General features: G+C 72.5%; 43 protein-coding genes, 1 tRNA gene, 2 pseudogenes and 1 riboswitch (2 of these 47 only partly in view). Of the genes and pseudogenes, 21 read left to right on the forward strand and 25 right to left on the reverse strand.

Annotated features, from left to right (window positions below; genetic code table 11):
* From ACIRG9_RS26600 to ACIRG9_RS26625, 6 genes are all read right to left on the reverse strand, one after another.
* A protein-coding gene (locus ACIRG9_RS26600; RefSeq protein WP_402861387.1) for a GNAT family N-acetyltransferase crosses the window boundary here: on the reverse strand, window positions 1-379 show its 5' end (the start). Its footprint begins 518 nt before the window's first position; 379 of the gene's 897 nt are visible here — the first part of the coding sequence; the start codon lies at window positions 377-379; its stop codon lies off the left edge, out of view.
* 196 nt (window positions 380-575) lie between these two features.
* The gene (locus ACIRG9_RS26605) at window positions 576-845 is read right to left on the reverse strand and encodes a helix-turn-helix domain-containing protein (protein ID WP_402861390.1); all 270 of its coding nucleotides are present in this window, start codon (window positions 843-845) and stop codon (window positions 576-578) included.
* On the reverse strand, window positions 842-1,402 hold the full coding sequence (locus tag ACIRG9_RS26610) for a DUF6879 family protein (RefSeq protein ID WP_402861393.1): 561 nt from the start codon (window positions 1,400-1,402) through the stop codon (window positions 842-844). Before ACIRG9_RS26610 ends, ACIRG9_RS26605 begins: the two co-directional genes overlap by 4 nt.
* 441 nt (window positions 1,403-1,843) lie before the next feature.
* The gene (locus tag ACIRG9_RS26615; RefSeq protein WP_402861396.1) at window positions 1,844-2,122 is read right to left on the reverse strand and encodes a hypothetical protein; all 279 of its coding nucleotides are present in this window, start codon (window positions 2,120-2,122) and stop codon (window positions 1,844-1,846) included.
* A gap of 130 nt (window positions 2,123-2,252) precedes the next feature.
* Complete coding sequence (locus ACIRG9_RS26620) at window positions 2,253-2,885, reverse strand: 2'-5' RNA ligase family protein (protein ID WP_402861398.1); 633 nt, start codon at window positions 2,883-2,885, stop codon at window positions 2,253-2,255.
* A 15-nt stretch (window positions 2,886-2,900) separates the two neighbouring features.
* A complete protein-coding gene (locus ACIRG9_RS26625) occupies window positions 2,901-4,376 on the reverse strand; it encodes a helix-turn-helix domain-containing protein (RefSeq protein ID WP_402861401.1) in 1,476 nt (491 codons plus the stop codon).
* Window positions 4,377-4,747: 371 nt separating this feature from the next.
* Between ACIRG9_RS26625 and ACIRG9_RS26630 the strand changes: the two genes are divergently transcribed.
* The 5 genes from ACIRG9_RS26630 to ACIRG9_RS26650 are packed head-to-tail and all read left to right on the forward strand — an operon-like array spanning window position 4,748 to window position 9,749.
* On the forward strand, window positions 4,748-6,154 hold the full coding sequence (locus tag ACIRG9_RS26630) for an APC family permease (protein ID WP_402861404.1): 1,407 nt from the start codon (window positions 4,748-4,750) through the stop codon (window positions 6,152-6,154).
* Between the two features lie 5 nt (window positions 6,155-6,159).
* Complete coding sequence (locus ACIRG9_RS26635; RefSeq protein ID WP_402861569.1) at window positions 6,160-7,164, forward strand: acetamidase/formamidase family protein; 1,005 nt, start codon at window positions 6,160-6,162, stop codon at window positions 7,162-7,164.
* A 16-nt stretch (window positions 7,165-7,180) separates the two neighbouring features.
* Window positions 7,181-7,858: a GPP34 family phosphoprotein gene (locus tag ACIRG9_RS26640; protein WP_402861407.1), complete on the forward strand. Its 678-nt coding sequence runs from the start codon at window positions 7,181-7,183 to the stop codon at window positions 7,856-7,858.
* A 27-nt stretch (window positions 7,859-7,885) separates the two neighbouring features.
* On the forward strand, window positions 7,886-8,542 hold the full coding sequence (locus ACIRG9_RS26645) for an N-acetyltransferase (protein ID WP_402861410.1): 657 nt from the start codon (window positions 7,886-7,888) through the stop codon (window positions 8,540-8,542).
* On the forward strand, window positions 8,535-9,749 hold the full coding sequence (locus ACIRG9_RS26650; RefSeq protein ID WP_402861413.1) for a hypothetical protein: 1,215 nt from the start codon (window positions 8,535-8,537) through the stop codon (window positions 9,747-9,749). The genes ACIRG9_RS26645 and ACIRG9_RS26650 overlap by 8 nt, the downstream gene beginning before the upstream one ends.
* 415 nt (window positions 9,750-10,164) lie before the next feature.
* Here the strand turns inward: ACIRG9_RS26650 and ACIRG9_RS26655 are convergent, their stop codons facing one another.
* The 3 genes from ACIRG9_RS26655 to ACIRG9_RS26665 form a co-directional block, all read right to left on the reverse strand.
* Window positions 10,165-10,503 carry an Imm51 family immunity protein gene (locus tag ACIRG9_RS26655; protein ID WP_402861416.1) on the reverse strand — a complete coding sequence of 113 codons (339 nt, stop codon included), beginning with the start codon at window positions 10,501-10,503 and terminating at the stop codon, window positions 10,165-10,167.
* A gap of 123 nt (window positions 10,504-10,626) precedes the next feature.
* On the reverse strand, window positions 10,627-11,724 hold the full coding sequence (locus ACIRG9_RS26660; RefSeq protein WP_402861419.1) for a winged helix DNA-binding domain-containing protein: 1,098 nt from the start codon (window positions 11,722-11,724) through the stop codon (window positions 10,627-10,629).
* Window positions 11,725-11,831: 107 nt separating this feature from the next.
* Window positions 11,832-12,545, reverse strand: coding sequence for a YsnF/AvaK domain-containing protein (locus ACIRG9_RS26665; RefSeq protein WP_402861422.1), 714 nt, complete (start codon window positions 12,543-12,545; stop codon window positions 11,832-11,834).
* Window positions 12,546-12,774: 229 nt separating this feature from the next.
* On the opposite strand from ACIRG9_RS26665, the gene wrbA reads away from it, so the two are divergent.
* A complete protein-coding gene (gene wrbA / locus ACIRG9_RS26670) occupies window positions 12,775-13,395 on the forward strand; it encodes an NAD(P)H:quinone oxidoreductase (protein ID WP_402861425.1) in 621 nt (206 codons plus the stop codon).
* A gap of 59 nt (window positions 13,396-13,454) precedes the next feature.
* Here wrbA and ACIRG9_RS26675 read toward each other — a convergent pair whose 3' ends face one another.
* A complete protein-coding gene (locus tag ACIRG9_RS26675) occupies window positions 13,455-15,377 on the reverse strand; it encodes a chorismate-binding protein (protein WP_402861428.1) in 1,923 nt (640 codons plus the stop codon).
* Window positions 15,378-15,647: 270 nt separating this feature from the next.
* Here ACIRG9_RS26675 and ACIRG9_RS26680 point away from each other — a divergent pair, with 270 nt between their 5' ends.
* The 3 genes from ACIRG9_RS26680 to ACIRG9_RS26690 all read left to right on the forward strand — a co-directional run bounded on the left by ACIRG9_RS26680 (window position 15,648) and on the right by ACIRG9_RS26690 (window position 20,202).
* Entirely contained in the window at window positions 15,648-17,051 is a 1,404-nt protein-coding gene (locus tag ACIRG9_RS26680) for an FGGY family carbohydrate kinase (RefSeq protein ID WP_402861431.1), read from the forward strand.
* Between the two features lie 218 nt (window positions 17,052-17,269).
* Window positions 17,270-19,780, forward strand: coding sequence for a nitrate- and nitrite sensing domain-containing protein (locus ACIRG9_RS26685; protein WP_402861434.1), 2,511 nt, complete (start codon window positions 17,270-17,272; stop codon window positions 19,778-19,780).
* A gap of 8 nt (window positions 19,781-19,788) precedes the next feature.
* Entirely contained in the window at window positions 19,789-20,202 is a 414-nt protein-coding gene (locus ACIRG9_RS26690; protein ID WP_402861572.1) for a roadblock/LC7 domain-containing protein, read from the forward strand.
* A 53-nt stretch (window positions 20,203-20,255) separates the two neighbouring features.
* Here the strand turns inward: ACIRG9_RS26690 and ACIRG9_RS26695 are convergent, their stop codons facing one another.
* Complete coding sequence (locus ACIRG9_RS26695) at window positions 20,256-21,740, reverse strand: GH1 family beta-glucosidase (protein WP_402861437.1); 1,485 nt, start codon at window positions 21,738-21,740, stop codon at window positions 20,256-20,258.
* Between the two features lie 863 nt (window positions 21,741-22,603).
* On the opposite strand from ACIRG9_RS26695, the gene ACIRG9_RS26700 reads away from it, so the two are divergent.
* Window positions 22,604-25,501 (forward strand): glycoside hydrolase family 48 protein, encoded by a 2,898-nt coding sequence (locus tag ACIRG9_RS26700; protein ID WP_402861574.1) that lies wholly within the window; start codon window positions 22,604-22,606, stop codon window positions 25,499-25,501.
* A gap of 396 nt (window positions 25,502-25,897) precedes the next feature.
* A complete protein-coding gene (locus ACIRG9_RS26705) occupies window positions 25,898-26,785 on the forward strand; it encodes a phosphatase PAP2 family protein (RefSeq protein ID WP_402861440.1) in 888 nt (295 codons plus the stop codon).
* Here ACIRG9_RS26705 and ACIRG9_RS26710 read toward each other — a convergent pair whose 3' ends face one another.
* A complete protein-coding gene (locus tag ACIRG9_RS26710) occupies window positions 26,786-27,226 on the reverse strand; it encodes a YbhB/YbcL family Raf kinase inhibitor-like protein (RefSeq protein ID WP_402861443.1) in 441 nt (146 codons plus the stop codon).
* A gap of 119 nt (window positions 27,227-27,345) precedes the next feature.
* On the opposite strand from ACIRG9_RS26710, the gene ACIRG9_RS26715 reads away from it, so the two are divergent.
* On the forward strand, window positions 27,346-28,038 hold the full coding sequence (locus ACIRG9_RS26715; RefSeq protein WP_402861446.1) for a maleylpyruvate isomerase N-terminal domain-containing protein: 693 nt from the start codon (window positions 27,346-27,348) through the stop codon (window positions 28,036-28,038).
* Window positions 28,039-28,056: 18 nt separating this feature from the next.
* Here ACIRG9_RS26715 and ACIRG9_RS26720 read toward each other — a convergent pair whose 3' ends face one another.
* Both ACIRG9_RS26720 and ACIRG9_RS26725 read right to left on the reverse strand, forming a co-directional pair.
* Window positions 28,057-28,911 carry a DUF1028 domain-containing protein gene (locus ACIRG9_RS26720; protein WP_402861449.1) on the reverse strand — a complete coding sequence of 285 codons (855 nt, stop codon included), beginning with the start codon at window positions 28,909-28,911 and terminating at the stop codon, window positions 28,057-28,059.
* A 71-nt stretch (window positions 28,912-28,982) separates the two neighbouring features.
* Window positions 28,983-30,209, reverse strand: coding sequence for a low temperature requirement protein A (locus ACIRG9_RS26725; RefSeq protein WP_402861452.1), 1,227 nt, complete (start codon window positions 30,207-30,209; stop codon window positions 28,983-28,985).
* 163 nt (window positions 30,210-30,372) lie between these two features.
* Here ACIRG9_RS26725 and ACIRG9_RS26730 point away from each other — a divergent pair, with 163 nt between their 5' ends.
* From ACIRG9_RS26730 to ACIRG9_RS26740, 3 genes are all read left to right on the forward strand, one after another.
* Window positions 30,373-31,350 carry an LLM class F420-dependent oxidoreductase gene (locus tag ACIRG9_RS26730; RefSeq protein ID WP_402861577.1) on the forward strand — a complete coding sequence of 326 codons (978 nt, stop codon included), beginning with the start codon at window positions 30,373-30,375 and terminating at the stop codon, window positions 31,348-31,350.
* Window positions 31,337-32,137 carry an SDR family oxidoreductase gene (locus ACIRG9_RS26735; protein WP_402861455.1) on the forward strand — a complete coding sequence of 267 codons (801 nt, stop codon included), beginning with the start codon at window positions 31,337-31,339 and terminating at the stop codon, window positions 32,135-32,137. Before ACIRG9_RS26730 ends, ACIRG9_RS26735 begins: the two co-directional genes overlap by 14 nt.
* Window positions 32,138-32,398: 261 nt before the next feature.
* A complete protein-coding gene (locus tag ACIRG9_RS26740; RefSeq protein WP_402861458.1) occupies window positions 32,399-33,304 on the forward strand; it encodes an META domain-containing protein in 906 nt (301 codons plus the stop codon).
* A gap of 85 nt (window positions 33,305-33,389) precedes the next feature.
* On the opposite strand, the gene ACIRG9_RS26745 is transcribed toward ACIRG9_RS26740, so the two are convergent.
* The 5 genes from ACIRG9_RS26745 to ACIRG9_RS26765 all read right to left on the reverse strand — a co-directional run bounded on the left by ACIRG9_RS26745 (window position 33,390) and on the right by ACIRG9_RS26765 (window position 41,707).
* Window positions 33,390-35,699 (reverse strand): transglutaminaseTgpA domain-containing protein, encoded by a 2,310-nt coding sequence (locus tag ACIRG9_RS26745; RefSeq protein WP_402861461.1) that lies wholly within the window; start codon window positions 35,697-35,699, stop codon window positions 33,390-33,392.
* Entirely contained in the window at window positions 35,693-36,847 is a 1,155-nt protein-coding gene (locus tag ACIRG9_RS26750; protein ID WP_402861464.1) for a DUF58 domain-containing protein, read from the reverse strand. Before ACIRG9_RS26750 ends, ACIRG9_RS26745 begins: the two co-directional genes overlap by 7 nt.
* A gap of 16 nt (window positions 36,848-36,863) precedes the next feature.
* Window positions 36,864-37,859: an AAA family ATPase gene (locus ACIRG9_RS26755; protein WP_402861467.1), complete on the reverse strand. Its 996-nt coding sequence runs from the start codon at window positions 37,857-37,859 to the stop codon at window positions 36,864-36,866.
* A gap of 28 nt (window positions 37,860-37,887) precedes the next feature.
* The gene (locus ACIRG9_RS26760; protein ID WP_402861470.1) at window positions 37,888-40,518 is read right to left on the reverse strand and encodes a fibronectin type III domain-containing protein; all 2,631 of its coding nucleotides are present in this window, start codon (window positions 40,516-40,518) and stop codon (window positions 37,888-37,890) included.
* 151 nt (window positions 40,519-40,669) lie between these two features.
* Window positions 40,670-41,707: a fibronectin type III domain-containing protein gene (locus tag ACIRG9_RS26765; protein WP_402861580.1), complete on the reverse strand. Its 1,038-nt coding sequence runs from the start codon at window positions 41,705-41,707 to the stop codon at window positions 40,670-40,672.
* Between the two features lie 124 nt (window positions 41,708-41,831).
* Here ACIRG9_RS26765 and ACIRG9_RS26770 point away from each other — a divergent pair, with 124 nt between their 5' ends.
* Complete coding sequence (locus ACIRG9_RS26770) at window positions 41,832-42,581, forward strand: hypothetical protein (RefSeq protein WP_402861592.1); 750 nt, start codon at window positions 41,832-41,834, stop codon at window positions 42,579-42,581.
* A 779-nt stretch (window positions 42,582-43,360) separates the two neighbouring features.
* Here ACIRG9_RS26770 and ACIRG9_RS26775 read toward each other — a convergent pair.
* Window positions 43,361-43,534 (reverse strand): annotated as a pseudogene (locus ACIRG9_RS26775) (hypothetical protein); the annotation flags it as partial.
* Window positions 43,535-43,754: 220 nt separating this feature from the next.
* On the opposite strand from ACIRG9_RS26775, the gene ACIRG9_RS26780 reads away from it, so the two are divergent.
* Window positions 43,755-43,838 (forward strand) — tRNA-Leu (locus tag ACIRG9_RS26780).
* A gap of 2 nt (window positions 43,839-43,840) precedes the next feature.
* Here ACIRG9_RS26780 and ACIRG9_RS26785 read toward each other — a convergent pair.
* The 4 genes from ACIRG9_RS26785 to cbiE form a co-directional block, all read right to left on the reverse strand.
* Window positions 43,841-45,367: a recombinase family protein gene (locus ACIRG9_RS26785; RefSeq protein ID WP_402861473.1), complete on the reverse strand. Its 1,527-nt coding sequence runs from the start codon at window positions 45,365-45,367 to the stop codon at window positions 43,841-43,843.
* 638 nt (window positions 45,368-46,005) lie between these two features.
* Entirely contained in the window at window positions 46,006-46,776 is a 771-nt protein-coding gene (cobF, locus tag ACIRG9_RS26790; protein WP_402861476.1) for a precorrin-6A synthase (deacetylating), read from the reverse strand.
* Window positions 46,777-46,781: 5 nt separating this feature from the next.
* Entirely contained in the window at window positions 46,782-47,552 is a 771-nt protein-coding gene (cobM, locus tag ACIRG9_RS26795; RefSeq protein ID WP_402861479.1) for a precorrin-4 C(11)-methyltransferase, read from the reverse strand.
* Window positions 47,549-48,766: a precorrin-6y C5,15-methyltransferase (decarboxylating) subunit CbiE gene (gene cbiE, locus ACIRG9_RS26800; RefSeq protein WP_402861583.1), complete on the reverse strand. Its 1,218-nt coding sequence runs from the start codon at window positions 48,764-48,766 to the stop codon at window positions 47,549-47,551. Before cbiE ends, cobM begins: the two co-directional genes overlap by 4 nt.
* A gap of 88 nt (window positions 48,767-48,854) precedes the next feature.
* Window positions 48,855-48,957: riboswitch (cobalamin riboswitch) on the forward strand.
* A 117-nt stretch (window positions 48,958-49,074) separates the two neighbouring features.
* Between cbiE and ACIRG9_RS26805 the strand changes: the two genes are divergently transcribed.
* From ACIRG9_RS26805 to cobA, 4 genes and pseudogenes are all read left to right on the forward strand, one after another.
* Window positions 49,075-51,135: a magnesium chelatase subunit D family protein gene (locus ACIRG9_RS26805; RefSeq protein ID WP_402861586.1), complete on the forward strand. Its 2,061-nt coding sequence runs from the start codon at window positions 49,075-49,077 to the stop codon at window positions 51,133-51,135.
* Window positions 51,135-51,749, forward strand: coding sequence for a cob(I)yrinic acid a,c-diamide adenosyltransferase (gene cobO, locus ACIRG9_RS26810; protein ID WP_402861483.1), 615 nt, complete (start codon window positions 51,135-51,137; stop codon window positions 51,747-51,749). The genes ACIRG9_RS26805 and cobO overlap by 1 nt, the downstream gene beginning before the upstream one ends.
* A pseudogene (locus ACIRG9_RS26815) lies at window positions 51,743-53,134 on the forward strand (cobyrinate a,c-diamide synthase); the annotation flags it as partial. The gene cobO and the pseudogene ACIRG9_RS26815, both read left to right, overlap by 7 nt.
* A gap of 111 nt (window positions 53,135-53,245) precedes the next feature.
* Window positions 53,246-54,040: a uroporphyrinogen-III C-methyltransferase gene (gene cobA, locus ACIRG9_RS26820; protein WP_402861589.1), complete on the forward strand. Its 795-nt coding sequence runs from the start codon at window positions 53,246-53,248 to the stop codon at window positions 54,038-54,040.
* 47 nt (window positions 54,041-54,087) lie between these two features.
* On the opposite strand, the gene cobN is transcribed toward cobA, so the two are convergent.
* Window positions 54,088-57,671 carry the 3' portion of a cobaltochelatase subunit CobN gene (cobN, locus tag ACIRG9_RS26825; protein ID WP_402861486.1) on the reverse strand. The gene runs 55 nt beyond the window's last position, so only the last 3,584 of its 3,639 coding nucleotides appear in the window; its start codon lies off the right edge, out of view; the stop codon is at window positions 54,088-54,090.

Raw genomic sequence — 57,671 nt, forward strand, 5'->3', positions numbered from 1 at the left:
GGCGTCGCTCGGTGAGTGGTTCGAGGATCGACCAGGCGAGTTCGTCGGAGCGTTGGTCGAGTTCGACCCACTCGGCCTGCCCGGCCTCGGTGAGCGCCGCGGCCCGTACCCGTGCGTCGCCGCCGGCCTGATCGGCCGGGCCGACGGTGACGAGCCCGTCGCCTTCCAGGGTGCGCAGCAGGCGGCTCAGGTACCCCGAGTCCAGCCCGAGCCGGGCCCGCAGCGCCGCGACCTCGGCGCCGCCGGGGCCGATCTCCCACAGCAGGCGTGCCTGTGCGAGAGGGCGTCCGCGAGCCATGTACTCGTCGTCGAGCGCCCCCACCCGCTGGGTGACCGTCCGGTTGAACCGCCGCACCGCGGCGGTGAGCTCCGAGTCCATATACCTGACTTTAGTCAGGCATTGCAGCTGGGCGCCAGCCGGCTGGTCGGAGAACCGGCCGGGCACCCGCCGCCGGCCGGACCACCATCGCGACCGTGGTCAGTCCGCTCAGCGGACTAGGCCTTGGGCCCGGCTACGCCCGCCGGGCTGCCGCGGCCAGGGCTCCGCCGCGCCTAGCGGACGGCCAGGAAGCGGCCTACTTCGACTTCTTCCGCACCCAGCCGGCGATGGCCCACATAACGACGTCTGCCAGTTCGGTGGTTACATCGTTTGGCGCGTTGGTGGCGGCTGTCCATGCCTGGACATCGGAGACGGACGGCTTCGTGTGCCGGTTTTCGATCTTGGAGACCTTGGACTGCGACCAGCCCAAGGTTGCGGCAAGGCGCGTGGTCGACAGGCCGGCCTCCTCCCGGAGGTCGCGTAGTTGGGCGGCGAGCGTCGCCCGGTCATCGATCGCTGTGCTCACCAGGATCTGCGCAACTCGTGCCGAACCGACGGCAGGTAGCCCTGCAGCGCGACCGAATACGTCATTGCAAGATCGCGCTGTTGAATGAAGGTCGCCACGTCGCTGGTTGGCACCATGGCCACCCGTCGACCTTCCCCGTCGTACACCATCTTCACCGCGAGTACGTCATCGAGAAGCCAAAAGTCGCACGTAAGCCCGCCTAGCTCATCAGCGGCTATCGCTCGGTCGGCGATCCGCACGTCTTCGCCCGCTGCGACGTTTCCGTGATAGCCCAGCAACTCGAAGCGGAGATAATCCGACAGTGGGCGGCTCAGTACGTGGACGCGGCTCCAGCGCCTACCGGCCTGCACGCTGTCCGCCACCATCTGTAGCCAAGGGTCGTTCTCTGGACCACGCGGGGGCAGGGGAAGGCCCTCGCGGAAGTCGCGCAGCAGGTCCGCCTCACCAGGTGCGGTGTAGGAACTCAGCGTTTCGAGACGGAACACCGACCGCTCGACCTGGCGCAACATGCGCTGCAACTCATCCATCTGCATCGGATCGTCCCGTTCGGTCGCCACCCGCCGATCAAGTTTAGTCGGCCCTGAGGGCTAGTCCTCCTGGCCCATTGGCTTCTTATCGATAGAACTAATGGAAAAGTGACATATTCGTTCTTTGCGCGTCGGTAAGCCTGACGCGGGCGTTGATCGGCTGGATCCGTCGCCACTCTGCCGGATCCAGCCTTTCGCGCTGCCGCCTGCCGTAATGGCCGTCTGGGCAGCCGCGCGTACCGTGAGTTGATCGAGTGTAGGGAAGCCACCTGATGGCGGTGGATCGAGGTAGCTGCCCGTCGCGTTACGCCGACTGGCCGTGTCAAACCGTGCGCCTACGTACCGGTGGAACCGTTACTGGAACGTGGTTCGGATTCTGCCAAGAATAGTCCACCATGAATAAGCGGCTGAGGCGCCCTCGGAAGAAGGTGCCTCTCTTGCTGATTGCGTCGACGGGCATGGATGTTTGTTCTAGAATTCGTGGTCGGTCTTGCGGGACCGTCTGTGCTTCCAGGCGTAGGAGAAGGCTGCCAGGCCGATGAGGGCAAGTGCACCGGCGATGGCTGTGTGCACGGTGAGTCTGTGCTCGGCTGCAGCGACGTCGGCGGCTTGTTTCTCCAGCATCTCGGGGGTCGGGTCCTGGTAGGGCATCGAGACCCCGGACAGATCCAGGAACGGCAGGCACGGCAGCATGCAGGAGGCGACGAGCAGGAGAACCCCGGCGGTTAGCGCCAGGCGGGCGCGCGACATCGCGACAGGCTCTCACAAGGGTCGTGCCCTGCGCTGTCCGCCTCTTGCCGTGGTCACCTTGCGAGGCCCCACCGCAGCACACCGCAGCAGTGCAGGAAGATGCTGGAAGCCAGAAACTGGAGTCGTTAGGTCAGGACCCGAGCATCACGGTGGCGTAGGGCTCCCACACGTACATGCCTTGGTCGCGGTTGAGGACGATGAGTTGGCAGGAGTCGATCTCGGCGTTTGCGCTCAGGTCTGATGCGGATGACAGGACTTCGACCAGTGGAGCGGCGGGTCCGTCGGTGTTGGTGTAGGCGAGGCTGAGGTGGGGGTTGTACGGCTCCGCAGGTTCGGGCACTCGGTCGTGTCCCCAGACGTCCGCGATGGCGGCGCGGATTGCGTTACGGAGTTGGCGTACCGGTTCGATTGGGTCGACGGCGATTTGAATGGATTCGGGGTCGACGTGGGGGGCGCCGATGGTGAGATTGAAGGGCGTGAGCTGGGCGCAGCGGGCCCGGGCGGCGGCCACGATGGCGTCTGCGTCGTCGGTGGCAACGTCTTGAACGAAGCCGATGCCTTGCATGGTGAGGTGGAGCCACTGGTTCGGAATGACGTCGAGGCTTGGCTGCTGGGAGAGCAGTGACCGGTATCGGTCGGCGAGGTGCTCGACCTCTGGTTGTCCGTCGAAGGTGATGTGCCAGGTGTAGAAGCGGGAGCCGATGCCCCAGCCGGGCCGCCAGTACCAGTGGTTGCGGATGGTGGTGGCGTGTGGGACTGCCATGGTCGCTCCAGGTTGTTAGGGAAGTTGGCGGGCGGCGCCAGTGGCGCAGAACTCGGTGATCGCTGCTTGGAGACTGCGCGCTTCGGCGCTCGTGCGTAGCGTCGGGTTGCTGGCGATGGCTCGTCCCACGTCGCGTAAGCGATGAACTACTGGATCGAGTCGCTGTTCGGGTGGCAGGGCGAGGACGGGTGAGAGGATCGAGACCGCGCCATCGAGGCTGTTGGTGTTGAGGTGTGCCGAGGCGGCCCAGATGCGGATCTGGGCGAGCGTGCCGTAGGCGACTGAGGGATCCGCTGCGGCTTCCGCGAGAGCGTTGTTCGCGTGTTCGATAGCACTCGCGGCCTCACCAATGCGTAGCAGCACCGCCCCGGCGTAGTTGTGCTGCCGTACAACGCCGCAGGCGAGGAGGCCGCCCACCGTATCGCCGCCAGCGCCCTGGCGAGCTTCCTCGGCCCGGCGCAAAGCTTCCCTGGCGGGCTCTGCGGCACCGATCTCCGCCCATGCGTCCGCTTCCTGGCAGGCCAGCATGACCGCTGCGGTTCCTTCGGCGGCGTGGCCGAAGCCGCGTACGGCAGCGTCCGCGGCTTCCTCGTAGCGTCGCTCCCACAGGTGGATCTTGCTGACTGTGGACAGGACCCAGGCCCGAAGAGCGTTGTCCTGGACCATCTCGGCGCACATCCACGCCGTGCGTGCCTGAGATTCCGCTGCGGCGGGGTGTCCGAGGTCGCCGGCCATCCACGCGAGCAGCGCGCAGAGATATCCAGCCCAGGTGTAGAGCTCCCGTGCTTGGTCGGGGTTCTGCCGGCCGGTTTGGAGTAGCCGAAATACGCGGTCGGCGAGTAACCCTGCACGGGCGTAGACCACCACCGGCGCCTCTGTCAGATAGTCGAGGGCGATCCTACGAGTGGAGGCAGCGATATCGTCGAGGGCGAAGGTCCCGACGTTAGAGGCCTGTGCCCACGCGCCAAAACTGGCCGTACGTTCCGCGACCATTATCACCAACTCCGTCTCGTCCACCAGCGCTCCGGGGTCCCACCGCAGAGGCTCTGGCATGGTGTTACTGGGCAGGGCTGGCTGGGCTGCTGCTGCTCTACCAGACAGCGGACCCGTATCCGCGCTGCCAAGAATCCTGCGATCCGCATCGGGCATCGCGGCGAGGTCGTCCAAGTCGACCAGGCAGCAGGGCTCGGTCCCGAAGACCTGGGCCAGCGCGTTGAAAACAGCCAGAGTGGGACGCCGGCCGCCGAACGGCCATCGCTCGTAGTCGCTGATCCGTGCCCCGGTGAACGTCGCTGAACCGTTCCCGTCGACGTTCAGTCGCTCCGCTACCGCCTCCTGCGTCCACCCATGAGCCTGTCGGAAAGCATCCCGAGGTCGCAGTCCGAACCGTCGCTGCAATTCAGCCGCGATAGCTGCCGGAGTTGCTCCGAAGCTGGCCAGCGTCTGACGCACGTGCTCACGCTGCGCCTTGTTGCCGGTTGTCCTTGCCATCGCGGCAACCCCCTTACACGCGGTCCCCGTCGAACGGTAACGCCAGCATCGCCGGAAGCGGTACGGATGTTGGGGGGCCTCAGGTGCCCGCGTGGGTAGTTTCCTGCCTAACGATCAACATATATGCAGGCCACGGCCGGTGTGCGGGTGGGGGAAAATCTCGCCAACGCTGGGAATCCATTGATGCATTTGCCCTTGGCATGCTTTCTGCGCCGGATTACTCCCGGTCCGGAGTCAGTCACCCGATGGATGCATCGGTGGCTACGGAGGCACCGCCATTACCTGCTGCCGTCAACTTATTCCTGTTCGACCGTGCGGCAGGCGCGCCACCGCGTTCGCTCTGACAACCCCTCACCCCGCGAGGAGTTCTGATGACGACCTCAGATGACTTGATCCGCTACGGCTACCGCCAGGAACTCGCCCGGCAGTTGCGGTTCCGGGACTTGATCTCCTACGGCTTGGTGTACATGGTCCCAATTGCGCCGATGGCGATCTTCGGCAGTGTGTACGCCGGTTCCGGCGGGATGGTGGCCCTGGCGTATGCGATCGGCGTCGTGGCGTTGGTGTTCACGGCGTTTTCGTATGCGCAGATGGTGAAGGCGTTTCCGATGTCGGGCAGCGTTTACAACTATGCGGGGAGGGGCATCAGCCCGCCGGTCGGGTTCCTGGCCGGTTGGGTGATCCTTCTCGACTACATCCTGGTGCCGGGGTTGTTGTATCTGGTGGCGTCGGTGGCGATGCACGCGACCGTGCCCGCGGTTCCGGTCTGGTTGTGGCTGCTGGGCTTCGTCGCGGTCAACACGGTCGTGAACTCGGTCGGGATCCGCATGACGGCCGTGGTCACCCGGGTCATGTTGGTCGGCGAGCTGATCGTCTTGGCGGTCTTCATCGCTATCGCCGCCTGGGCTGTTGCCTCGGGGAAGGGCCGGTTCGGTTGGGAGGCGTTCTACAACTCCGACACGTTCACCTGGTCTGTCGTCGCGGGTGCGGTGTCGATCGCCGTGCTCAGCTTCCTGGGATTTGACGGCATCAGCATGCTGGCCGAGGAGGCCAAGGGTGGTTCCCGGCAGATCGGCCGGGCGATGGCGGCGGTGCTGGTCCTTGCGGGGGTGTTGTTCATCGCGCAGACCTGGCTGGCCGCGATGCTCGTCCCCAACCCCGGTGCGCTGCTGGCCGAAGGGGATCCGAACGGCACCGCCTTCTACGACGCCGCCAAGGTGGCCGGCGGGGGCTGGCTGGCGACGCTGTGTGCGGTGGCGACGGCGATCGCGTGGGGGTTGCCGAACTCGATGGTGGCCCAGGTCGCCACCTCCCGGCTGCTCTATGCGATGGCCCGCGACCGGCAGCTGCCCGCGTTCTTGGCGAGGGTGTCGATCCGCCGCAACGTGCCGATCAACGCCACCCTGCTTACCGGCGTCGTCTCCCTCGCCCTCGGCCTGTACATGGCGACCCGCTCCGACGGAATCACCCTGCTGTCCTCGCTGATCAACTTCGGGGCGATGGTCGCCTTCCTCGTGCTGCACGTCTCCGTGGTGGTACATCACCTCGTCCGAAGCCGTAGTGGGAACTGGTGGGCGCACCTGCTCATGCCGGCAGTCGGGTTCGCGATCTTGGCCTACGTGGTGGTGAATGCCAACATCGCCGCGCAGCGTCTTGGCCTGGCCTGGCTGGGCCTCGGCGTCATGGTCCTCGCCGGCCTGTACCTGACCGGCCGCCGACCCACCCTCTCCGGCCTCGCCCCGGTGCAGGCGCAGCAGCGTGACGTGGAGCGGGTGTGAGGGCCATGGACAAGATCACCTACCGTCCCGTGCGGGACGAACTCGCCTACACCTTCGGCGGGCGGCTACCAGTCGCGCACCTGCACTCCGGCGACGTCCTGGAGGTGGCCACCGAAGACTGCTTCGGCGGCCTCGTACGCGGGCCAGCGGATCTGCCGTCGCAGATGTGCCGCATGCCCTACCTCAACCCGGTGTCGGGGCCGTTCTTCGTCGAAGACGCCGAACCCGGCGACACCCTCGCCATCCACCTCGCCACCATCACCCCCGCCCGCGACTGGGGCGTGTCGGCAACGTTCCCGCACTTCGGCGCCCTCACCTCCACCACGCACACGGCGACATTGCAGCCACCCTTGGAGGAGCGGGTGTGGGTGTACGGCATCGACCGGCACACCGGCACAGTCCGGTTCCAGGCCACCGAAACGAATCACGCCATCAACCTGCCGCTGGATCCGATGATCGGCACCATCGGCGTCGCCCCCGCCGGCTTCGAAGCCCGCTCCACCATCGTCCCCGACACCCACGGCGGGAACCTCGACACCCCACGCCTGCGCGCCGGCACCACCCTCTATTTGGGTGTGAACGTGCACGGGGCGCTGTTCGCATTGGGTGACGGTCACGCCTGCCAAGGCGAGGGGGAGGCCTGCGGCGTCGGGGTGGAGATCGCGACCACCACAACCCTCACCGTTGAGGTGATCAAGGGTGTGTCGACGGTGTGGCCTCGGCTGGAGACCGACACGTCGATCATGTCGGTCGGCTGCGCCCGACCCTTGGAGGACGCCTACCGGATCGCCCACCACGACATGGTCGGCTGGGTCGGGTCCCTGACGGGGATGGGGGTCCTGGACGCGTACCAGCTCATCTCGCAGGTGGGGCGGGCGCCGATCGGCAACGTGTGCGACCCCAACTACACGATCCTTGCCGCCGTCGACAAGGCACTGCTTCCCGCACCGGACCCGGCCTACCAGGGTGTGCATGCGCGGTTGCGGCAGCACACCGCCGGGCTGCGGTAGAGGGAGGAGAACCGTCATGGCCACGCCGCTTCCCCCGCTGCCGCTGCGCGACGAGTTGTTCCTGCTCGGCCACAACGACGACACCGGCCAACCGCACATCCACCGGCAGGCCCTGGCCCTCGGCCTGGCGGGTGCGGTGCTGATCGACCTGTACCTGGCCGGACGCATCGACCTCGGCGACGACACCCGCCCAGCCGACGAACGGTGGGTGCGCCCGCACATCGACCGGCCCGTCGGTGACCTGATCGCCGACACCGCGCTCACCTCGATCCGCTACGCCCGCACCCTGCCGTCACTGAAAGGCTTCGTACGCGGCTTCTCCACCGACCTGTACGAACGCACCCGCGCCGGCCTCGTCGCCGCCGGGATCCTGCGACAGGCCAGCCGCCGCCGCCTGGCCGGGCTTGTACGCGCCGACAGCTATCTGCCCGTGGACAGCAAATGGTCAGTGGTGGCCCGCGCCCGGGTGCGATCCCTCGCCACCCGATACCAACAGCCGGACAACCACACCGCCGCCCTCGCCGGACTCGTCGCCGTCCTCGGCCTCACCGACCATCTCTACCTCGCCGACGACACCACCACCCTCACCGCACATCTGAAAACAATCGCCGGCCAGCACCTGCACCCGGTACGCGACATCACCGCCGCCGTCGACGCGACCGTCGGCGACCTCGCCACCGCCGCCTACCGATAGACGGCCTGACAGGAACACCAACCAATCATGGAATCGAACATTCGTATCCGGGCTGCCCGCTGGACGGACAAGGACACGGTCGCCGGGCTGATCGCCGACGCCACGGCTCCCAGCCCACTCGCCGCCTGGCTGGTACCCGACTCGCAGCAACGCCGACAGATCCTCGCCGACGTCGCGCTGATCTGGGTGGAACACGCCATGTTCTTCGGCGACGTCCACCTCACCGACGACCTCACCGCCACCACCGTCGGCTTCCACCGCTACCGACCCATCCCACCACCAGCAAACCACCGCACCCGCCTCACCGACGTCGCCGGCAGCCACGCGGACAGGTTCCACCTGCTCCACAGGCTCGTGGCTCAGAGACAGCCCACCGAACCCCATTACGATCTGGCGTTCTTCGCCGTACACCCGAACGCCCAAAAGGCCGGTCACGGCGCCGCGCTGCTGACCCACCACCGCGACCGCATCGACCGCGTCGACCTGCCGTCCTGGACCACCACCCTCGCAGACGGGCAGAAGTTGCTTGCCCGCTACGGCTACACACCTCGACCGGCGATCACCCTGCCCGACGGGCCGACCCTGCACCCCATGCGCCGCAACCCTCCCCACGCCAGCAGCGGCGACATACCGATCAACCCCACCCACACGGTCGACAACCGCTGGCAGGACTTCCATGCCTAGCCCCAGCGCCCTCGCCACCCAGACCGAGCCGACCGGTGACTCCCACCCGGCCACCGACCACCCACATCCCCGACCGACAACGCGGACCATGGCCTTCCCCAGCAGATACCCACCAGAGCTCATCGACGCCGTCGTCCAACGCGTCGCCGACGCCCGCACCGTCAAGGCCTACGGCGCCGTCACGAGCGTTGCCCGTCAGCTGAACCTCGAACCACGCCTGGTCCAGAAATGGGTCACCAGAGCCACCGCCCCAGCCGTCCACCAGCCGACCAGGCGAGCAACCGGCGCCGCCACCTCGTGGGACGTGCACCTGCCGCCGGCACTGCTGCACTGCCGGTCCTGCCACCAACCCATGCCCTACACCCACCTACACGAGGGCTACCAGTGCCAGCAGGACTGCCGGCCCCGACCCCTCGCCGCAGCCGCCCTCGCCGACGTCATCGGACGGACGATCCTGCGACACGCACCCCGGATCCTTCCCACCACCGGCGCACCAGCATCCCCACACCTGGCCGCCATCCACGCCCACCGAATCCTCGCCCGCATCACCATCGGCACCACCCCCGACGACATCACCCTCACCTGGCGCCCCACACCCACCCCCGCCCCCGCCCGCGACCAACTCACCATCGAACGCGCACAACGTGTCACCACCGCCCGCAGCCTCGCCCCCACCGACCCGATACGCGCCCGGCAACTCCTCCACGCCAGCCTCACCGGCGTCGACCCCACCACCGCACCCGCCCACCCCGTACACGCCGAAGCCGCCACGCTCCTGGCCGAACTGCAACTCCGCCTCGGCCACCCCACCGACGCCATCGGCTGGGCCACCTACGCCCACCACAGCACCACCCACCTGCACGGGCCCACCCACCCACGCAGCCTCCACGCCCTACACCTCCTCGCCAACGCACACCGACGCGCCGGGCACCACCAGCGTGCGTATGGCCTCTACCGGCAGCTCGGTGAACACCTCGCCGCCACCGCCGGCCCACACGCCCAACCGACTCTCGCGGCCCACGCCACCACCGCACTCGTCCTGCATGCCCTCGGCCACTGCCAGCCCGCCCGCACCCTCCTCGCCGACACCATCGCCACCCACCGACGTGAACACCCCGACCATTCCGCCACCGTCCGCATGACGCAGCACCTGACCCGCATCTGGGACGACTGCGCGAGCAAGGGCCACCAGCACCACGACAGCTGACCCGTCCGCCTCGCCCTGACAGGAGATCCGCTGTGGACGCGCAGCCCGGCAAAGCCGTTCCACTCGCCGCCGCCGCCGTCGTCGTCGCCGGCCACGCCGTCAGACCCTCCAGCCCGACGCCGCCGCTCCGGCAACTCCCGCACCCCACCATCACCTCGGCCCGGCCAACGGGCGCCAAAGCGAGGTCGACGCATGCAGGCCATCGGCCGCATCCCCAACACAGCAACCCTCATCCGGTGGTCGCCGCGCGGCGACTACCAGACCGGCCGTCCGACGCGGCAACGGACGGCGGCCGGTCCCGGGCCGGCGGCAGCGGGGGAATCTTCTGCCGCCGGCCACCCCGGCCGTACCGACTGAATCGCCCCTGCGGCCGACTCGACACCCGTCGGGGCTTGGCGGTGCTGCCGTCGTTGGCTCAATCGTCGAATTCGAACCCGTTGGCGGTGGCGGTCGCGACCAACTGGCGGATGCGATCGGGGTCGTTGGCGACGGTTGCCATCTGCGCGGCCAGCTCTTCCAACGCCGATCGGTCCGTGCCGTAGGCGCAGAACATCCCGCCCTCGGGGTCGTAGTCGAAGCGGGATTCCAGGGTGGGTGCCTCGGTGCTGACGAGCAGTTGCGCGACGCCCTCCCAGAAGTACCCGTTGGGTTCGTGCCCCAGTTTTTCGATCACCTCGTCCACCGCAGTGGACCCCGCATCCAGCAGCAGGGAGTAGTTGCCAGGGGTCGTCTCGACGAGTCTCAGTGGACGCATCGTGGGATGCTGGCACAGCCGTACGACGAATTTGTCACCGGTCGGTCCGCGGGTCTGCCGCGGGGCCACTGGCAGCGACCACCTGCCGGTGGCCGCCAAAATCCGCGCGTGAACATCGCGCAGTCACAGACGCAGCGGCAGGCCGAGAAAACGGGCGTAGTCGGCGAGGGCCGAGTCGACGCGGGAACGCAGCGCGGCGTCGAACGGGGTCAATGGGTGCACGGTCACCTTGACGCCGGTCTTGCCGATGGTCCGCTTCCAAGTGCCCACCACCCGGCCACCATGGACCACCGTCGCCTGGAAGACGCCGTTGCCGCCGGGCACGACGGCCGCGGCGTGCGCCGGGTCGAGCATCGGTGTGCGGTCCTTGAAGCCGAGCAGATACTCGTCGAAGCCGGGCAGAGTGTGCACGTCGTCGACGGGTTCGGGGGTTGCGTCGAGCAGGGCGGCGTCGACCACCGCCGCGGTGCCGTCGACCTCCACGGAGGCGAGGGCGTCGCCGGCCGCCGCGATGCCGCGGGTGGCGTCGGTGACGGTCAGGCCGGTCCAGCGGGCAAGGTCGTGCCGGGTGACCGGACCGTGGCCGCGTACGTAGCGCAGGGCGAGCAGGCCGAGCGCCTCGTCCCGGTCGGGGCGGTGCGAGTCGGGCGCCCACTCGTCGAGCAGGGCGAACGTCTGCTCGGTGCCGACGTGGGGGGCGATGCAGATGACGCCCCGGAGGGCGGCGTACGAGAGCAGGTGGTAGCCGCGCTGTCCGGCGGTGTCGATGGCGGCGGCGTTGAGCGCGGCCAGGCACTGGGCGCGGGTGAGGCGGCGGCCGCCGGTCAGCGCGGCGCCGAGCACGTCGACGGCTCGTTCCGAGTCGGCTTCGGTGAGTCCGAGTTGGGTGCGGGTGGTGGCGGCTGCGGCCAGGACGCGTACGCCGGTCACCGAGAGCATCCAGTGGGCGTCGCGGGACGGCACCAGATGGATGGTGCCGCGCATCGGCCAGGTCCGCAGAGCTTCTCGCCGTTCCAGCGCCGCCCGCACGTCGGCCTGGGTGCGTCCGGGCAGGCGTACGCCGAGCGACCACAGGCCGCTGGCCGCGTCCTGGGCCTGCATGGCGCCGAACCATTCGACGACGGCGGCCACGCTGTCGGGGTTGACGTGCGGGTGTGGGCGCAACAGCAGGCTGGTCATTCGTAGTGCCAGCGCCTCGGCGTTGGTGAGCCGTACGGGCACGGCCGGCCTCCCGTCGGTGGTGGACGGCCAGCATAGGTGGGCCCGCCGACGTTTCCGCGGGACGCGACCGGGTGGGCGGTGCGCCCGCCCACCCGGGATGCCGTCGGTCAGCCGGTGTGGCGTGCCCGTTCCGGCACGTCCGTGTCGATCTCCTCCCGCTGGACCTGCGCGTTGACCGGCCGTTGCTCGACCACCTCGTGGCTGGTCAGCCGGACCCGTTCGACCGGGACCCGCTCCTTGACCGCCACCGGGCGTTCGGCGTGCAGCACCAGTTCGCGATCGTCCTCGCCGATGCCGGACGGGACGTCGTTGCGGTCGGTGATCGGCTCACGGACGACGGTCACCTCGTCGTGCTCGACGGGCACGGTGGTGTGTACGTTCTCGGTCACCACCCGCTTGCGTAGCCGTGCGGTGCCGGCTGGTTCGCTCTCGGTGCCGACCCGCAGATGTTCCTCGGAGCGGATCAGTTCCGGCGGGGCCGTTGTCCGCGGCGGCTGTTCCGGTTCGGACAGCTGGTAGTGGCGGTAGAGCTGGGCCAGTTGGTCCGTACCCAGCGGCTGGTCGGTGCCGCCGTCCACGCCCGGGGCGGTGCGGATGGTGGATTTGTCGTACGGCATCCGGACCCGGCCCTCTTGCAACCGCGCGGTGTTCAGCGGGGCCATCGCCTCGTGCCGGCCGGGGACGTCGGTCTGCACGCTGACCCAGGTGGGCTCGCCGGCGGCGTCGGCCCAGACCTGAGCCACGCTGCCGATGGTGGCACCCGAGCGGTCCTGGACGGCCTGCCCGTACAGCGAGTGGATCTGCTGTTCGGTCAGTCGCATGGTTTCGTCCTTCCTCTCGTGGGTCGTGGAGAGGATTCCCGCCGGGATGGTCGGCATGCCGGGAAAGTCGGACGAATAGGAGGAGCAGGAGTGAAAAGGACCTGATCGCGCTCGCCAGCGGCGCTGCGGGCGGAGCGCGATCCCCCGTTTGCCGCAGGTCTGCGGCGTTTGTCCTGGCCGGCTGGGGGTAGTCGTCGGAGCTGATCCGAAACCGAGGAGGACGTGTCTGATGGCTGGCCAGGTCAAGGTCGCGGTGATCTATTACAGCGCGACCGGCATCACGTACCAGATGGCGCAGGCGGCGTGTGAGGCGGCTGGGGAGGCCGGGGCCGAGGTGCGCCTGCGCAAGGTGCGTGAGCTGGCCCCGGACGAGGCGATCCGGTCGAACTCGGGTTGGGAGGCGCACCGCCTGGAGACCCAGAGCGTGCCGGAGGCCCAGCCGGACGATCTGGTCTGGGCCGATGTGGTGATCTTCGGTTCCCCCACCCGGTACGGCATGATCGCCGCGCAGCTCAAGCAGTTCATCGACACCACCGGACCGTTGTGGGCCCAGGGCGCGCTGGCCGACAAGGTCTACAGCGCTTTCACCTCGACGGCGACCTCGCACGGCGGTCAGGAGGCGACGTTGTTGTCGCTGTTCACCGTCGTCTACCACTGGGGTGGCATCGTCGTGACCCCCGGTTACACCGAACCCAGCCAGTTCGTCGCCGGCAACCCGTACGGTGCGTCGCACACCAGCAACAACGGGGAGATCGCCCCGGACCATCTGGCTCTGGAGGCCACCGCGCTGACCGCGAAACGGGCGGTGCGGATCGGTGCCGCGCTGCGGCAGGGCCTGGCCGGCAGCTGAGCCGGGCCGGTGGCGACCGGTGGTCGGGCGGAACTCCCGACCACCGGTGGCCGGTGGGCCTACTCCTGCTCGGCCGGTCCCTGTCCGGTCAGCGCCGGATGGGCGAGCAGGTGACCGAGCAGGTCGGCGAGCACGGCCAGTCCGTCGGGGCTGAGCACCGACTCGGGGTGGAACTGCACGCCGGCGAAGCCCGGTCCGCGCAGCGCGTGCACCGCGCCGTCGGCCGGGTCCCGGGACAGCTGCGCCGGGCCGTACGGGGTGGCCATCCGGTCGGCCTCGGCGTGAGCGGTGAAGCTTGAGTAGAAGCCGACCCGACGGGTCACGCCGAACACCGCCACGTCGCGTTGCAGGCCCTGGTACGGCGCGTCGCGGCGGCGCAGCGGCAGGCCGAGCAGGCCGGCGAGCAACTGGTGGCCGAGGCAGACCGCGAGGGTGGGCCGGCCGCCGGTCAGCAGCTCGACCAGCAGCGCCCGCATCCTCGCCATCTTCGGCTCGGCCAGGTTGTTCGGGTCGCCCGGTCCGGGGCCGACCACCACCAGGTCGTACTCGTCGACCGGGTCGGGGTGTCGCCAGTCGCGGCGGGTCACGGCCAGGCCGAGGGCGCCGAGCTGGTGGGCGAGCATCCCGGTGAAGGTGTCCTCGCCGTCGACGATCAGCGCGCGGCGGCCGGTCAGGCCGGAAAGCATGGTGGTGCCGGCGGTGCGTTGGTCCAGCCAGAACCGGGCCAGCGGCGCGTTGCGGGCGGTGAGCGCGGCGCGTACCTGGGGGTCGTCGGCAAGTCGGGTGGCGGGGGTGGGGCCCGGTTCGGGCGCGTCCGGGCCGAGGCCGAGCGCCGCGAGGACCCCGGCGGCCTTGGCGTGGGTCTCGGCCACCTCTCCGGCGGTGGTGGAGTGCCGGACCAGGGTCGCCCCGACCGGGACCCGCAGCTCGCCGGCGGGGGACAGTTCCGCGGTACGGATCAGGATCGGCGCGTCGAGGGTCTGCCGGCCCTCGCCGTCGCGGCCGAGCAGGGCGAGGACCCCGGCGTAGTAGCGGCGACCGGTGCGCTCGTGTCGGGCGATCACCCGGCAGGCGTTCTCCATCGGGCTGCCGGTGACGGTGGGGGCGAACATGGTTTCGCGCAGCACCTCCCGTACGTCGCGGGAGCCGCGTCCGGCGAGCAGGTACTCGGTGTGTGCCAGGTGCGCCATCTCCTTGAGGTAGGGGCCGACGACCTGGCCGCCGTGCTCGGCGACGGTGGCCATCATCTTCAGCTCCTCGTCGAGGACCATGTACAGCTCCTCGACCTCCTTCGGGTCCTGCAGGAAGCGCAGCAGGGCGTCGCGGTCGGGGGTGGCGCCGGTGTGCCGGAAGGTGCCGCTGATCGGGTTCATCATGACCAGCCCGTCGTCGACGCTGACGTGCCGTTCCGGGCTGGCCCCGACCAGGATCCGGTTGCCGGTGTGCACGACGAAGGTCCAGTACGCGCCCCGCTCGCGCAGCAGCAGCCGGCGCAGGGCGGCCAGGGCCGCCGTCAGGGGATCGCCGTGCACGGTGGCCCGCAGGGTGCGGTGGATGACGAAGTTCGCGCCCTCGCCACGGCCGATCTCCTCGGCGAGGACCCGGTCGACGGTCGCCGCGTACTCGGTGTCGGAGATGTCGAAGGCCGCGTCCCGGGTGCGTACGGGCGCGTCGGGCAGGGCGGCCACCACCTCGGCGAGGGGGACACGCCGGTGCTCCTCGACGAGCAGGCACTCCAGCGGTGTGCCGTCGTCGACGCAGGCGAATCCGCGTTCGGCTATCTGCCGGAACGGCACCAGGGCCAGGGTGCGCGGTCCGGGGCGGCCGTCCTCGGGCAGCGGGATGTCGGCGAGCCGTGCGGCGGTGCGTACGGTGCCGGTGAGCAGGTCGAGGTGGCCGGCGCCCTCGCGGCGGATGAGCGCGAACGGGCCGGGGTCGCCGCCGGCGGCGACGGCGGCGAGCGGGTCGTGCGGGCTGTTCATCGGGTCTCCTCGGTGGGCCGGTGGCCGCCGGCGGGGCGACCCGGGGTGCCGGGGGAGAGACCGGCGGCCGCCTCGTCGGGCGGCCGCGTGGGGAAGCTACGCGCGGGGGTGGGCCGCCGGGTCGGCGGGCCACCAGCAGGACAGGTGCGCGGGCATGGCGATCACTGTACGCGATGGGGTGGCGGCGGGGAACCTGATCGCCGGTACCGGGTGGGCCGGCGGGCGCGGATCTTGGCTTCGGCGCCGCCCCTGGCGGGTAGGTTGACGGCGATGGCCATTCTCGCGCTCGACCTGGGCACCTCCTCGGTACGGGGACTTGTGCTGGACGCGGACGCCGGTCCGCGGGCCGGCGCGCTGGCCCGTCGGCGGGTGCATTCGGCCACCGGCGACGACGGCACCGGCACCCTGGACGCCGCCGGCTATCTCGCCTGCCTGATGGAGTGCCTGGACGAGCTGGCCGGCGGCGGCCACCTGCGCGACATCGAGCTGGTCGCGACATCGGCGCAGTGGCACTCGGTGCTGCCGCTGGGCGGCGACGGTGAGCCGCTGGGTCCGGTGCTGACCTGGCTGGACACCCGGCCGCAGCCGCCGGTCGGGGCTTCGGGTCCAGCCGATCCGGACGAGTTCCACCAGCGCACCGGGGCGTGGTGGCACCGCTGTTTCTGGACGGTCCGGCTGCCGTGGTTGCGGGAGCGGGCCGGTGGGCGGCCGGTTCGTTTCGTCGGGCTCGCCGAGTACGTCTTCGGTGCGCTGCTCGACGAGGCGCCGATGTCGGTGTCGATGGCCTCGGGCGCCGGGCTGCTCGACCTGAGCCGGGTGGACTGGGACGCCGAAGCGTGTGAGCTGGCCGGGGTGCGCCCTGCGGACCTGCCGGCGTTGGCGCCACCACGCTGGCGCGGCCGGCTGCGCCGTGAGCACGCCCGGCGCTGGCCGCAGCTCGCCGACGCCGGCTGGGCCGCCCCGGTGGGTGACGGCGCCGCCTCCAACGTCGGTTCCGGCTGCGTCGACCCGTCCCGGGCCGCGGTGACCGTCGGCACCTCCGCCGCGGTGCGCCTGCTGCGGGCGGCTGCCGCCGGGGCGGCGCTGCCGCCGTTACCCGATCGACTGTGGCGCTACCGGGTCGACCACGAGCACGTGGTGACCGGGGCCGCGTACTCCAGCGGCGGGAACCTGTTCGCCTGGGCCAACCGGGAGCTGCGCCTGCCCGCGGGCGCCGAGTTGGAGGCGGCCCTGGCCCGGGCGGCCGAGGGCCTGCGGGTGCGGGCCAACGTCCGGTTCGGCGGTGACCGCCCGCCCGGCCTGGCGCCCGCCGGCTGCGGCGAACTGCACGGGCTGAGCTTCGGCACCACCGCCGTCGACCTGCTCGCCGGGCTGATGACCAGCCTGTGCCGGCAGGTGGCGGATGACCTCGCGGTGCTGGAGTCCGGCCTGGACCACCCGACGGAGGTGGTGCTCGGGGGCGGCGCGATCGCCGCGTCCGCCTGGTGGCGTACGGCGTTCGCCGACATCCTGGCTCCGCGCTTGGTGCGCCACCAGCACAATCCGGAGGTCGGCGCGACGGGTGCGGCGTTGGTGGCGCTGGGCCGGGTCAGCGACGCGGCGCAGGTCGGAGGCATCGGCCGGACGGACGAGGCGGACGCGCCAAAAACGGTAGGCGGTGCCCGGCCGCGCTGACCTTCCTGGTCGCGGGACCGGTCGGCCCGTTGACACCGTCCACCGGCCTGGTTGGATGGACTGCGCCACCGACCGTGGTGGAGTCGAGGGACCGAGGAGGCGTTCGCGTGGGTGCAGGTCCCGACCCGGCTCGCGTAGCGGGCTCGCGCCCGCGCCGTTCCGGCGATCGGGTGGTGCCGCACCGGCGGCGCTCGATCCTGCGGCCGCAGGACTGGCGGATGAGCACCAAGCTCGCCACCGTGCTGGTCATCCCGTCGGTGGCGTTCCTGGTGCTGGCCGGGGTGCAGGCCCGGGGGCTGGTGGGGCAGACCACGGCGTTGAGCGAGTTCGCCGGGCAGGTCGGCATCGGACGGCAGATCACCGCGGTGGTGGACCGGTTGCAGCAGGAGCGGGACCGTTCCGCCGGGGAGTTGGCCGCGTTGCGCCGTGCGGGCGGCGGCGCCGACCGCGACGCGGCGCTCACCGCGCTGAAGCCGTTGCAGGCCGCCGTCGACGAGGCGGTGGCCGAGCTGCGTACGGCGGCCGAGCCGCTCGCCGACGCGAACGCCGGCTGGCGGGTCGGGTACGGGCAGGCTCTGGAGGCGTACGACCAGGTCGTCCACATTCGTTCGGCGATTACGCCGGCGGTGCTCAGCGGCGACACCATCCTGAGCAACTACCACCGGGCCATCGCCGCGCTGCTCGACCTGCTGGCCGAGCCGTCGCCCGGCGACGGTCAGCGGGCGCTCACCGACGCGGTGCTGCGGTACGTGCAGGTGTCGCGGGTCAAGGAGTTGTCGTCCCGGATCCGGGCCGAGTTGTACGCGGCGGCCCGCGCCGGCCGGTACGAGCCCGACGACCAGGCCACCCTCTCCGACCTGCGGGCCCAGCAGCTCACCGCGCTGGGTGCGTTCCGGGTCGCGGCGACCGCCGGTCAGGTTGCCCGCTACGACCAGATCTCGCGGGTGCCGGCGTTCGCGTCGGCGGCGGCGCTGGAGGAGCGGACGCTGCCCAGCGTCACCGGCGAGCCGCAGCTGTTGCCCGCCTCGCAGTGGTGGGAGGCCAGTGCGCAGCGGCATCAGCTGCTGCGCCAGCTGGAGGTCGAGGTGCTCGACGACGCCGTGCGCCGGGCCGACGAGGCCAGTGCCCGGCAGCTGCGGGACACCCTGCTGGTGGTCGGCGGCATCGTGGCGGTGCTGCTGGTCGCGGTGCTGATCTCGCTGCTCGTCGGTCGTTCCGTTGCCCGTTCGATCCGGCTGCTGCGTGGCCAGGCGTTGCGGATCGCGCAGGTCGACCTGCCGCACACCCTGGACCGGCTGCGGGTGCTGGACCGTCCGGTGGGGACGATCGAGGTGCCGCCGGCGGTGGTCCGGGCGCGCGACGAGCTCGGCGAGCTGGCGGAGGCGTTCGTGGCGGTGCACCGCAGCGCCGTGGACGTCGCGGTCGAGCAGGCGCTGATGCGGCGCAACGTCAACGCCATGTTCGTCAACCTGGCCAGGCGCAGCCAGGTGCTGGTCGAGCGGCAGTTGGAGCTGCTCGACGAGCTGGAACGTGAGGAGAGCGACCCGGAACAGCTGGAGAACCTGTTCCGCCTCGACCACCTCGCGGCCCGGATGCGGCGTAACGACGAGAGCCTGCTGGTGCTGGCCGGCACGGAGTCCAGCCGGCGGTGGCACCGGCCGGTCGGCCTGGGTGCGGTGCTGCTCGCGGCCAGCGCCGAGATCGAGCAGTACCAGCGGGTCCGTCACGAGTCCGGCGGTGAGGTGCATGTCGTCGGGCATGCGGTCGCCGACCTGGTGCACCTGTTCGCGGAGCTGCTGGAGAACGCCACCGCCTTCTCCCGGCCGGACACCGTCGTACGGGTCATGGCGGGCGCCGACGGGACGGGCGCCCTGGTGGAGATCGTCGACCAGGGGCTCGGGATGAGCCCGGCCGCGTTGGCGGAGGCGAACGCGGTGCTGGCCCAGCCGCCGGCGGCCGACGTGGCGGCGTCCGAGCGGATGGGCCTGTTCGTGGTCAGCCACCTGGGCGCCCGGCACGGGGTCGAGGTGCGGCTGCGGGGTGGCCGGGAGGGCCTGGCGGTCCGGGTCCGGCTGCCCGCCGCGCTGCTGGCTGCGGCGCCGGCGGTCGAGCTGGATCCGCCGGTCTCGCCGCGGCTGCTGACCCCGCCGGTCACCGCGGCGTCCCGGCCGGCGGTCGGCGGTCGGCTCACCGCGGCGGCGGCCGGTCGGCTGGCCGCGTCGCCCGCGGCGGGGCCGCCGGTGGCGGGGCGCTCGCCAGCGTCGGCGGGGATCGAGCTGCCGGTGGCGGGTCGTCGGCCGGAGGCCGCGGCGGCGGGCTCGGCGGTCGGACCCGCGGCGGCCGTGCCGCAGCCGGCCCGCCCGGTGCCGGTCCGGGCCGAGGACGTGCTGTCGTCGTCGGCCGGGGCACCCGCCGCCGGGGGCTGGTTCAGCCGCCAGGGCCCGTCGTCGGCGGGGCGTGGGGTGACCCCGACGCCGGCCGCGACGCCGGTCACGGCGGGAACCAACGAGCGGGGGCTTCCGGTACGGGTGCCGATGGCCCAGCTCACGGCGGTCACCCAGCCGGCCCGCCCGCACGTGCCGGCCCCTCGCCACGACCCGGACCCGGACGCGGTGGGCGGCATGCTCTCCCGCTTCTATCGGGGGGTGCGGCAGGCCGAGGCCGAGGAGACCACCGAGACGATCATGCCGTCTGCCGGCGTACCCAGGAAAGGGGGAGATCAACAGTGACGACGACGTTGAGCCAGGAGGCGCGTGACCTGAGCTGGCTGGTGAACGCGTTCGCGGAGCGGGTCCCGGGAGTGGCGCACGCGGTGGTGGTGTCCTCCGACGGGCTGCTGGTGGCGATCTCCGCGCACCTGCCCCGTGACCACGCGGACAAGCTCGCCGCGATCACCTCGGGTCTGATGAGCATCACCGCCGGCGCGGCGCAGATGTTCGACGGCGACGTGGTGAAGCAGACAGTGGTGGAGATGGGCCGCGGCTACTTCCTGGTGATGCAGATCCGGGACGGGTCGATCCTGGCGACGCTGGCCGGCACGGACGCGGACATCGGTGTGGTCGGCTACGAGATGGCGCGGCTGGCCAAGCAGGCGGGGGAGATGCTCACCCCGGCGCTGCGGGCGGAGCTTCAGCAGGCGCTGCCCCGCTGAGCGGGGACGGCCCGGCCGGCGGCGTGCGGTGCCCCGGCCGGGCCGCGGACGACCTAGAGTCCGTTGTCGCGGATGACGGTGCGGTACCAGTGGGCGCTGCGCTTGAGCACCCGGCGCTGCGTGGGGTAGTCCACATAGACCAGGCCCCAGCGCTGGTCGTACCCTTCGGCCCACTCGAAGTTGTCCAGCAGCGACCAGACGTGGTAGCTCTCCAGCGGCACGCCGTCGCTGACCGCCCGGTGGGCGGCGGCGAAGTGGTCGCGGAGGAAGTCGATCCGGCCGGCGTCGTCGACGGTGCCGTCCGCGGTGAGGGTGTCCGGGCAGGGCAGTCCGTTCTCGGTGATGGTGAGCGGCACCGGCCCGTAGTCGCGGGTGACCCGGGTGAGGATGTCGTACATCCCCTCGGGGTAGATCTGCTGCCAGCTCGCCTCGGAGGTGGGCCACTTGCTGACCGTGTCGCCCTCTGCCGTGACGTAGATGGGCGTGTAGTACTGCACGGCGACCAGGTCGACCGGGCTCGAGATGATCTTCAGGTCGCCGTCGCGGATGCCGCGGACCATGCGGCTGTCCGGGCCCAGGTCGGCCAGCACGTCCTCGGGGTAGGCGCCCTTGAGGATCGAGTCCAGGTAGAGGCGGTTCTCGTAGCCGTCGTAGAGGCGGGTCGCCGTGGTGGCCTCGGCGGTGTCTTCGGCGGGGTAGCAGGGGTGCAGGTTGAGCGCGGGTCCGATCCGGGTCTTGGCGCCGGTGGCGCGCAGCGCCTGTACGGCGAGGCCGTGGGCGAGCTGGAGGTGGTGGGCGACCAGGTACGCGGCCTCGGGGTCCCGCTGGCCCGGGGCGTGGTGGCCCCAGATGTAGCCGTTCTGCACGACGGTCTTGGGCTCGTTGATGGTCAGCCAGACGGGCACCTGGTCGCCGAGGCCGCGGAAGACGATGTCGGCGTACTCGGCGAAGCGTTCGGCGGTGTCCCGGTTCTCCCAGCCGCCGGCGTCCTGCAGGGCCTGGGGGAGGTCCCAGTGGAACAGGGTGGCCATCGGGGCGATGTCGCGCTCGTGCAGGCCGTCGACGAGGCGGCGGTAGAAGTCGAGGCCGCGCTGGTTGGGCCGGCCGGACCCGTCGGCCTGGATGCGGGACCAGGAGATGGAGAACCGGTAGCTGCCCAGCCCCAGGTCGCGCATGAGGTCGAGGTCCTCGGCGTACCGGTGGTAGTGGTCGGCGGCCACGTCGCCGGTGTCGCCGTTGCGCGTGCGTCCCGGGGTGTGGCTGAAGGTGTCCCAGACGGACGCCCCGCGACCGTCCTCCTTGGCCGCGCCTTCGATCTGGTACGCGGAGGTGGCCGCACCCCAGCGGAAGCCGGGCGGGAAGCGCAGCGATCCGTGCGGCGCCTCGTCGGGGTCCGCGTCACAGCCGGCGACGAGGGCGGTGGTGGACGCGGCGGTCCCGGCCACGGCGGCGCCGGCGAGCCCGGCACGGGCCGCGCCGGCAGCGGTCGCGGAGAGGGCGGCGTCGCGGAGCAGGCGCCGTCGGGTCAGTAGCGACATGGAGGTTCTCCTCGGAGTGACTGGCCACCCTGGGGGCCGGGAGCGCTCCCAGCATAGGCCAGGCGTGGCCGGCCGCCTTCCGTGGGCGGATCGCGGCACAGGCTGCGAGCCGGGTCGGAGCGGGCGGCTGTGGTAGGTGGGTGGGTGTCGCTCGGGGGCGCGAAGCTGAGCGGCGGGCGGGCAGAATAGCGAAAGGAGGCCGACCGGGCGGCGTGTCGCGCCTGTCCCGTCGGCCTCTTTTCCCGCCAACAACGGGGGTTTAGTGTGTGGGGACGGGGGAGGGCAACCCCCGTCCCCACGAGTGGTGCACACACGCACGAGTCGGAATTGGCGTCCTGTCGTGCGTGTCGCGCGGGAGCCGGGCCACGCGAGTGGCTCTGGTTCCACCTCCCTCCATGCCGGTGGGTGATGGCTGACGACGGTGTCCGGGCTGGCCCGTCGTCAGCCTCCTGGGCTGGTGCGCCGGGGACGCGAGGTTCCCGACGATCTCGGACTTGCATCTCGGTCGATGGAAGCGCTCCCATCGGCGATGCAGCGACTGTAACGCCCGTCACCGAATTGTGAAAGCCCCTAAACGAGATCGAAACATGGACGTGGGTAAGTGGCCTGCCCGTTGTGGTGGGAGCGCTCCCGTGGCAAAATTTCCCAACCACGCACGACACGGAGCCAGCACGCGCGAGCATTGGGCCGCCGAGGGCAACCGGGACTCCCGGTGCGGCGCCCGCGACCCCGGCACGACCGGGTCGACCACCTTCCCGGGCGCCTCCGTCCCCCCGTGTCAGCCCTGTCGACGCGTGGAGGCGCCCCGCCGGGGCCGTACCGGTCCCGGCCCGGTCCGAGGAGACATCGCGCACATGAGACTCATGGTCAGACGTCGCCGCATGGCGATGTTCGCCGCCACCGCCGTCGCCATCGGCGGCGTGGCCCTGCCGGCCGGTGCCGCGCAGGCTGCCCCGGCGTGCGACGTGACGTACGTGACGAACGACTGGAGCGACGGCTTCACCGCCAACATCGACGTCAAGAACCTGGGCGACCCGGTCAGCAGCTGGACGCTCAAGTTCACCTTCCCCAACAGCAGCCAGCGCGTCACCCAGGGCTGGTCGGCAAAGTGGAGCCAGTCCGGCAACCAGGTGACCGCGACCAACGAGTCGTGGAACGGCAGCCTCGGCACCGGCGCCACGACCAACATCGGCTTCAACGGCGCCTACTCCGGCAGCAACCCGAAGCCCAGCTCGTTCACCCTCAACGGGGTCGCCTGCAACGGCACCTCCACCAACCAGCCGCCGACGGTCGCCCTCGACGTGCCGGCCGGGCCCTTCGTGGCGCCGGCGAGCGTGCCGCTGACCGCGACCGCCAACGACCCGGACGGGACGATCAGCAAGGTCGAGTTCTACCGCAACGGCCTGCTGGTCAACACCGACTCCACCGCCCCGTACGCGTACACCCTGGACAGCCTGCCGGCCGGCAGCTACACGGTGCAGGCCAAGGCGTACGACAACCTCGGCGCCAGCGCCGTGGCGGAGAAGTCCTTCACGGTCAATCCCGCCACCGGGCCGGCCCTGGTCGCCACCCCGTCCGCGCTGAGCGTGAACGAGGGCAGCACCGCCACCTTCAACCTGAAGCTGAGCGCGGCACCGACCGCCAACGTGCCGGTGACCCTCACCCGCACCGGTGACTCCGACATCACCGTCTCGCCCACCACGGTGACCCTGACGCCGTCCAACTGGAACACCGGCGTCAACGTCACCGTAGCGGCGGCGGAGGACGCCGACACCGTCAGCGGCACCGCGACCATCACCGCCTCCGCCACCGGCTACAGCCCGGTGACGGTCACCGTCACCGAGATCGACAACGACGTGCCGGGCGGGGACAACACCTACATCCAGAAGTTCCTCGACCAGTACAACAAGATCAAGAACTCGGGCTACTTCAGCCCCGAGGGCGTGCCCTACCACTCGATCGAGACGCTCATCGTCGAGGCGCCCGACTACGGCCACGAGACCACCTCGGAGGCGTTCAGCTTCTGGATCTGGCTCGAGGCGCAGTACGGCCGCGTCACCCAGAACTGGGCGCCGTTCAACAACTCCTGGACGGTGACGGAGAAGTACATCATCCCGTCGCACGCCGACCAGCCCACCGCCGGCGCCCCGGGCACCGCCCAGTACGCCGCCGAATTCCCCCAGCCCAACCAGTACCCGTCCCAGCTGCAACCCGACGTGCCCGTCGGCCAGGACCCGCTGCGCTCCGAGCTGCAGTCCACCTACGGCACCGGCGACATCTACGGCATGCACTGGCTGTTGGACGTCGACAACAAGTACGGCTACGGCCGCTGCGGCGACGGCACCACCCGCCCGGCCTACATCAACACCTTCCAGCGGGGCCCGCAGGAGTCGGTGTGGGAGACCGTGCCGCAGCCGACCTGCGACACCTTCAAGCACGGCGGCCAGTACGGCTACCTCGACCTGTTCGTCAAGGAGTCCAACGCCCCGGCCAAGCAGTGGAAGTACACCAACGCCCCGGACGCCGACGCCCGCGCCGTGCAGGCCGCGTACTGGGCGCTGACCTGGGCCAAGGCGCAGGGCAAGCAGGCCGACGTCGCGGCGACCGTGGCCAAGGCCGCCAAGATGGGCGACTACCTGCGGTACTCGCTGTTCGACAAGTACTTCAAGAAGATCGGCAACTGCGTCGGCGCGTCCAGCTGCCCGGCCGGCTCCGGTCGCGACTCGGCGCACTACCTGCTCTCCTGGTACTACGCCTGGGGCGGCGCGAACGACACCAGCCAGAACTGGTCGTGGCGCATCGGCTCCAGCCACAACCACTTCGGCTACCAGAACCCGTTCGCGGCCTGGGCCATGACCAACACCCCCGAGCTCAAGCCCCAGTCGCCGACCGCGGTCTCCGACTGGCAGAAGAGCTTCGACCGGCAGCTGGAGTTCTACACCTGGCTCCAGTCCGCCGAGGGCGGTATCGCCGGCGGCGCCACCAACAGCTGGGAGGGCAGCTACTCCCAGCCGCCGTCCGGCACCGCCACCTTCTACGGCATGTTCTACGACGTCGCCCCGGTCTACCGGGACCCGCCGTCCAACCAGTGGTTCGGCATGCAGGCCTGGTCGATGCAGCGCATCGCCGAGCTGTACCTGCAGACCGGCAACGCCAAGGCCAAGGCGCTGCTGGACAAGTGGGTGCCGTGGGCCATCGCCAACACCACGGTCGGCACCAACTGGTCGATTCCGTCTGATCTGCAGTGGACCGGCCAGCCGGCCAACTGGAACCCGACCAGCCCGCAGCCGAACACCAACCTGCACGTCACGGTGACCAAGGGCGGCCAGGACGTCGGCGTCGCCGCGGCCTACGCCCGGACCCTGATCGCGTACGCGGCCAAGTCCGGCAACACCGCGGCCAAGACCACCGCCAAGGGGCTGCTCGACGCGCTCTCCGCCGCCGCCGACACCAAGGGCGTCTCGCGGCCGGAGACGCGGGAGGACTACAACCGCTTCGACGACGTCTACAACGCCAGCAACGGCCAGGGCCTCTACATCCCGTCGGGGTGGACCGGCAAGATGCCCAACGGCGACGCCATCGCCGCGGGCAAGAGCTTCCTGGACATCCGGTCGTTCTACAAGAACGACCCGGACTGGCCGAAGGTCGACGCGTACCTCAAGGGTGGGGCCGCGCCGACGTTCAACTACCACCGGTTCTGGGCCCAGGCGGACGTCGCCATGGCCTATGCCGACTACGGCACCTACTTCCCCGCGGGGTGAGGTGACAACTCCGCCACGGGTGGCCAGGCCCACCCGTGGCGGAGGCCGGCCGGGCTGAAGGGGGAACGCAGCCAGCCCGGCCGGCAAAGGGCCTGATTCCCATCAGGCCGGGTGGGCCGGCCGTCCGGCCGACGCAGCGGACGCGCCGGCCCACCCCTTGCGTCCGTAGTCGAACTTGCCGCGAAAACGCCCCCGAAAAATCCACCCGCCACGGGACCACATCACGGCGGTGGAGGGAGTAACGTACATCACCGGAGAGGCCGCTCCCCCCGTGGCGGCCTCTCTTTTAATTGTCTCGCCTGCCGTCCCCATCGGACCCTGACGGGTGCCGCAGCCCCGGCTACCCCGCCGGCAGCGACGCGTCACGAGCGGACGGGACAACCCGGCCGTAAAGTTGTGCGCGTGCGCGCGACAGCGAGGGGCGGGACGGCAGTCTGGTTGGTCGTGTTGGCCCTGGCCCAGGCGGCGGCACTCGTCCTGCTCTGGCGCTTCGCCGTGCACACCACACTCGGCCAGTGGGTCGACACGGTCGCGCTCACCGGCAGCCGGATCGGCCAGGACCACATCGACGGCCCGGTGAGCCGCATCCTCAACGCCATGTCCGTGGTGTCCCTGCTGGCGGCGACCGCGATGATCGGCTTCATCGCACTGATCCGCGGCCGCACCGCCCTCGCCGTCACCACCACCCTGCTGATCGCCGGCGCCAACCTCAGCACCCAACTGCTCAAGCACCACCTGATCCGCCCCGACCTCGGCATCGACCCCGAACGCGCGGCGGCGGGCAACAGCCTGCCCAGCGGGCACACCACGGTCGCCGCGTCCGTAGCGGTCGCGCTGATCCTGGTCCTGCCCCGAAAGGTGCGGGCCGTCGGCGCGTTCCTCGGCGCCGGCTACGCCGCCGCCGCCGGAGTGGCCACCCTCTCCGCCGGCTGGCACCGACCCAGCGACGCCATCGCCGCGTACCTGGTGGTCGGGGCCTGGACCGCCGTCGCCGGCCTCATGCTGCTGTTCTTCCAGCGGGACCGGGCCGCGAGTTCGCCGGCCGACGCGCACCGGGCCGCCGCCACCGTGCTCGGCCTCGGCGGTGCGCTCGCCGTCGTCACGTCCGGGCTCGCCCTGTTCTGGCTGCTCCGGCTCACCGACATCCCCGCCGACGAACTCGCCCGCCGTCCACTCTTCATCGGGTACGCGGGCGCCGCCGCCGGCATCGTCGGCACCATGGCCGTGGTGGCCGCGCTGGTCCTGGCGGTGGTGCACCGCCTGGTACCCCGCCACCAGGGCTGATCAGCGGTAGAACGTCCCCACCATCGTGCCGCTGGCGATCTCCCGATCGGTGAGCGACTGGCGCACGTCGGTCACCTGCGGCACGTCCGGCAACTCCAGCGGACGCTCCAGAGCGTAGAGGCGGAAGAAATACCGGTGCGGATCCTCGTGCTGCGGCGGATGCGGACCACCCCATCCGGTGGCGCCGAAACTGTTGGGCCACTCCCGGCCGCCGAGCGGCACGCCGCCCTCCGGGACCCCGTTCGAGTGGGGCGAGATCCCGGTCACCAGCCAGTGCAGGAACGGCGTCTTCCCGGCGTCCGGGTCCTCGACGAACAGGATCAGCTCCTCGGCCGAGTCGGGAACCTGGGACCACTCCAGCGGCGGCGAGACGTTCCCGCCCTCGCGGGAGAAACGTCCCGGAAGCATGTCGTGGTCGTTGAAGGCGGTACTGCGGAGCATGATGCCGGCCATCGTGCGGCGCCTCCTCTCCTCGTCCCGCGGCGCGTACCCGGCCCGGCGGCGGCGAAACGGCCGGTGGCAGGCTGGCCAGGGCAGGGACCGGACGGGGAGAGAACCAGATGGACACGGTACGCGCGGCTTTCCGAGACGAGTGCGAGCGGCTGGAGGAGGTGCTGCGCGGAGTCGACGAAGCAGACCTCGCCCGGCCCACCCCCTGCCCACCGTGGGCGGTGCGCGACCTGCTCGCCCACGTGCGCAGCGGCGCGGGACGGCTGGTCGACATGCTCGCCGCACCCGCCCCGCACCGCGCCGAGGTCGATGCCGCCGGCTACTTCGGCACCGCCAAGTTCACCCCCGAGGTGGACCGCGCCCGCATCGACGGCGCCCAACGGGAGGCGCGCCAACTGCCCGGCGTACGCGAGGTGGCCGACGGCTTCGCCCGGGCCTGGCGGTCCGCCGACACGGCGGTGGCCGCCCAACCACCGGGACGACTGGTACGCACCCGCCACGGGGACTCGATGACGCTCACCGAGTTCCTGCGTACCCGGGTGGCGGAGGTCGGGGTGCACGGCCTGGACCTCGCCGACGCCCTGCACCGGCAGCCGTGGCTGACCCCGACCGCGGCCCAGGTGATCGCGGACCTGCTGATTTGCTCCCGGTCGGGGCCCGGCGAACCGGCGTCGCTGCCCGACGCGCTCGGCTGGGACCCGCTGACCCTGGTGCGCAAGGCCACCGGGCGGGCCCCGCTCACCGAACGGGAGCAGACCCTGGTCGACCAGGCCGGCCTGCGCTGGCTGACCTTCGGCGGCTGACCCGGAACCGGCGGCGGCTCAGCCGCCGACCCGCCCCGCCGGCCCGGTACGACGAAGGTGCTCCAGGACGATCGGGTCGAGCCGGTTGGCGACGAGGCGTTCCTCCAGGTTCTCCACGCCGGCCCAGGAAGCGAGCGCGCCGTCCAGGCCGGCCGCGCCGACCGGGTGCCCGGCGGCGGCCAGCAGCGCGGCCACCTCGTCAGCGAGGGGACCGCTGAGGTCGTACAGGGTGGCCGGGTCGGGCTTGCCGAACAGCATGGTGTGCGTGTCGAGCAGGCGACCCAGCTCGGTGACCGGGTCAGGGTGGTCGTCCACCCGCAGGTCGACCAGCTCGTCGCCGGTGCCCGCGTACCCGCCGCGCCGCTGCACCACCAGCAGGCCGGCGCTCTGCCGGCCCCGCCGGTCGCCGCCGGCCCGGTCGCCGGCCTGCAGCGCGGCCACCAGCCGCTGCGGGAAGGGCAGCTCCGCGCCGCCCAGCCAGGCGTCCCGGATCGCGTCGATCACCTGCGGGCCGGCCAGGATGTTGCCCTGCGCGGCCCAGCCGTCCCCGGCCTGGCCGCCGGCCCACGGGTGGCAGAACGGCCCGGTCCAGGTGGCCCCGTCGCCGCGGGAACCCACCACGCCGAGCTGCCGCTCGTCGCGGCCCGGGTCGGCGGCGACCAGGCCGGCGACCACGTCCGCCGGAGCCACTCCGGTGCGCAGCAGCGCCAGCCCCTGCGACCGGTAGGCCAGATTGACGTGCGCCTGGGTGGCCACCGCGCCCACCTCGGCCTCGGCGGCCGGGACCAGCGCCCCGGCGGCGAGGAACTTGCTCGCCACGGCGACACCGTGCAGGCGGCCGTCGGCCGAGCGAGCGACGATCGAGAAAGTCACTCGCGGATGTTAGCGCCGCTGGCCGCTCCGGGGGCGGCCCCGCACGTCCGGCGGCTCGCCGAGCGGTCCTCTCAGAACGGCGGTGCGGCCCTCTCCGGCGGCTTGCCCCGCGCCCGGCGGGCGTCGGCAATCGCCACCGCGGCCAGCACGGCAGCGGCCACGGTCGAGGCGATCAGCGGCGGGTGGTGCAGGTACAACGGCACCGAGCCGAGCAGGGCGAGGATCGCGATCCAGCGGGACGGGGACACCCGGCCGAAGACCTCGTACTCGAACCGTGCGCGACCGAGCAGGAAGAGCGCCGGGCCGATGATGATCAGCGCGATCCAGGCCGACTCGGCTCGATCGAGGGGGTGCTCGATGGTCAACTGGTAACCGATGGCGATGGCGGCGGTCCCGATCAGCATGATCAGATGGGTGTCGGCCGCGGACTGGCCGATCGTCGCGGGGCGCCGCGCCTTGAGGACCGCCTCGCCGAGGATCCGCCCGGCGCGCTGGAAGTAGATCCGCCAGAGCAGGACCGAGGTGAGCACCGCGACGGCGAAGGCGGCGGTGGGATTCAGACCGACCGGACGGCTGCTGTAGGAGAATCCGGCCACCAGGATCGTTTCCCCGAGGGCGACCAGGAAGAACTGCTGGTAGCGCTCGGCCAGGTGCTCACCGGCGATGTCCCAGCGGGAGACGGTGGACCGTCCCATGCCGGGCACCGGCCAGCCTGTTCGCCCCGCCAGGTACTCGACGCCCAACGCCACCGCCCACAGCAACACCCGCAGGCTCGTCGGCAGGAAGGCGCCGACCAGCCAGAGCACGGCGGTCGCCGAGTACACGATCAGCGTCCGCAGCCTGAGTCGCCTGTCCTCATGGTGGCCCAGGGTGATCAACAGAATCAGCGGCCGGGAAACCTGGGTGACCACGTACGCGACCGCGAACGCCAGTCCGGTGACCCGGAACGCGCGAGGGATCGCCACGCCCATGACCATGCTGCCCACCAGGGCGATGACCACGACGAGCTGCAGGTCGAACCGATACGGGCTGTGGCGGCTGGTGGTCCAGGCGGTGCCCTGCCACACCGTGTACAGCGCGAACAACAGCAGCAGGGTCTTACCGCCGCCGGTGATCGGCGACCACCCGCTGGTTCCGCCCGGTTCCAGCGCCAGGTCCTCGAAGGAACGCGCCGTGATGCGGGTGAGGGCGAAGACGAACACCAGGTCGAAGAAGAGTTCCAGGAACGTCGCCCGAGTTGGCGCGGCCGGAGCTCCGCCGCTGTCGGCCTGCGCACCGGCCTCGTCACCGGTCGTCATGGTCGGCGGTTCCCGCCGTCGCTGCAAGCCACCTCGCAGTCCTAGCACCATCCCTGGCCGCTTCGGCCGATATCATCAGGATTGCCGCCACCCGGGCCGGTTCCGAACCTTGCCCACCGCGACGGCGACCGGGCACCATCGACCGGTGACCAACCGTTGGGGCATGACGGTGCCGCTGGGCGGCATCCCGCTCGCCGACCACGCCGCGGTCTACGCAGCCCTGGACCGGGCCGGCTTCACCGACGTCTGGTCGTCCGAGGTGGCCGGGGCCGACGCGTTCACCCCGCTGGCGCTCGCCGCGGCGTGGGCACCCCGGCTCCGCCTCGGCACCGCGATCACCCCGGTCTTCACCCGCGGCCCCGGACTGCTCGCGATGAGCGCCGCCGCGCTCGCCGAGGCGGCCCCCGGCCGCTTCGCGCTCGGCATCGGGGCCTCCTCACCGGTGCTCGTCCAGGACTGGAACGCCACTCCGTTCGCCGAGCCGTACCGGCGGACCCATGACGTGCTGCGCTTCCTGCGCGCCGCGCTGCGCGGCGAGACCATCGACCACGCGTACGACACGTTCACCGTCCGACGGTTCACCCTGGAACGCCCGCCGGCCGTGCCGCCGCCCGTGCTGCTGGCCGCGCTGCGCCCCGGCATGCTGCGGCTCGCCGCCGCCGAGGCCGACGGCGTGATCCTCAACTGGCTGTCCGCCGCCGACGTGCCGACCGCGCTGGCCGAACTGGGCCGGCGCCGCCCCGACTTCCAGGTCGCGGCCCGGATCTTCGTGTGCCCCACCGAGGACGCCGTGCACGCCCGGGCGCTGGGCCGCCGGCTGATCACCGGCTACCTCACCGTCCCCGCGTACGCGGCCTTCCATCGCTGGCTCGGCCGGGACAAGCTGCTCGCTCCCATGTGGGAGGCGTGGGCGGCTGGCGACCGGCGCGGCGCCTCGGCAGTGGTGCCCGACGAGGTGGTCGACGCGCTGGTCCTGCACGGCTCGCCCGAAGCATGCGTTGCGCAGGTCCGCCGGTACGTCGACCACGGGGTGGACGTACCGGTGCTGGCCCTGCTGCCCACCCCGGAGCTGTCCGCCGGCGGCCCTGCGGCGCTGACCGCGCTCATTTCTCGGCTCGGGAGCGGGCATGAACCTCACTGATCGGGTGGCGGTGATCACCGGCGGGGCGGGTGGCATCGGCGCGGCGCTGGGCCGCCGGTTCGTCGCGGAGGGCGCCGCCGCGGTCGTCCTCGCCGACCTGGCCGCCGACGCGGCGCGCAGCGTGGCCGACAAGATCGGGCCGGTCGCGCACGGCGTCGGGTTGGACGTCGCCGACGAGGCCCAGGTCCGCGCGCTGGTCGAGGAGACCGAGCGGCGGTACGGCCGGATCGACCTGTTCTGCGCCAACGCCGGGGTGGCCACCGGCGGGGGACTCGACGCCTGTGACGACGACTGGGAACGGGCGTGGCGGGTCAACGTGCTGGCCCACGTCTACGCCGCCCGGGCGGTGCTGCCGGCGATGCTGCGCCGTGGCTCGGGATACCTGCTCCTCACCTGTTCGGCGGCGGGGCTGCTGACCGCCGTCGGGGACGCCCCCTACACGGCGACGAAACACGCGGCGCTCGGCTACGCCGAGTGGCTGTCGATCACCTGTCGGGACGCCGGCATCCGGGTCAGCGCGCTCTGCCCGCAGGGCGTGGACACCCCGATGCTCGCCGGCGGCCTGGCCACCGGCCATCTCGGTGCCCGGGTCACCGCCGCCTCCGGCGCGGTGCTCACCCCCGACCAGGTCGCCGAGGCCACCATCGTCGGGCTGGCCGAGGAGCGGTTCCTGATCCTGCCGCACCCGGAGGTCGCCGCGTACGCCCGCCGCCGCGCGGAGGATCCGGACGGCTGGCAGGCCGGCCTGCGCAGACTGGTCCGCAAGCTGCGCGCCGCCGATCGTTAGGAACCGTCGTCGCTCGCTGGCACCTCGACGCGGTGGTGGGCGGCGCGGCCCGGCCTTGGTCAACTCCGTGTGCGGCATGTGGTGGTCTGGCGGACACCGGATGCCGCCATGTGCGCCACATGGAGTGGATCGCCGGGGGAGCGCGTCCGTCCGACGTCGCGGAAGCTTCGGCGCGACGCAACCGTTGGCCGCTGTGCCGCGTCCAAGCCTTGGCAGGAGCATCGACACCGGCGGGCCGCCGGTGGGATTGCGGGGGCGCGGATGAGCCGGATCAGGTACCTGCTGGCGGTGGTGGCGGTCGGGGCCCTGCTCGCGGGCTGCGGCGGGCGGGTCGAGTCGGAGGGGTCCGCCGTGGACCGGGACCAGGCCGTCGATCTTGACGCCAGCGTGCTGGGACCGCCACAGGATCCAGTTGCGCTGATCGGCTTGTGGACGGTGGCGGAGGCCGACGGCGGCGCGGGTGACGTGCTGCGGCTCGGCTCCGCCCCGGGCGACGGCCTGCGGTTGTTCGGCCGCTGCGGGGCGCACATGGGGACCTGGCGGGCCGACGTGAACGGCCTGTTCGTCGCCGACCTCTGGGGCACGTCGGGTCCTGGCGACGGCCGCGACTGCCAGCCCGGTCCCGAGCCCGCCGACACCTGGCTGCACCACGCCGTAGCCTTCCGGGTGGAGGCTGACGGACCGGTCCTGCTCGACGACCGGGGCGGGCGCGTGGCCCGGCTGCTGGCCGGCGCGAAGCCGACCCCGGGCCCGGACACGCTGGCGTCCCTGGCGGAGCCGCCCGAGGTCACCGACGAGGCCCGGCGCGCCTTCGCACCGGCCGCCGCCCTGCCGGCGGCCCTGACCCTGGCGAGCCGGAAGTCCCTCCTCGGCCGGTGGATGCCCGTCGACGGCCGGCGGGGCGGTCCGAAGGCGGCGTACGTCGAGCTGCGCGCCGACGGCGGATGGCGTGGCTCCGACGGGTGCAACGGTCAGGGTGGGCGATGGGTCGCCGGACCGGGCGGTGCCCTGCTCGCCACCGACGGGGTCAGCACGCTGATCGGTTGTGACAACCTTCCGGTGGGGACCTGGCTTGCCTCGGCGCGGCGGGCGGGGCTGGACGGTGACGTGTTGGTGCTGCTCGACGCCCAGGGCAAGGAGACGGGCCGGCTGCGGCGCGACCGCTGACACCCGCCGGGTCGGCCCGCACCGAGGTTGACTACGAGCCCCCGTCGCCTCCGCCGCCGTGGTCGCCGTCGGGCTCGGCGAGCGGTCAGCGGCGCCAGCGCAGCGGACCGGGGTGGACGGTCCACAACAGCCGTCGCCACCACGGACGGGTCACGCGCAGCGCCGCGGCGTACGTCATGGCCAGGTCCGCGGCCCGGTCCGCCTGCCCGGGGGTGGCGGTGTGCGGGGCGAAGGCGACCTGGTTGAGCAGCCCGGCCAACTCGTCGGGTCCCCCGTCGGTCACGTCGGTGCCGGGTGGCCCGGGCCGCGCCGTGCGGGCGTCGGCCAGGGTTCGGCGGGCCCGCTCGGCGACCTCGGCGGCGGCCAGGTCGCCGCCGGCCGGTCGGCCGGCGAGCCGCAGCGCGTCGGTCAGTTCCCGCCAGGCGCCGGCGATCCGCCGACCCGGGTCGCCGCGATGGAGGCGGGCGCGGGTGAGGTTGCGGCGCAGTGCGGCCAGGACCAGCAGGCCCAGCGCGGCCAGCAGCACGAGGATGCCGACGCCGCCGCCGACGAGCACCGGAGTGCTCAGTCCGCCTCGACGGTCGGCGGGGCCGGGTGCGGCCGCCGCCGGAGGTGTGGCGCTGGGCTCCCCGGTCGGCTCGGGCACCTGCGACGGGGGAGGGTTGTCAGGGGTGGCGCGGAAGTCCTCCTCCACGGCGCGGGGTTCCTCGTCGGGGCGGGGCATCGGGTCGAACGGCACCCAGCCGACGCCCTCGAACAGCACCTCCGGCCACGCGGAGGCGTCGGCGGCGCGGACCGGGCCGTCGCCGTTGGGGGCGAAACCGACCACCACCCGGGTGGGCAGGCCGGCGAGGCGGCCCAGGACCGCGAACGATGCGGCGAACTGTTCCGAGGTGCCCCGCTGTCCGCCGCCGTTGCGGGGTCCGAACAGGAAGAACGCCAGGTTGGGGTAGGCGTGCCCGCTCGGCGCGTCGGCGGTGGTCCGGTAGTGCTCGGCGAGGAAGTCCTGGATGGCGGTGGCGCGGGCGTACGGGGCGCCGTTCTCCTCGGCGAGCTGGGTGGCCAGGCGGCGCAGCGGCTCCGGGGTCCCGTCGGGCACCTGCAGCACCCGGGCGACCGAATCGCCGGCCGGTACGTTCGCCGTGGCGAGCAGGTTCGTGTCCAGCTGTTCCCGGGCCGAGGTGACGGTGTAGTGCAGTCCCGGGGTCAGCCCCTCCGGGCGGATCAGCGTCCCGGTGGCCGGGTCGTACGCGACCCGCGCGCCGGTGACCTCGCGTGGGGTCGGTACGGCGGGCAGCAGCCGCCCGGTCAGGTCGGCGACGGTGATCTGCTGGCGGACGGTGTCGGTGGTGGCCCCCTGGGCGGGCTCGGTGGCGGGCAGGATGCGCCCGGCGTTGCGGTAGGTGGCCCCGACCCGCCAGGTGACTCCGTCGTAGTCGCTGAGCACCGCCAGGCGGATGCGGGGCGCCGCCTTCGGGCCTGCCTCGGTGTGCACCTCCAGCAGTTTCTGGTCGGGGTTCAGCGCCCAGCCGGAGATGCGGATCAGCGGGTTCTCGTCGAGGGACTCCACCTGTGGCGGTTCGACGTAGCGGCGCGGGTCGACGGGGCGGTCGCTGACCTGGGCGGCCAGCAGCGGGGCGAGCAGGGCGGCCAGCGCGACCATCACCGCCACGCCGGCGGCGCTCGCGGCGAGCAGGCGCAGCCGCACCGCGGCGCGTACGGCTGGGGCGAGGCCGGTTGTCGGGTCGCCGGAGGTCGGGGTGTCGAGGTGGGACGGTAACGCCAGGCCGGCGGCGGCGACCGCGGTGAACACGATCGTCGGGGTGATCGCGGGGTCCGCGTTCGGGCCGACCACGTAGACGGCGCCGGCGTAGAGCAGCACCGGTGGCAGGTAGCCGAGCAGCACCCGGCCGGTGCGCAGCGCCACCTCGGCGGCGACGAGCCCGGTCAGCCAGGCGGCGACCACCGGCACCAGGACGGTGTCGGGCGCCGGCTCGACCGGGATCATCGCGGTCAGCAGGCGGGGGATCGCGTTTCGGGCGGCGTCGGCGGCCACCGCGGCGAGGCTGCCGGGCAGCGCGGCGTGGCTGGCCGCCAGACGCAGCGACAGGAGCGTCCAGCCGGCCAGGCCGGCCACGGACACCGGGGCTACCAGCCAGGACGGCAGGCGGCGGGCGGCGACGCTGACCAGCACCGAGCCGATCGCCGCGCCCAGGATCAGGCGGGTCAGCAGCGGGCCGGCGTACACCCGGCCCAGCACCACGCCGGTCAGCGCGATCATGGTGATCAGCGCCAGCGGCACCGGTACGGCCCGCAGCAGCCGGATCAGCGGTCTGCCGGCCCGGGTGGTGGCCGGTTCGGTCGGCGGGGCCGGGGCGGGCCTCGTGGTCACCATCGGCGGATCCCGTCCCACTCGGCGGCGAACTCGGCGCCGTCGGCGGCGTCCAACACGACCAGGCCGGCCGCGCCGGGCGGCGTCGGCCCCGCCGCGCCGAACATCCCGACCACCAGCGACGGGTACGCGCCGCGCAGCGCGCCGATGTGGCCGAGGTCGCTGGCGGCGCCGGGCCCGGTGAGGAAGACCAGGGTGTCGCCGAGGCGCTCCTGCCGCAGCCGGCTCATCGTGGTACCCAGCGGGTCGTCGCCGCCGTCGGCCAGTTCGACGGCGGCGAGCCGGTCCAGCGGGCCGGCGACCCCGGCCGGTTCCTCGTCGGCGGGTGCGACCAGAAGCAGGCTCACCGGCAGGCCCTCGCCGACGGCGGCGGCCAGCACCGACGCGGCGGCCTCACAACCGGACTCGAACGACTCGGCGACCCCGGCCACCCGGTGCGGGTGGGCGGATGCCCGGTTGTCCAGCACCACCACGATCCGCGGGAGGCTGGTGTCCACGTTCTCCCGCACCATCAGCTCGCCCACCCGGGCGCTGGTGCGCCAGTGCACCCGGCGCAGTTCGTCGCCGACCACGTACTCGCGCAGCGAATCGAAGGTGATCGAGCCGTGCGGCACGCTGTCGGTGCGGCCGTCGAGGCTGCGTCCGGCGCCGGTGGGCACCGCGGTCAGGGGGTGGATGCGCGGGTGCACCCAGACCGGCACGGTGCCTCCGTAGGAGCGGGCCAGCGCGACCAGGCCGAGAGGGTCGCGGCGGGTCACCCGCAACGGGCCGACCGGCACCACGCCGCGGCGGCGGGTCGGCACGTCGTAGCGCACCTCGGTGTCGCGGCCGGGACGCAGCCGCAGCAGCGGCACCGGCACCAGCGCGGCGCCGCAACGGTCCTCCGCGACGAGGTTCGCCGACCGTAACCGCCCGGTGTTGCGCACGGTCAGCGTCATGGCGGCCAACTCACCGCGGGCCACCCGGTCCGGGTCGGCGACCCGCTCGACCGAGAGTCGGGGCCGCCAGGCGGCGCTGACCAGGGCGTATCCGACGGCCACGGCGGCCGCCGCGCCGAGCACGACCAGTTCCGGGTAGGCGTAGCCGAAGCCGACGCCGAGCAGGACGACGGCGGCGGCGAGCAGTCCGACGCCGCGGGCGGTGATTCCCACGATCCGTTGCGCCGCCTCAGCCGTGCGCCGGGGCGGGCTGGCCGGAGGGCAGCGGCACCGGCACCGAGGCGATCGCCTGGCGCAGCACGTCGGCGGCGGTGACGCCGCGTACCTGCGCGTCCGGGGTGAGCAGCAGCCGGTGCGCGAAGACCGGCTCGGTGAGCGTCTTCAGATCCTCCGGCATGATCCAGCCGCGGCCGTCGATCAACGCGTACGCGCACGCCGCGCGGGTCAGGGCGATCACGCCACGGGGGCTGACCCCGACCCGGACCTGCGGGTGGCCGCGGGTGGCCGCGGCCAGCCGCACCGCGTACGCGTAGAGCGGTTCGGCGATGTGTACCCGCAGGGCCATCCGCACCATCTCGCCGACGGTGGCGGTGTCGGTGATCGCGGTGAGCGAGTCGGGGGAGCGGACGGTGGCCCCGCGCAGCACCTCCACCTCGACCGACTCGTCGGGATAGCCGACGGAGAGTTTGACCAGGAACCGGTCGAGCTGGGCCTCCGGGAGGCGGTAGGTGCCGTCCATCTCGACCGGGTTCTGGGTGGCGACCACCAGGAACGGCTGCGGCACCGGGTGCCGTACGCCGTCGACGGTGACGGTCCGCTCCTCCATCACCTCCAGCAACGCCGACTGGGTTTTCGGTGACGCCCGGTTGATCTCGTCGGCGATGACGATGTTGGCGAACACCGGCCCGGGGTGGAACTCGAACGCGCGGGTGGCCTGGTTGAAGATGGTCACCCCGGACACGTCCGACGGGAGCAGGTCCGGGGTGAACTGGATGCGCCGCCACTTACCCTGCACCGTGGACGCGATCGCCCGGGCGAGGGTGGTCTTGCCGACCCCGGGCACGTCCTCGAGCAGGACGTGCCCCTGGGCGAACAGCGCGGTCAGCGCCAGCCGCACCACCTGCGGCTTGCCCAGCACGACCGCGTTGATGTTCTCGGCCAGCCGGGCGGCGAGGGCGGCGAAGCCCTGCACCTCCGGCTGGGTGAGCGGTTCGTGGGTGTTCACGTACGCGGTGCTCCTCGGGACGGCACGGTCAGCAGTTGGGCAGGAGGTTGATGTTGTCGCCGCCCTCCAGGTTCAGCCAGGCCCACGGGATGTAGTTGCGTCCCGAGTATTCGACCTGCACCCACCAGGTGCTCTGCTTGTTGTTGTTGTAGATCCAGGCGTCGATGCTCTCGCCCTGCGCCTTGCAGTAGGTGCGCAGCCGGGTGCCGGGCTTCGCCCAGCCCACCTGCTTGGCGTTGTTCTGCTGCGGCACCGAGAAGATCTCGTTGCCGTTACGGCCGGCCACCTCCGCGTCGCAGTAGGTGCGCTGGTCGCCGGACGGCCCGTTGTTGCAGGTCGCGATCCCGTACAGCGGCTCGGTGCTATGCGCCTGGGTGGCGGTGCCGTTACCGGCCGCGTTGGACGCGGTCACCGTCACCGTGTACGCGGTGCCCGGCGTCAGACCGGCCATCCGCAGGCTGGAACAGCTGCCGCTGGCACTCTGCCCGCCGGTGGCGGCCGTGCAGGTGGCGTTGCCGCCGCCCGCGTCCACCGTGAACGACACCGTCACCGAGGTGGCGTCCGCCGACGAGCCGGTCACCGTGACCCGGGGCGCGGCGACCGTACGCGCGGTCTTGGTGGCCTCCGGGCCGGGGCCGGCCTCGTTGACCGCCTTCACCTTCACGGTGACGTTCTGCCCGTTGCCCAGCCCGCCGACCGTGGTCTGCACGTCGGTCACCTCGCTGGTCTTCCCGCCGACGTCCACCAGATACTTGGTGACCGGGCGGCCGTTGTCCACCGCCGGCGCCCACTGCACGAAGATGGTGCCGGGCTTGTCGGCCACCGTGGACGCCTGCAGCTCCGTCGGCGCGAGCGGGGCGGTGAACGGCACCACGGTGTTGCTCACCGGGGACGCCTTCGAACCGGCGCCCTTGTCGGTGACCGAGACGACGGAGAAGGCGTACTGGGTGCCGTACTCCAGCTGGCCGGCCGGGATCACCAGCTCCGTCTTCGTGGAGTCGCCGGCCGGGGCGGTGGCGCCGGCCGAGGCGGCGGTCACCGCGTACCGGGCGACGGTGTTGCCCTGGCCGTTGGCCTCGGGCCACTTGACCAGCACGGTGCCGTCGGGGCGCGCCTCGGCGGTGACGCTGGCCGGCGGGTCCGGCACCTCGGCGGTCGGGACGACCGGGTTGCTCCGCTTCGACGGCCCGGCGCCCTTGGCGTTGACCGCGTGCACCGTGAACACGTACGTCTCGCCGTTGGTCAGCTCGGTGATCTCCAGCGAGCGCTGGTTCGCGCCCACCTCGTGGCTCTGCCCGGCGCCTTCCACCACGTACTTGGTGATCTCGGCGCCGTTGGCGGCGGCGGCCTGCCAGCTGACCCGCGCCGACGCGTTGCCGGCTGCGGCGGTGACGGCCCGCGGCGCGCCCGGCTTACCCACCTTCGGCTTCTTCGGCGGGGGCGGCGGCGGGGGAGCCGGCGGCGGGTCACCACCGAGCACGTCGTTGGCGTACTTGTTGACCTCGCGGACCTGGTTCTTGTCGTCCACCACCTGCGCCTTGGCCGAGTTCGGCGGGTTGATGAACAGGTGGTTCTCGCGGACCTCCAGCTCCATCGGCCCCGGCCGGTCAGAACCCTTCACGCTGTCCACGAGCTGCCCGTTGCTGTCGAAGGAGTAGACCGTGCCGGTGCCCTCGTCGGCGACGTAGAACCGGCCGGCCCACGCCACCGCCGCAGTGAGCCCGTCACCCGTGCCGGGCACGGTGAACTGCCGCACCTCGCCGTCGTCCTGGACCACGTACACCGTCCGCTCGTCGGTCACGGTGACCGGCACCTGCGGGCCGCTGGTGCGCGGCGGCAGGCTGCCCGGGGCGGTCATGCCCTTCAGGTCGGCCCGCTGCGTCCGGCCGGCCTGCACCGTCACCAGCGACGCGGAGGTGCGGTCCAGCACCGCCACCCCGTCGTCGAGGGTGGACACCACCAGCTCGTGGCTCGGCTCCGCCACCTCGTACGTCTCGACCAGCTTCGGGCTCACGCCCGCCGGCGGCGCCGCCCCCGGCGTGTCCGGCAGTTCGGCGGCCGTGACGGCCGAGACGGTGCCCTCGCCTGGGACCGCGACCCACAGCCGGCCGGCACCGTCGAACTCCCCACCGGCGATGCCCGGCGGGTAGCGCACCGGCTCGCCAACCGGGCTCAGCGAGCGCGGGTCGAGCTGTCGGACGATGCCCTGCACCGCGTCGATGACGAACGCGTCATTCTTGTGCAGCGCCACGCTCACCCCCAGACCCGGGGTGGTCGGGGTGGTCGCGGTGATCTGCAGGGTGGCCAGGTCCAGCGAGGATATCTGGCCGGTGTTCAGATCCCGCAGGATCAGCAGCCGGTCGGTCTGGGCGACCTGCACCTGGTGCCGGCGCGCCCCGGGCACCTCCATCCGGGTGTCCACCCGCGCGGTGACCCCGTTGGCCCGGGCCAGCTCGCTGCGGGTGGCGCTCCACAGCCAGGACGAGGCGTCGTAGTTGGCGACCGCGTTGTCGGCGGCACCCAGGCCGAGCACGGTCAGCCCCATCGCGGCCAGCAAGGCGGCCACCGTGCCGATCGTTACCAGCCCGCCCCGCAGCTTGCGGGAACGGGGTCCGGGCGGTTGTGCCCCGGTGCTCGTGACGTCCTCGATGGTGGTCACTGCCGGCTGCCTCCCCGTGTCGGTGGGGGAGCGGCCGCGCGTGGTCGACCCTCCCCAGAGCCGGGAGCCATCATAGGGGCCGGCCGGCAGCGGTGAAACCCGCACCGTCCGCCTGTGGACACCCAGCGTGTCGCGAAAAAGGAACCGCCGGTCAGCGGGACGGCGTACCAGGCCCCCGGTCGGTGCAGACCTGACCCGACGTGGCGTACGTGTCCGTCGAGTAGACCGCCAGCACCGTGAAGCAGTAGTCCAGCTTGGGGCTCAGGCCGTTGACCGTGTAGCGGGTCTCCCCGGCGTCCACCGTGGCCATCACACCCAGCCGCTGCCCCGCCTGGCCGCCGGCCACCACGAACGGCACACTCCCGTTGGTCGGATCGGTCCAGGTGATCGTGATCGTGGTGGTCCCGTCCTTCAACCGCAGGTCACCCGGGGGAGGACCACTCACCTTCGGCTTCGCCGCGGTCGGGTCCGCCGCCGGCGGAGGGGCATCGCCGCGGTTGAGCACCAGCACGCCCACACCGACGACGGCCGCCACCGCGACCATCGCGACACCGGCCACCACGGCCACCACCACCCGGTTGCGGCCACGCGGCTCAGGCTCCACGGGCATCGGGTACGCGGGCGGCTGGTGGAACGGCGCCGGCACCGCCGGCCAGGCACCCTGCTGCGGGTACGGGGCCGGGCCGGGCGGCGGCTCCGGGCGGGCCGGCTCGGGAAACTCCAGCAGTTCGTCGTAGACCGGCAACGGCCGCGGGCCCGCGTCCTCGGTCTCCGACCCCGGCGCGTCCACAGGATCCGCCGGAGTCGTTGGGTCCGGCCCGGTCTCGTCGCTCTCCTCCGGCTCCGGCTGCTGGTCAACGGGGCGGTCGAGCGGCTGCGGCGGGGCCGCACTGCTCCACGGCGGGACGGTCATTCCCCAGGGCGGCACCGGCGACGCGCTGACCGGCGCCCCGGCCGGCGGACCGCTGACCGGCGGCGGCACGACCGGCGGACCGCTGACCGGCGGGTACGCCTGGTACGCCGGCGTCGGCGGACCGCTGACCGGTGGCATCGGTGCGGACGGCCCCGGTGGCGGGCCGACGGGCGGGTACATCTGGTTCGCGGGCGTCGGCGGACCGCTGACCGGTGGCATCGGTGCGGACGGCCCCGGTGGCGGGCCGACGGGCGGGTACATCTGGTTCGCGGGCATCGAGGGGCCGCTGACCGGTGGCATCGGTGCGGACGGCCCCGGTGGCGGGCCGACGGGCGGGCCGCTCATGGGTGGCGCGCTGAATGGCGGACTGCTGACCGGCAGTTCGCTGGACGGAGGTCCGGTGACCGGTGACGGATGCACGGGCGCGCTGCCTGCGGGCGGGCCGCTGACGGGCGGTACGTCATGGACCGGGCCGGTCACCGGCGGGACGCTGTGCGGCGCGACGCTCATTGGAGGGCTGCTGACCGGCGCTGGGCCGCCCGACGGTGGCGCGCTGAACGGCGCGCCGCTCACCGGCGACGCACTGGCGGGCGGGCCGCTGACCGGCCCTGCGTTGACCGGAGGAGAACCCGCGGGCAGACCACTCAACGGCGGCGCGCCGACCGGCGGGGTGGCCGGGGCCGCGGCCGTGGCAGCGGCCCGTTCCGCCTCCTCTTGCAGCAGCGTCCCGATCTGCTGCACCTGGATGGTCGGCTTGTCCCACCGCGGGGCGGGCGATGCGGGCGCACCGCCGCCCGAGCCGGACCCAGCCGTGTCCTGGCCGGGCACCGCCGGTTGGTCGGCCGTACGCTGCGGCTGCCCGACCGGACTCGCCGAGGGCGCTGCCGGCGGTGCCGACACCGGCACGGGAGACGGCGGCCCGGAGACCGGGGCGGTTTCCGGACCCGCCGGCGCGGCGGGCACCTGGATCGACGGTGGCGGAGGCAGCAGCGGACCCGCTGCCGGTGGGGCGGAGGCAGGCGACGGAATCCGCGGCGGCGGTGCCACCGGGGTGGGAGGCGGCGGGGTCGGCGAAGACGCCACGCCGGGCACCGGCGGCGCCGAGATCGGCCCGCTGACGGGCGGAATGACCGGCGCCGGCGGCAGGTGAGACGGTGGGACGGCGACCGGCGGGACCGGCCCCGGGGCGGGTGGCACGGACACCGGAGGAGGCGCGAGGCGGCCCGGCGACGATACCGGCGGACCGCTGACCGGGCCCGAACCGGTGGGCGGCCGGGACATCGGCGGAGCCGAGGCGGGTGCCGGGACGACCGGTGGCGGTGGCAGCGAAGCCATGCTGGCAGCCGCACCAGGCGGCGTCGGGCCGGGAACGACCGGCGGTGGGGGCAGGGGCGTACCCGCCCCGGCGGGCGCAGCCCACGGCGACGGCCGCGCCGGGACCGGCCCGGCCTGCGGCGACCACTGCGCGCCGGGCGAACCGGCATACGGCGGGGCCGGCGCGGGCGGGGCCGGTGGCGCCGGCGGGGGTGCCGCGGTGACACCGGGCGCCGGCGGGGCGACGGGCGGCTGATGCGCAGCGTGCATGGCCGGCAGCGACATGGTGGGGCCGGACAACGCCGACGGGCCGTGCTGCGGTCCGCTGGCGGGGCCGCCGGGGTGCATGCCGGGAGCGGCGGCGGAGCCGCCGAGGTAGTGGTGGGCCGCGCGTACCGCAGGGTGGTCCGGACCGAGCACCGCGGGCCCGGCGGTGGCCACCCGGGTGAAGTTGCGGCGGGCCTCATGCCGGTTGCCGAGTTCCTCCGCCACCTGACCCAGGTCGAAACTGAGCGCGAGCATCAGCGGATCCGCCTCGCCGCGGCGACGCTCGCCGGCTGCATACGCCTCCTCCAGAACGCGCCGGGCGGCGGCCGGGTCGTCGGCCTCCCGGTGCAGGCGCGCGAGGAGATGGCCGGTGGCCAGCACATCGGGGTGGTCTTCCCCGTACGCCGGTCGGGCCGCTGTGATCGCGTCGGCGAGCACACGGCGGGCGGTGGCCAGATCACCCGCGGTGCGCAGGGCGAGGGCCTGGTGTTGCGCGGCGGTCAGGGGGGAGGGGTGGGACACATGAGCAATGCTGCCCGGAATCGGCGCTCGGACGCTACCCGGCGCGCGCCCGATCTCGTTTGCGCTGCCGATTCACCTCGCTGACCTGCGGAAACGTGACCCGCGGGCGGCGATGTGCATGATCCATATGAGCCGTGTACAGTAATCCCCCGTGCGGCCCACCGGGGCGGCCGACCGGTGACGAGATCACCTCGGCTGACAGGGTAGGCTGTACGAGCAGGTCCGGGTGGCGGAATGGCAGACGCGCTAGCTTGAGGTGCTAGTGCCCGTATAGGGCGTGGGGGTTCAAGTCCCCCCTCGGACACGTTATTTCCACACGAAGCGTGATTTGTCTTCGTGTTTTGCGTGATCCCCGTCCCGTTGGGCGGGGATTTTTGCTGTGGCGGCGAGGCGGCTTCGCAGCGGGTTGAGCGTGTAGACAACGGTCTCGGCTTCGACGGTCCAGGCGTGGTGATCACACACGATGATCATGTTGTTGGTGCGCAGGTAGGCGGCGACCTTGTCCGGGTCGGGGCTGCGCAGGGCGGGGTGGTGGCTGTGGAGTGCCCGGTCGTGCTGGACGCGGTCCAGGAGGTGGTCTTCACGGATGTAGAGGATCTTCGGCTGTGGTGAGGTCTTGGCGCGGGCGCTCGTGTGGCCGTGCCGGCATCGGTAACTGGGGCGGCCGTGGACCCAGTGGGAGTCCATGATGCGGCCGCAGACGCCGCAGTAGAGCAGGCCGGCCAGGAGGTAGTGGCGCGGAGCGCCATCAGCGGGGATGGGTGCGGTGTGGACGGTCTGGGCCGCGACGAACTGCTCTTCGGTGACCAGCGGTGAGTGGGCGATCTGGTTCGAGATGACCCAGTGCGGGGCGGCGTTCCAGCGTTGGACCTCGTGGTGTCGGGTGATGGTGCCGTCGGGCTCGATGTCGTCGTGGTCGGTGCGTTGTCGGTTCCACACCTGCCGGCCGGTGTAGCGGGGATTGGCCAGGATAGCCGCGACGGTGGTCAGCATCCAGCGCTGGCCACTGCGGTGGCTGTTGCGTGCCGGGTCGGCACCGGACGGGCACGGCATGCCGTTGTCGTTGAGGGCGCGGGCGATGCTGGCCACGCTGCGGCCGGCGAGCCTCTGTTCGAAGATCCACCTCACGTGGGGTGCGGTGGCCGGGTCGGGTTCCAGGCGGTGCAGACGCCGTCCCCAGGCGGCGTGCGCACGGTTCGGATGAGGGCCGGCGTCCACGAGCCGGTAGCCGTAGGGTGGCCGGCCGCCGAGGTGTCGACCCTGCAGCTCGGCTTGGGCGCGCATCGCCGCGGTCGTGCGGTGCCGGGCCCGCGACACCTCCCGCTGGGAGTGCACGCCCAGCAGGTCCAGCAGCGCCAACTGCCGAGGGTTGTCGAAGTCCACCGGCCCGTAGGTCTCCGGCAGCCACAGCTGCACGCCGTGCCCGAGCAGGGTGGGGGTCAGTTGTTCGAGTTGCTGGCCGTGGAAGGCGCGTTCGTACTCGCCGACGACGATCGCGTCAAACCCGCGCGCCGGGTCCGCCACGGCGGCGAGCAGCCGTGACGCTTGCGGTCGGTCCGGCCAGGCGACCCGGCGGGAGACACCCTCGTCGAAGAACTCGGCCACGATGAGGCCATGGCCGGCGATCAGGTCTTCTGCGTAGTTGCGCTGCCACCGACACGACGACGCCCGATCCTGGAAGTCGACGGTGGACATCCGACCATAGAAGGCGAAGCGGATGCCCGGTGGAGGTGATGTTGTCGGGCGCCGCGTCCGGTGGCGGCCTCGCTGCGTCGGCTGCCGTATCCACCGGCCGAGCAGGTCGGGTCCGTCGAGTTCCGGTGCGTATTGCATCAGACCCTCCCACGCCAGAGTCGCTCATCCACGTCGATATAGACGAATAACGATGGGATGGTCTGTGGGATTCGGCCACTCGCAACATCTGTTTGCCAAACGTGCGGTGGCGGGCCCGGTTGGTCACCTGATCTGTCGCTGTGCGGTGACCGTCTCGGCGAGTTTTCGGTGCGCCGCCAGCAGCGGCCTGACCAGCGAAAGCGCGGAAGCTGGCCGGCAGTTCGGCTTTGACTGGCCGGTACGACCCTGCAGGGAAAAATTGCTGCCCCACGTCGCGGGTCAGTGGGTACTCGGCGCCGGGCGAGCACGAGCGCCGCGATGGCCGAGACGGTGGCCCTGTGGCGGCCGAGCACCGCCGCGTGGCTTGGCGCCGGACGCTGACAGCTCGCCGCGATAACCGATCTCGACGGTGGTCGTTGCGTCGGCGGCGCCAACGACTACGCCCCACACCGCCGCCGTTGCCACTGGTGCTGGCGGGCGGCCCGCGAAATCGGCGGACGAGGCGAGGCGTGCCTGAGGGCACCATCACGCCGAGGTGTGGGGCGGACCGTATGGGACGGCGTCGACTGTCCCGCACCCCGCCTGAGGCGCTGGCCCGGTGGTGCGCTGCCTCCACCACCGGGACCCAAACTCCCCGGCTACGCTCCGGCCGGCCTGTCTCGGCGGCGCAGTAGGTACGTGTCCATGATCCAGCCCTTGCGTTCCCGAGCCTCCCGGCGGGTCCGCACAATCCGCTCCGCGACCTCCCCGAGGTGGCCGGCGATGAGGATCTCGTCAGGGGTGCCGAGGTAGGCGCCCCAGAAGATGTCGAGGTCCTCGTCCACGTAGCGGACGAAGGTGCAGTGCGCATCGAGCATCACCACGATGTCGTCGACATCGCGCGGCAGTTGCGCGGCCAGGCGGCGGCCGGTGGTGACCAGGAACGGGCGGCCGACCCGGTTGAGGCTGATCCGGTGCCGTGCGGCGAGGGTCGCCACGCTGCTGACGCCGGGGATCACCGTGTAGGTGAAGGCGATGCGCCGGCGGGCCAGGATGTCCTCGACGACGGCGAGGGTGCTGTCGTAGAGGGCGGGGTCGCCCCAGACCAGGAAGGCGCCAGTGCCGCCGTCGGGCAGATGCTCGGCGATGGCTGTCTCCAGCAGGTCGGCCCGCTGCCGCCGCCAGTCGTCGACCGCGGTGACGTACCCGTCGGTCTTGCGGTCCCGGTCGGGATCCCGCACCTCGACGACCTGGTGGCCGGGGCGGGCGAAGCGGGTCAGGAGGTCCTGCCGCAACGCGATCAGGTCGTGCTTCTCGGCGCCTTTGTCAAGCAGGAAGAAGACGTCGGTCTGTCGTATCGCCGCTGCGGCGGCCAGTGTGAGCTGATCGGGGTCGCCGGCACCGATGCCGATGACGAGGATGGTGCGCATGCGGGTCACCTCGCCGGCTCGGTCGGGCGCTTCGCGTCGCGGTCTCGGCCTGGGGAGTAGAGGTAGCTGTCGGGGAAGGAGTCGGCTGCGAGGACGGCGCCGACGATGATGACGGCGGTGCGGCGGATCCCGTGTGCCTCGACCTGGTCGGCGATGTCGGTGAGGGTGCCGCGCAGGATGATTTCGTCGGGGCGGCTGGCGTTGGCGACCACGGCGACCGGGCAGTCCGCGCCGTAGTGCGGGGTTAGCTGGTCGGCGAGTTGGCGGGTACGGGCGACGGCCAGGTGCAGTACCAGGGTGGCGCGGCTGCGTCCCAGTTCGGCGAGGTCCTCGCCCGGGGGCATCGGTGTCGAGCGGGCCTGGGTGCGGGTGAGGATGACGGTCTGCCCGACCGTCGGCACGGTCAGTTCCCGGCGCAGCGCGGCTGCCGCGGCGGCGTAGGACGGCACGCCGGGGACGATCTCGTACGGCACGCCGGCCGCATCCAGGCGGCGTACCTGCTCGGCGACGGCGCTGAACACGGCGGGGTCGCCGGAGCACAGCCGAGCCACGTCGTGGCCGTCGCGGTGCGCGTCGGTCATCGCCGCGATGATCTGGTCGAGAGTCAGGTCGGCAGTGTCGATCAGCCGTGCTGTGGGTGGGCAGGTGGCGAGCAGGTCGGCGGGGACGAGGCTACCGGCGTACAGGCAGATCTGGGCGCGGGCGAGGATCCGCTGTCCGCGCACGGTGATCAGGTCGGCTGCGCCCGGTCCCGCGCCGATGAAGTAGACGGTCACGGCTTGCTCACCGCCCACTGCACGACGGGTCGGGCGGGTTGCCAGCCGGTGAAGCTGCCCAGCGGCGTGACGCGTTCGACCGAGATCCGGGTGAGGTCCCCGCCGTGTCGGGCCGCCTGGTCGGCGAGTACGCGTTCGCCTTGCAAGGTGACGGCGTGGGCGACGAGCCGTCCGCCGGAACGCAGCGCGGCCCAGGCGGCGCCGAAGACCCCCGGGGCGGTGAGTCCGCCGCCGATGAAGACCGCGTCGGGTTCCGGTAGCCCGGCGAGGGCGTCCGGCGCTCGGCCACGGACCACGCGCAGCTGCGGTACGCCGAGGCTGCGGGCGTTGGCGGTGATGCGGTCGGCGCGGTCGTCGCGGCTTTCCACCGCTATCGCCGACGTGGTGGGGTCGCTGCGTAGCCACTCGATGGCGATGCTGCCGCTACCGGCCCCGATGTCCCAGACTAGTTCCCCGGCAGCGGGGCCCAGGCGGGACAGGGCGAGCGCCCGCGCCTCCCGTTTGGTGAGGGCACCGTCGTGGTCGAAGGCGTCGTCGGGCAGCCCTGGCACCGGGGGAAGCACGCGGGTGCCGGGTGCGGCGGCGACCCGGACCGCGACGATGTTGAGGGGATCGCCCGGCTCGGCGGCCCACTCCTGCGCACAGCCGTCGACCCGGTGTTCCCGATCGGCGCCCAGCGCGGCGAGGACGCTCATCTCGCTGGCGCCGTACCCGGCGTCGGTGAGGATGCGGGCAACGGCGGCGTGGGTGGCGCCGTCCTGGCTGAGCACCAGCAGGAGCCGTCCTGGAACGAGGTCGCGGCGGATGGCGTCCAGGTCGCGGGCCACCGCGCTGCGTACCGTGACCTGCTCCATCGGCCAGCCCATCCGCGCGCAGGCCAACACGATCGATGACGGGTGGGTGACCACGCGTATCCGTTCGGCGCCGAGTAGCCGTACCAGGTGGCTGCCGATGCCGAACCACATCGGATCGCCGCTGGCCAGCACGCAGGTCCGCTGCCCGGCATGTGCGGACAACAGGTCGGGTAGGGCGGGCAGCAGCGGCGTCGGCCAGGGCACCCGCTGGGCCGGCACGGCCGCCGGCAGCAGGTCGAGGTGCCGCTGCCCGCCCAGGATCACCTGTGCGTGTTGAAGGGCGTCGCGTCCGCTGTCGCCGAGACCCGCCCAGCCGTCCGCGCCGATGCCGACGACGGCGACCCGCTCATCGGGTGTCATGGACTTCACGCGGCGCAACGGTAGTCCAGCAGGTCCGGGCCCTGCCGCCCCGGGGGCGGGTGTGACATCATCGGCGGCGACGGCGCGGTGAGGAACACCGGTGGGTCGGCCTGAGCAGGGCCGGCGACTCCGGGGCGGTCCCGCCACTGTGACCGGTCTGGCCCTGTGCCGGATCCGGGAGCCAGACACTCGCTGAGCCGTACCGCGCCGCTGTTTGTCGGCGCGGTCGGTGACCGGCCGTGGGCGAGGACCCACGCGAGGTGAAAGGTGTGACCGTGCGGTCGTACCCGTTCTCCGCCGTCGTCGGCATGGACGACATGGCGTTGGCGTTGAATTTGTGTGCCGTCTCCCCGGCGATCGGCGGCGTGCTGGTGCGGGGTGAGAAGGGGACAGCGAAATCCACCACGGTCCGGGCCCTGACGGCCCTGCTGCCACCCGTCGAGGTGGTGGCGGACTGCCGATTCTCCTGTGATCCCGCGGCGGTCGACTCGGGTTGCCCGGACGGGCCGCACCCGGCCTCCCCGCCGACGCGTACCCGGCCGGCACGGCTGGTGGAGTTACCGGTCGGAGCCGCCGAGGACCGGGTCCTCGGCGCGTTGCACCTCGAACGGGCCCTCAGCGAGGGCGTGACCGCCTACGACCCGGGCCTGCTGGCGGCCGCTCACCGTGGCCTGCTCTACGTCGACGAGGTCAACCTGCTCCACGACCACCTGGTTGACGTGCTGCTCGACGCGGCGGCGATGGGACGCGCCACCGTCGAACGCGAAGGCGTCTCGGTGACCCACGCGGCCCGGTTCGTGCTGGTAGGCACCATGAACCCCGAGGAGGGGGAGCTACGGCCCCAGCTGCTGGACCGCTTCGGCCTCACCGTCGAGGTCGCCGCCAGCCGCGACCCGCAGGTGCGGGCCGAGGTGATGCGCCGGCGCCTGGCGTACGAGGCCGACCCGGACGGCTTCGCCGCCCGCTACGCCGACGCCGACGCTGCGCTGGGCGCGCAGGTCGCGCACGCCCGGAAGCTGCTGCCGGCGGTGCGCCTCGACGACGCCATAGTGACCCGCATCGCCGCCCTCTGCGCCGCCGCCGAAGTCGACGGGATGCGCGCTGATCTGGTCATCGCCCGCACCGCGATCGCACACGCAGCCTGGTGCGGACGCACCGAGGTGACTGTCGGCGACGTGCGGGTCGCCGCCCGGCTTGCCCTGCCGCACCGTCGTCGCCGCAACCCGTTCGACCCTCCCCAGCAGGACGCCGCGAACCTCGACCGCGCGCTCAACGAAGCCGGCCTGGACGAGCCCGAGGACGACCCGAATCCGCCGACGGACGGCCCACCGGACCCCGACAACCCGGACGGCCCCGACAACCCGGACGGCCCCGACAACCCGGACGGCCCCGACGGCCCGCCCGAGCCGCCCGACGGCGGCGGACCGGGGGGCCCGGCGGAGAACGGGGGAGATGACGAGCGGCCGTACCGGCAGCGCTCCGACGCCCCACCCGCCACAGAAACCGGCGGTGACCAGCCTCGTACCACGCCGGTCCCGGCCGCCGCGCCCTACCGGGCACGGCTGTTGCAGGTCACCGGGACCGGCGCCGGTGTGGCCGGGCGCCGATCCCCGGCCCTGACCACCAGCGGCCGTACCGTCGGCGCGCGGCGCCCCGCCGGCGTGGCGAGCGGCCGGCCGCACCTGGTGGCGACGCTGCGCGCCGCCGCACCGCACCAGCAGGCCCGCGGTCGACGTGGCCCCGGCATCCTGGTCCGCCCCGACGACGTCCGCCTGCCGGTACGGCACGGTCGGGAAAGCAACCTGATCCTGTTCTGCCTGGACGCCTCCGGTTCGATGGGTGCCCGGCAGCGCGTCGCCGCGGTCAAGGCCGCGGTGCTGTCCCTGCTGCTGGACGCCTACCAGCGCCGCGACAAGGTCGGGCTGGTGACCTTCCGGGCCGCCGCCGCCGAGGTGGCCCTGCCACCGACCGCCAGCGTGGAGGTGGCCGCCGCCCGCCTGGCGACCCTGCCGACCGGGGGCCGCACACCACTGGCGGAGGGACTGCTGCGCGCCCGCGAGGTACTGCGCGTCGAGCGGATCCGCGACCCGCGGCGACGTCCATTGCTGGTGCTCGTCACCGACGGGCGCGCCACCGCCGGCCCGAACGCCGTGGCCCGGGCCCAGCACGCCGCCCGGCTACTCGCCGCAGACGGCATCCCCGCCGTGGTCGTCGACTGCGAGCAGGGCCGGGTCCGGATGCGGCTGGCCGCGGACCTCGCCGTCACCCTCAGCGGGGAACACCTGCCCCTGGAAGAAGTCGCCGCCGACACGCTCACCCACGCGGTGCGATCCCACACCGCCACCGGGCACGGAAGGGAAGCCGCCTGATGCCACAGGGCCAACCGATCACCGTCCCCGACGACGGGCTCACCACCCGCCAACGGCGCAACCGGCCGCTGCTGATCGTCCATACCGGCCAGATGAAGGGCAAGTCCACCGCCGCCTTCGGACTGGCGCTGCGCGGCTGGAACCAGGGCTGGTCGACGGCGGTGTTCCAGTTCGTCAAGAGCGCCAAATGGAGCGTCGGCGAGGAAAACGCGCTGCGGGCTCTCGGCCAGGTCCACGAGCAGACCGGGCAAGGCGGCCCGGTGGCCTGGTACAAGATGGGCGCCGGATGGAGTTGGAGCCGCACCCGCGGCACCGAGGACGACCACGCCGCGCAGGCCGCCGAGGGTTGGGCGGAGATCAAGCGTCGCCTCGCCGCCGCCGAACACGACCTCTACGTGCTCGACGAGTTCACGTACCCGATGAAGTGGGGCTGGGTCGACGTCGACGAGGTGGTGGACACGCTGCGGCAGCGACCCGGCCACCAGCACGTCGTCATCACCGGCCGGGACGCGGACCCGCGGCTGATCGACGCGGCGGACCTGGTCGCCGAGATGACCAAGATCAAGCATCCGATGGACACCGGTCAGAAGGGCCAGCGGGGAATCGAATGGTGACTGTCCCACCGCGGGTGCTCATCGCCGCTCCCGCCTCCGGGCAGGGTAAGACGACAGTGGCCACGGGCCTGATGGCGGCGCTGCGGCAGCGCGGCCTGACCGTCAGCGGCCACAAGGTGGGCCCCGACTACATCGACCCCGGCTACCACGAGCTGGCCACCGGACGCCGAGGCCGCAACCTCGACCCGTTTCTGCAGGGCGAGCAGCGTGTCCTGCCGCTGCTGCGGCACGGCGCCACGGTCGGGGCACCCGCCGACGTCGCGGTCATCGAGGGCGTGATGGGCCTGCTCGACGGTGCCGTCGGCCGGGCCGGGTTCGCCTCCACCGCGCACGTGGCCCGACTGACCAGCACCCCCGTGCTGCTCGTCGTGGACGTCTCCGGCGCCTCGCGCAGCATCGCCGCGCTGGTGCACGGCTTCGCCACGTTCGACCCGCAGCTCACCGTCGCCGGCGTCATCCTGAACAAGGTCGGCTCGGTGACCCACGAGGCGGAGGTCCGGGAGGCACTCGCCGCCACCGGCGTCCCGGTGCTCGGTGCACTGCGTCGCGACCCGGCGGTGGACACCCCGAGCCGACACCTCGGCCTGGTGCCGGCCGCCGAGCGGGTCGTCGCCGCGCGACGCACGGTCGACGCGCTCGCCGCGTACATCGCCGCCGGCGTCGACCTGGACGCGGTCGTCGCGGTCGCCCGCCGCGCACCCGCGCTCCCCGGCCCCGCCTGGGACCCGATCGCCGAGGTCGGCGGCGTCAGCGTCGACGCGACCGTCGCGGTCGCGTCCGGATCGGCATTCACCTTCCGGTACGCCGAAACCGACGAACTGCTCGACGCCGCCGGCCTGCGCCTGGCTCCCGTCGATCCTCTGCACGACCCGGCGCTGCCCGACGGCACCGCCGGGCTCTACCTCGGCGGCGGGTTCCCCGAGGTGTACGCGGACGGGCTGGCGGAGAACGCGCCGCTGCGCCAGGCGGTGGCCCGCGCCGCGATGGCCGGCCTACCGGTCGTGGCCGAATGCGCCGGGCTGCTCTACCTCGGCCGGGACCTCGACGGCGCGGCGATGACCGGGGTGCTGCCCGTGCGCGCCCGGATGACCGACCGGCTGGTGCTGGGCTACCGGGAAGCACGCGCCGCCACCGCCAGCATGATCGCCGACGTCGACGACCCGGTCACGGGGCATGAGTTCCACCGCACCCGCGTCGAGGCAAATCCCGGGGCGGAGCCTGCTTGGCGGTTCCGGCCCCGCCCGTCCGCGGCGCACGGCACCGCCGCGCCGACCCTCGATGGCGTTGTCGGTGGTCCTGGCGGCAACGTGCACGCCTCCTACCTGCACGTGCACTGGGCCGGATATCCGGAGCTGGCCGCTCGGTTCGCTGCCGCCGTCCATCGGCATACCACCGGAGCGGCGGGACCTGCGCCGCGGACCACCCGCCCGACTGCCACGGCGCCCCGTGGTGGCCTGGCAGCCGAGCGGCGGTCTGAGGGGATTCCTGCCCGGACGGTGGGCACGCCACCGGCGCCCTTGTCCGCCGCAGCGGTCAGCCAACCTCCCGTCGGCCGGGTCACCCTTGTGGGTGCCGGTCCGGGCGATCCGGGTCTGGTCACGCGGCGGGGACTGGACCGCCTCGCCGAGGCCGATGTCGTGGTCGCCGACCGGCTCGTGCCGCACGCCCTGCTCCGTGAGCTGAGGGCCGGGGTGCGGGTCATCGATGTATCGAAAGTGCCGCGTGGCGCGTTCGTCCCGCAGGAGCGGATCAACCAGATCCTCGTCGAGGAGGCCCGCGCCGGGCACCGGGTGGTGCGCCTGAAGGGCGGCGATCCGTTCGTTTTCGGCCGTGGCATGGAGGAGGTGCAGGCCTGCCAGGCCGCCGGCGTGCCGGTCGAGGTGGTGCCGGGGATCTCCAGCGCCATCGCCGTACCGGAGTTGGCCGGAGTGCCGGTGACCCACCGTGGTCTCACCCAGGGCTTCACCGTGGTGTCGGCCCACCTGCCCCCCGATGATCCGGGCAGCACCGTCGACTGGGCCGGCGTGGCCCGTACGGGCACCACCATCGTGTTGCTGATGGCGGTGCAGACCCTGCCCGAGGTGGCGGCGGCGCTGTTGACGCACGGCATGGACCCGGCCACGCCGGCGGCCAGCATCGAGAACGGCGGCACCGACCAGCAGCGGGTCCTGCCCGGCCGGCTGGACACCATCGCGGCCATCGCCGCCACCCACGGCCTGCGGGCACCCGCCATCACCGTAGTGGGGCAGGTCGCGGCGTTCGCCGACGCCGCGCAACTTACGGACGCCTGAGCACGCCGCCCCCGGGAGCCGGACCGGCTCCCGGGGGCGGCGCCAGGTCAGCCGGCGTCCTCCAGGTCACCCTCCACGTCCAGGTACGCCTGGCGCAGCGCGTCCATCAACGCCGGGTCGGGCTTGGCCCACAGCCCCCGGTCGGCGGCCTCGGTGAGCCGCTCGACGATGCCACGCAGCGCCCACGGGTTCGACCGGCGCAGGAACTGCTGGTTCTCCGGGTCCAGCACGTAGCTCTGGGCGAGCTGCTCGTACATCCAGTCGGCGACCACCCCCGAGGTCGCGTCGTAACCGAACAGGTAGTCCACCGTGGCGGTCATCTCGAACGCACCCTTGTAGCCGTGCCGCCGCATCGCCGCGATCCAGCGCGGGTTGACCACCCGGGCCCGGAACACCCGCGCGGTCTCCTCGGTCAACGACCGGGTCCGCGCCGCGTCCGGGGTGGTGCTGTCGCCGATATAGGCGCGCGGCGCCTGCCCCGTCAACGCCCGCACCGTGGCGATCATCCCGCCGTGGTACTGGAAGTAGTCGTCGGAGTCGGCGATGTCGTGCTCACGGGTGTCGGTGTTCTTCGCCGCCACCGCGATCCGCCGGTACGCCGACTCCATGTCCTCCCGGGCCGGCCGCCCATCGAGGTCGCGGCCGTAGGCGAAACCACCCCACACCGTGTACACCTCGGCCAGGTCGGCGTCGTCACGCCAGTTGCCGCTGTCGATCAGCGGCAGCAGCCCCGCCCCGTACGCCCCGGGCTTGGAGCCGAAGATACGGGTGGTGGCGCGGCGATCGTCGCCGTGCTGGGCGGCGTCGGCGCGAGCATGCGCGGCGAGGTAGTTGTCCTCGTCCGGTTCGTCGAGGGCGGCCACAGCCCGGATCGCGTCATCCAGCAGCAGCACCACGTGCGGGAAGGCGTCCCGGAAGAAGCCGCTGATCCGCAGCGTGACGTCGATGCGGGGCCGGCCCAGGTCGGCCAGCGGGATGATCTCGAAGCCGGTGACCCGCCGGGACGCGGGATCCCACGTCGGCTGTACGCCGATGAGCGCGAGCACTTCGGCGATGTCGTCGCCGGCGGTGCGCATCGCCGACGTGCCCCACGCCGACAGCCCGACCGAGCGGGGCCAGTCGCCGGCGTCGCGGCGGTAGCGCTCCAGCAGGGAGGTGGCCATGGCCTGCCCGGTCTCCCAGGCCAGCCGGCTGGGGATCGCCTTCGGGTCGACGGTGTAGAAGTTGCGGCCGGTCGGCAGCACGTTCACCAGACCGCGCAGCGGCGAGCCGCTCGGCCCGGCGGGCACGTAGCCGCCGTCGAGAGCATGCAGGACCGCGTCGAGTTCCCCGGCGGTGCCGGCCAGCCGCGGCGCGACCTCGGTGGTGGCGAAGGTAAGCACCCGCCGGACGGCATCGCCCCGCGGGTCGTCTGCGCCGAGCACATCGGAGCTGACCCCCTCCACCGCCTCGCCCGCCCAGCCGTGACCCTCCATCGCCTCGACCAGCCGCCGCGCCACCGCCTCGATCCGGTCCACCTCGGCGGTCTGCTCTGCCGCGGACTCGTCGAGGCCGAGCGCGGCACGCAGCCCGGGCACGGCATCGGCCTGCCCGCCGAACACCTGACGGGCCCGCAGGATGGCCAGCATCAGGTTGACCCGCGCCTCGCCGGTGGGGGCGTGACCGAGGACGTGCAGGCCGTCGCGGATCTGGGCGTCCTTGACCTCGCACAGCCAGCCGTCGACGTGCAGCAGGAAGTCGTCGAACTCGGCGTCGTGCGGCCGCTGCTCCAGCCCCAGGTCGTGGTCAAGTCGTGCGGCCTGGATGAGCGTCCAGATCTGTCCGCGGATGGCGGGCAGCTTCGCCGGGTCCATGGCGGCGATGTTGGCGTGCTCGTCGAGCAGCTGCTCCAGCCGCGCGATGTCGCCGTAGCTCTCCGCCCGCGCCATCGGCGGCACCAGGTGATCCACGATGGTGGCGTGCGCCCGCCGCTTGGCCTGCGCGCCCTCGCCCGGGTCGTTGACCAGGAACGGGTAGATCAGCGGCAGCTCACCCAGCACCGCGTCCGGACCGCAGCTCGCACTCAGACCGAGGTTCTTGCCGGGCAGCCACTCCAGCGACCCGTGCTTGCCCAGGTGCACCACGGCGTGCGCGCCGAACTGCTCGTCCAGCCACCGGTACGCGGCCAGGTAGTGGTGCGTCGGCGGCAGGTCCGGATCGTGGTAGATCGCCACCGGGTTCTCCCCGAACCCGCGCGGCGGCTGAATCATCAGCAGCACGTTGCCGGCACGCAGCCCGGCCAGCACGATCTCACCGTCCCCGCCGCCGGACCGGTCGACGAACAGCTCACCCGGCGGCGGCCCCCAGTGCGCGGTCATCGCCTCCCGCAACTCGGCCGGCAGCGCGTCGAACCAACGGCGATAGGTGGCCGCCGGCACCCGTACCGGATTGCCGGCCAGCTTCTCCTCGGTGAGCCACTCCGGGTCCTGCCCGCCTGCGGCGATCAGCGCGTGGATGAGCCGGTCACCGTCGGCGTCCTCACCGTCGCCGCCGGGCACCAGGCCGGGCAGCGCGTCCGGGCCCTCGACCGGGCCGACGTCATAGCCCCGCTCCCGCAGCGCCCGCAGCAGCCGCACCGCGCTGGCCGGGGTGTCCAACCCGACGGCGTTGCCGACCCGGGCGTGCTTGGTCGGGTACGCCGACAGCACCACCGCGATCCGCCGTTCGGCGGGCGCAACGTGCCGCAGGCGGGCGTGCCGCACCGCGATCCCGGCGACCCGGCGGGCACGTTCGGCATCGGCGACGTAGTGCGGCAGCCCGTCGGCGTCGGTCTCCTTGAACGAGAACGGCACCGTGATCAGGCGGCCGTCGAACTCCGGCACCGCCACCTGGGTGGCCGCGTCCAACGGGCTGAGCCCGTCGTCGCTGTCGGCCCAGGTCGCCCGGTCCTGGGTCAGCGCCAGCGCCTGCAGGATAGGCACGTCCAGCGCGGCCAGCGCACCGACGTCCCAGGACTCGTCGGCTCCGCCGGCGGACGCCTCCGCAGGCCGGGTCCCCCCGGCAGCGAGGACCGTGACCAGCAGCGCGTCGGCGCGGCCGAGGGTCTCCAGCAGCCCCGCGTCGGGGCTACGGAGGCTGGCGCAGAACACCGGCAGCGGCACCCCGCCGGCCTCCTCAACCGCCGCACAGAGCGCCTCCACGAAGGCGGTGTTGCCGCTGAGCTGATGCGCCCGGTAGTAGAGGATCCCCACCGTCGGGCCGGCCACCGTAGCCGCCGGCCGCGGCATCACCCCCCAGCTGGGCTGCTCGACCGGCGGCGCGAACCCGTGCCCCGTCAGCAGCACCGTGTCGCTGAGGAAGGCGTGCAACTCCCGAAGATTGTCCGGCCCGCCCTGAGCCAGGTAGGCGTGCGCCTGCGCGGCGATGCCCTGCGGCACCGTGGAACGCGCCATCAGGTCCGCGTCCGGCAGTTGCTCGCCGCCCAGCGCCACCACCGGCACATCGCCGCCGAGCAGCTCGTCCAGGCCGCGCTGCCACATCCGGTAGCCGCCGAGGATGCGCACCACCACCAGCTCGACACCGGCCAGCAGCTCGGCCAACGCCTCGGGTTCCTCACCTACCCGGGCCGGGTTGGCCAGCCGATACGCCGCAC

Origin of the sequence: Micromonospora sp. NPDC093277 (assembly GCF_044765245.1) — a bacterium.
Lineage (GTDB): Bacteria > Actinomycetota > Actinomycetes > Mycobacteriales > Micromonosporaceae > Micromonospora.

Excerpts from the sequence above, each read along its gene's own strand:
- ACIRG9_RS26635 (WP_402861569.1), top strand. The coding sequence starts at position 6,160 with ATGGACAAGATCACCTACCGTCCCGTGCGGGACGAACTCGCCTACACC.
- ACIRG9_RS26785 (WP_402861473.1), bottom strand. The coding sequence starts at position 45,367 with ATGCAATACGCACCGGAACTCGACGGACCCGACCTGCTCGGCCGGTGG.
- cobO (WP_402861483.1), top strand. The coding sequence starts at position 51,135 with ATGCCACAGGGCCAACCGATCACCGTCCCCGACGACGGGCTCACCACC.
- wrbA (WP_402861425.1), top strand. The coding sequence starts at position 12,775 with ATGGCTGGCCAGGTCAAGGTCGCGGTGATCTATTACAGCGCGACCGGC.
- cobF (WP_402861476.1), bottom strand. The coding sequence starts at position 46,776 with ATGCGCACCATCCTCGTCATCGGCATCGGTGCCGGCGACCCCGATCAG.
- ACIRG9_RS26685 (WP_402861434.1), top strand. The coding sequence starts at position 17,270 with ATGAGCACCAAGCTCGCCACCGTGCTGGTCATCCCGTCGGTGGCGTTC.
- ACIRG9_RS26695 (WP_402861437.1), bottom strand. The coding sequence starts at position 21,740 with ATGTCGCTACTGACCCGACGGCGCCTGCTCCGCGACGCCGCCCTCTCC.
- ACIRG9_RS26700 (WP_402861574.1), top strand. The coding sequence starts at position 22,604 with ATGGTCAGACGTCGCCGCATGGCGATGTTCGCCGCCACCGCCGTCGCC.
- ACIRG9_RS26735 (WP_402861455.1), top strand. The coding sequence starts at position 31,337 with ATGAACCTCACTGATCGGGTGGCGGTGATCACCGGCGGGGCGGGTGGC.
- ACIRG9_RS26645 (WP_402861410.1), top strand. The coding sequence starts at position 7,886 with ATGGAATCGAACATTCGTATCCGGGCTGCCCGCTGGACGGACAAGGAC.
- ACIRG9_RS26615 (WP_402861396.1), bottom strand. The coding sequence starts at position 2,122 with ATGTCGCGCGCCCGCCTGGCGCTAACCGCCGGGGTTCTCCTGCTCGTC.
- ACIRG9_RS26740 (WP_402861458.1), top strand. The coding sequence starts at position 32,399 with ATGAGCCGGATCAGGTACCTGCTGGCGGTGGTGGCGGTCGGGGCCCTG.
- ACIRG9_RS26630 (WP_402861404.1), top strand. The coding sequence starts at position 4,748 with ATGACGACCTCAGATGACTTGATCCGCTACGGCTACCGCCAGGAACTC.
- ACIRG9_RS26745 (WP_402861461.1), bottom strand. The coding sequence starts at position 35,699 with ATGGTGACCACGAGGCCCGCCCCGGCCCCGCCGACCGAACCGGCCACC.
- ACIRG9_RS26715 (WP_402861446.1), top strand. The coding sequence starts at position 27,346 with ATGGACACGGTACGCGCGGCTTTCCGAGACGAGTGCGAGCGGCTGGAG.
- ACIRG9_RS26710 (WP_402861443.1), bottom strand. The coding sequence starts at position 27,226 with ATGCTCCGCAGTACCGCCTTCAACGACCACGACATGCTTCCGGGACGT.
- ACIRG9_RS26765 (WP_402861580.1), bottom strand. The coding sequence starts at position 41,707 with ATGCCCGCGAACCAGATGTACCCGCCCGTCGGCCCGCCACCGGGGCCG.
- ACIRG9_RS26730 (WP_402861577.1), top strand. The coding sequence starts at position 30,373 with ATGACGGTGCCGCTGGGCGGCATCCCGCTCGCCGACCACGCCGCGGTC.
- ACIRG9_RS26620 (WP_402861398.1), bottom strand. The coding sequence starts at position 2,885 with ATGGCAGTCCCACACGCCACCACCATCCGCAACCACTGGTACTGGCGG.
- ACIRG9_RS26725 (WP_402861452.1), bottom strand. The coding sequence starts at position 30,209 with ATGACGACCGGTGACGAGGCCGGTGCGCAGGCCGACAGCGGCGGAGCT.
- ACIRG9_RS26650 (WP_402861413.1), top strand. The coding sequence starts at position 8,535 with ATGCCTAGCCCCAGCGCCCTCGCCACCCAGACCGAGCCGACCGGTGAC.
- ACIRG9_RS26665 (WP_402861422.1), bottom strand. The coding sequence starts at position 12,545 with ATGCGACTGACCGAACAGCAGATCCACTCGCTGTACGGGCAGGCCGTC.
- ACIRG9_RS26655 (WP_402861416.1), bottom strand. The coding sequence starts at position 10,503 with ATGCGTCCACTGAGACTCGTCGAGACGACCCCTGGCAACTACTCCCTG.
- ACIRG9_RS26675 (WP_402861428.1), bottom strand. The coding sequence starts at position 15,377 with ATGAACAGCCCGCACGACCCGCTCGCCGCCGTCGCCGCCGGCGGCGAC.
- ACIRG9_RS26680 (WP_402861431.1), top strand. The coding sequence starts at position 15,648 with ATGGCCATTCTCGCGCTCGACCTGGGCACCTCCTCGGTACGGGGACTT.
- ACIRG9_RS26805 (WP_402861586.1), top strand. The coding sequence starts at position 49,075 with ATGGACGACATGGCGTTGGCGTTGAATTTGTGTGCCGTCTCCCCGGCG.
- ACIRG9_RS26640 (WP_402861407.1), top strand. The coding sequence starts at position 7,181 with ATGGCCACGCCGCTTCCCCCGCTGCCGCTGCGCGACGAGTTGTTCCTG.
- cbiE (WP_402861583.1), bottom strand. The coding sequence starts at position 48,766 with ATGACACCCGATGAGCGGGTCGCCGTCGTCGGCATCGGCGCGGACGGC.
- ACIRG9_RS26625 (WP_402861401.1), bottom strand. The coding sequence starts at position 4,376 with ATGGCAAGGACAACCGGCAACAAGGCGCAGCGTGAGCACGTGCGTCAG.